Raw genomic sequence first — 57,671 nt, forward strand, 5'->3', positions numbered from 1 at the left:
GAATCCGACTCAGAGATTCCAGAAAATGTTTGCTGCAGAGGTTCTAGCGGTCCGTTGTGCTAGAATCATTTGAGAGAGTTTTCAGGAGAGGTGCTGTAATGCCGCTTATCAAAGGACGAAGACGTTTTTTCCCCAACAGATTATCAGGCTTTACAAGAAGCCTCTCTGCGCGCTCTCTTATTCTGCTTTCTATAGTTATTGTTTTAGCACTAGGGATTTCTCTTTCTCTTGCCGAAATAAATCGCGGAAGAAAAGAGTTTTCCAGAAAACTTCTTAGACAGGCAAGATTCCTCGAGAACGGGCTTGACATGAAGGAACTTTCTAAACTGGACGGTAATGCCGATGATATGAGCAAACCCGAGTACTCAAGGCTTAAGCAGCAATTAATTAATATCAGTGAAATCTTTCCTGATTTTCAGTATGTTTATCTAATGAGCATTAATAGTGATGGAAACATGGTTTTTCTGGTTGATTCTGCCATCGCAGGTTCGGAAGATGAGTCGCTACCCGGAGAGCTCTGCGAAGATAAAGATCTTCTCACGGTTTTCGAAACAGGTCGGGGTGCCGTAATGCCCCTAATGCCTGACAAATTGGGAACGATGATTACTGTAGCTGTCCCAGTAGTTGATCCTTATTCTGATGCAGTTTTTGCGGTTTTAGGCATCGATATCGATTCAGAAGACTGGGGCGGCCTTAATCTGTCCTATGCATTATTACCGATAATATTTTCACTTACTTTAGTTTTGATAGCTTTCATTTATTACTTCTTGGTTAGGTGGAGAGAACGACTTCCGTCCGAAAAATTGGAGAAAAGGTTTGTAAGGTATTTAGACAGTCTGATATTTCTTGTAGTTGGAGTAACAGTGACTTTGTTTTCCACTTTTATTGTACATGAACAGCAAAAGGAGCTGAGAAACAGTGCTTTCATTACCCTGGCTGAAGGTCGGGCTCATTATGTGATCGAGAAGATAGCTAATCTGAGGGACTATGAACTTGAGGGACTTTCGCGTTTTTTCGAATCAAGCAGTGTGGTTGAAAAAGACGAGTTTCGGAACTACACGCAGTCTCTGACTTCAAATGGGCTTATGAATACTTGGTTCTGGGTAGAGAGAGTTAAGGTTTCCGAATCCCCTTCGTCCGAGTCAAGATCTGGACAAAGTGATTTTGAGCAGTTCTCCATTTGGAACTTTGAATTTGAAGATGAAAACGTTGATACCTTTAATAGTTCTGAAGAGTTTCGGTACCCCATAAAGTATGTTGAGCCATTTGAAGAGTATGGTACTCTTGCAGGATTGGATTTGGGCTCCAATCTGATAATTAGAGCTACAATAGATAAAGCCATCTCTTGTGGACTCATTACGGCTACTGAGCCATTTATTATTCCTAATCATGATGACTCGAGACCACATTTCTTAGTTTTCAAGCCGGTTTTGGGGAATTTTAAGGATTTTATCGGGCTTGTTGGCGCTCTCGTTCACCCAGAATCTTTTGTGAAGACATTACCCGTGCTTGATAGCGAAGGGGATCCAAAGGTTATTCTTGGACTGTATCAGATACTGGAAGACGGGTCACCCTACTTACTCTTTTCTTTGGGTCATGATTATGCATTCTCAGTCAACCCTTCCGCACATTCTTCCCTTTGGCACTATGATGTCGGCGAACTCAATCTAGTAATTCCTTTTTTTGTATTTGGTAGAGTCTTTGCTGTTGTGGCGCACCCTGGACCCGACTTCAGTGCCGTTTATCCTTTGGACAACTGGATCTTCGTTCTTGCTTTTGGATTTACTTTGACGTTTTCACTCTCTCTCTTAGTAGGTTATCTAACTAACAGAAGATTCCATCTTGAAAGAGAAGTCAGAGAAAGGACCGAAGAGCTGAGAGAAAGCCTTGGTATTCTCTCTCAGACAATGGAGGCATCGATAAACGTTCTCGCTTCTGCCGTAGATCTCAGAGATCCTTATACAGCGGGTCATCAGAGAAGGGTTGCGGAGTTGTCCGTCGCCATTGGAAAGAAACTTGGACTTGAAGAGGATAGAATAAGGGGACTTCGGCTTTCTGCGATGATTCACGATGTGGGGAAGATTCAGGTGCCCGCGGAGATTCTGAGTACACCAAGAAGGCTCACGGATCTGGAGTTCGATCTAATAAAACTTCATCCCGCAGCGGGTCGTGAGCTTTTCAAAGATATCAAATTTCCTTGGCCTGTTGCAGATGCGATTTACCAGCATCATGAGCGACTCGATGGCAGCGGATACCCTGAAGGCATCACAGGAGAAAAAATCATTTTGGAAGCGAGAATAATTGCCGTGGCCGATGTTGTAGAAGCAATTTCATCGCACAGACCTTACAGGCCTTCGTTAGGTATCGATGCGGCCTTAGACGAGATCAGAAAGGGCAAAGGCAGGCTCTTCGATCCAGAAGTAGTAGATGCCTGCCTTGAATTGTTCGATGAAGGATTTTCCTTTTCAGACTGATTTACTGCTTCCGGTCAGATTATTTGAATACTATGTATTCTAGTGAGAACTGCTACACTGTGAGGAAAGATGAATATAACGCGAATGGTGAAGTCTTGTCGCCGTAGGAGTTGAAAATGATGGCCTTTTCGATATTTCTAAGGTTAATAAGGGTGAAACAGTGGCTCAAGAATCTCTTTGTGTTCGCTCCCTTGATTTTCTCTTCAAGCCTTACCGACACGGTATCGGTTTTAAGAGCCATACTGATCTTCTTTGCTTTTTGTCTTGCTTCTAGCGGCGTTTATATTTTGAATGACATAAGAGATCGAGAGAGTGACAGTCATCACTCAAGGAAAAAGGAACGACCAATAGCCTCTGGTCAAGTCAGGGTTTCAAGCGCTGTGATTGTTTCTTTATTGCTTTTTGGATCAGCGGCAGTGACTAGTTCTTTACTCCCTTTTTTGTCATCGCTCTTCTTGCTGCTATATATCGTTGTGAATCTTTTCTATACCTTGAAGGGTAAAGAGCTGGTACTGATAGACGCCTTTTGTATTTCTGCCGGTTTTGTGATAAGAGTAATGGCTGGTGCATACGCTATTGAAACGACTCCAACCGGATGGATTGTGGTGACCACATTCTTCCTCTCACTTTTCCTTGGGTTCGGCAAAAGAAGGAACGAACTGCTTTCTCTGAAAGAAGGTAGCAATGATCATCGAAAGGTGCTTAGCCTTTATAATGACAGATATCTTGATTATTTGATGATTGCAACGGCATCTATAACGATAATCGCATATACGCTTTACTGCTTGGACCCATCGACAATTCTGAAGTTCAACACGGATAAATTTGTATACACCGTTCCATTTGTGACATACGGGGTTTTTAGATATCTGCTTCTCCTTTTCAGAAACGGCGAAGGAGATCCAACGGAGGTTGTGACAAGAGATACTGGGATCGTGCTTACCGTTCTGTTTTGGATAGTATCTGTTATGCTGGTAATCTATTTACCAAGTTTTCTGTGAAGGGGGATGTTGAATGAATCTGACTGAAGCCTTGATTCTTGTTATAGCAATAGTTTTTAATGCTGTAGCAAACATCTTGCTGAAACATGGGATGCAGAACGCGCCTGATATAGGAAGCGTTGGACTTAAAGGGATGCTGATAAACTCTGTTACTAACATCAGCGTATGGCTTGGACTGATCTCATTTGGTGTTGCATTTATCTTCTATAGTGTGGTTCTGACAAAGATGCGTTTGGGAGTTGCATACCCGATAATGACAAGTGCAGGATTTGCGATCGTTACCGTTGCAGCAGTTTTCCTGTTCGATGAAAGACTCAGTGCAATGAAAATTGTCGGAATCGCTGTTATTGCTTTAGGAATCTGGCTTGTTTCAGTTGCAAAATGATGGAGGTATTTCGATGAAAAAGACGAGAGTAGCTATAATTAAGACCAAACCTGAAACCGTATTAGATGATTACAGAAGACTGGCCAAGCTAGCTGGAATGGGTGAAGCGTTAGATAAGACCGCAACTACAATCTTGAAGGACAACATATCCTGGCATCTTCCTATGCCTGGTGCCAACAGTACACCATGGCAGCTAGAAGGAGTCGTACTGGCATTAAAGGATGAGGGAATGAACGACATCGTATCGGTTGAGAATAAAACCGTCGTTACGAGACCGAAGTATGGAGAGAAACAGAACAAGTATGACATCGTCTACGATAAGTTCGATATCCGTGTTCTGTACAACTTCGAATCGAAAGATATGACCTGGATTGAGTACACACCGAAAAGCAAACTGATGGTACTTCCAAAGATCTTTCCAGAGGGAATAAAACTGCCAGACTACTTTTTCGGGAAAAATATAATCCAGCTCCCAACGATGAAGTGCCACATATATACGACAACTACTGGTGCGATGAAAAATGCGTTTGGTGGCCTGCTCAACGTTAAGAGGCATTACACCCACTCATGGATACACGAGACACTGGTTGACTTGCTGAAGATACAGAAGGAGATACACTCGGGTCTGTTCGCTTTCATGGACGGCACGACCGCAGGGAATGGGCCGGGACCGCGGACAGTGATTCCCGTGAAGGCAGACTACATACTTGCCAGCGAAGATCAGGTCGCAATAGATGCCGTCGCAGCGAAAATGATGGGTTTCAACCCGATGGACCTGAAATACATTAGGCTGGCCGATGAAGAGGAACTCGGAAATGGAAGACCAGAGAACATAGAACTTGTCGGAGACGACATTTCCGGTGTCAACTTTAAATTCCATGTTGGAGACAACTTTGCGAGCAGAGTCGGAGATCTGCTCTGGTTCAGTCCGTTGAAGGTCTTTCAGAAACTCTTCTTCCACACACCGCTTGTGAAAATCTTTGTTGCCGCTTCGGACACTTATCATGACAAGTACTGGTGGAAGAAGCACGGTGTCAAGATATTCGAAGAGTGGAAGAAAGAGAGTCCCTGGGGCCGTTTATGGGAGAGCTATTGATAGACAATTCATTGTGCGAATGAAAGCTTGGGTGGGGAAATCATGGCCGATCATCACTTGAAATTTGCCCTGAGTGCGAAAGCGAGACGCGCCGCAGTTGTCTTTTTGTTTGTCTTTGTTCTGTCATACGTCTTCACCTCTGTCAGTGTCTGGACGACAGACAGCAGATTTCTGACGGTGTCGAGATTTATTAGAGTATATGGGCACGAGAACTTAATCAGAGGCACGGGGTATGCTCCGGAGCAATATCGCTTCGGTGGATTCTACCTTGTTGAGAACTTCTTCAAGTACATCCCTTTAAAATGGTATGACGTATATAACAGCAACCTTTCCGGTTTGCTTACTAGTGAGGAAGCCTGGACAGACGAGATGCAGAAAAACGTCGACAAGTTCTTCCCCCAGGACGACAGGGAAGAGATGATTGGCGAAGTTCAGAGGGTAATTGATGAGACTTTAGAATCATTCTTCCCGGGCAACGCTCTGGTTCAAAATCTTCTGCGGGGCATGATAGACGGTCTGCAATGGCAGAGCTATTTGACGAATATCGAAGAGACCCTGCTCACTCTTGGAGAGATGATACCGGAAAATATCAGGAATCATCTGCTAGAGGACAGCGAAGAGACAAGACTCGTGAACGGATATTTCACATCGAGATTCTTCCTCTTCATGATTCTTCTGACGATAATCTACTTTCTGTGCAGAGAGTTCCTGAACCCTGTACAGTCGCTGTTTGGAGTGGTTCTCTTCGCCGCTTTGGTTCCAATCGCCCTTCAAGATTTCTTGCAGGCCGAGACAGTCCTTTCATTGCTGCTGTTTTCCTCAATGCTCTTGCTAACAAAGAGGGACGGAAGTAGGCTAATTTTATTTCTCGTAACGATTCTCTGTTGCACGGCAAGAACGGATCATGCGCTGTTTGGCGCGTTGATTTATGGTCTGATACACGGAACTGAGTCTCTTAGAAGAAGACAATGGTCAAGAGCGCTATTCTCTGCGCTGCTTCTGATAATACCTGTGGTTGCGACGGCTCTTATCAGCGGTTTTCTCTTTCCTGAAGCCGAGTACTATGTCGATCTAATTCAGTTTGAGTTCAACATTACTCATATATGGAGCTGGATCTTCCCTTCGATTCTTCTTCTGTTACCGATTGTCTTTTTCTCACAAATCAAGCATTTCGAATTCTACAGAAAGACATGGACGTGGATTCCTCTGTTCGTAGGGACAAATTTCGTCCTTGGAAAGACAGCCGAAGTCAGGTTGTTCCTTCCTCTAGTTATTTATTCCATTCCTCTTGTCATAGGAGGTGTAATCAGGTCTCTCGAAGGAGAGAAGAATTTGGCGAACAGCCGGGAGGCGTGAGCGATAAGTCTGCTTTCGATCCAATATGTTGCACAAGCTTTGCAGCAGGCATCGCACATGAAAGATCAGAATTTCATGATTTGAAAAATGCAATGGTATTATCTCTACGTTCAAGCGCGAACTGCAGTAATCCGCAGAAATCTGGAGGTGAACCGTGGATAAAAAATTTAGCATGGGACGGGGGGTTCTTCTCCTTATCATTTTTGTCTTGCTTTCCTACATATTTACATCGATGACTGTGTGGACTACGGATGGAAAGTATCTCTTTGTATCAAGATACCTGAGAATAAATCAGCATAAAAGAGTACTTTCCGGAGAGAATTTCGCGCCTGATCAGTACAGATTTGGAAGTTACTACCTTGTGGAAAACCTCTTCAAATTCATTCCCATCGAGTGGCTCGATGAAAACAGTGAAGAGCTTTCAATGATGTTATTATCAGGAGACTACTGGACAGAAGAGAAAAAGGGTATGATAGACTCCTACTTTCCGCTGGTCGAAAGAGAGAAACTCGTCTCGGATTTAGAGAAGGTCATCGAAGAGCTTGTCGATTCTGTAACCGGCAAGAATCTTCTTTTCAACAATGCACTCAAGACATTTGCAAGCAGTCTTAACTGGCAGGTCTACTTGACGGACCCTGCAACGACCGCTCTCCTTATTGGTGAAAGGTTGCCCGAGGACATCAAAAGAGCCGTGGATCTATCGAGTTATGAGAACCGGATTCTGAACGGCCATATCACGGCAAGATTCTTCTTCAACGTTTTGACCCTCCTACTCCTGTACAACTTCTGCAGACTCTTCTCTTCGCCTTCCGAATCATTGCTGTCGACCGTGGTCTTTCAGGCCATAATGCCCCTTACGACCATGTATTTCGGCTGGGAGACTTTTCATGCTGCAGCTCTTTTCATCGGTGGGCTGCTGTTGATAGCCAAAGGGGGCAGATTCTATCTTCTTTGCCTGTTGATGGTACTGGGATCGCTTTTCAGGCCGGATCATATGATATTTCTCTCCCTCATCTATCTCCTCTTCAATTTCAATAAAGGCCTATCCTGGTCGAAAAGAGCGTTAATTCTGTCCAAGAGTTTAATTGCCGGCGTGATTCCAGCTGCTCTAACTTTTGTCGTCAGTCGTTTTTTATATCCGAATGCGGAGTACTCTGTGGACTTAATTCAGTTGAGATACAATATCACCTATATTTGGTCATGGATCTACCCGCTGATCTTTGCGTCGATTCCACTGCTGTTTCTTAGAGAAGTGAAGCACTACAGCTTTTTCAGGAAGACATGGTTCTGGATTCTTCCGTTCATTGTTATGAATTTTCTTGTAGCAAAAACCGCTGAAGTTAGATTGTTCACTCCAGTCATCGTTTTTTTCGCGCCGCTCATAGGGATAGGGCTGCAAAGGTTTTTCCCCGGCAGATCCATGGAGAACACGGCGATTGAATAATCCAGAGGCTCTCTGTCGAGCCCGATTGCCGCATCGTATTCTATACAACTGATTTTGGGCTGAACTGCAAGTTTTGTTTCGATTGCCTTTCGAAAGAAGAATTCTGGTCAACTTATGGGATAATCTCGTATAATCGAAAGAGGAGGCTGCTTCACATGAAACGATTTCTTCTGCCGTTCCTGATAGTTATTTCCGTTGTTTTGAGCGCAAAGACGGGGCTTTTTTTGAGCGTTTATCCTGTTCTCTCCCTGAACAACTACACAGTACACGATAGAGGGTACCAGCCTGACTTCGATGACCTGCGCAGTTACTTCTCTTATCCGGCATTTGCGACGGCCGGCGTGGAGTTGTCGGGAAGCAATTATCGGGCATTGTTCAGGCTCGACTTCAGGCAGGACATTACCTCTTTTCTTCGAGGAAGAAGCTGGTCGAACTTCCCGATCAGGCACAACGCTTATACTCTCTATATGGATACAGATCTTCCCAGGGTCGGCTTTGCTGAGTTTGAAAATGACTTCTTGAGAATTTCTGCCGGTAAGCGAAAACTTCACCTCGGTCCCGCGACTTACAATTTTGTGCTGTCGGAGACAGTGCCCTATTTCGAACATCTCTGGCTCGATCTTGGCGAGGAGGTTTTATCCGGTAAGTACTTCTACAGCTTCTTCGTCATATCTTCCGACCGTTCAATTTTTGATAGCCCTAGAACGCTCATCGGCCACAGCATCGGTTTTGAGGGCAGTTTAGCAAGAATCGGTATCGTCGAGACGAATCTCATCAGCAATACGTTTCCCGACCTGAAAGACATGAGCCCCTTCATGGTCTTTCACAACAACTACGCAAAGAACTCCAACGTTAACGCGGGCTTGTTCGTCGAATCCAAGATAGGAAGTCTGGATTTATACGGCATGCTCTATGCCGATGATATATTGATCCCCGGAGATAGAACTGAAAACCCCACTTCGTTAGGATGGTATCTTGGAGGGGAAGCCGCTTTGATTGATGGAGAGAGTTACGTGGGACCCGTGTTGTGGGACGGGCAGTTCGGTCTCAGGGAGAAGACTCTCTTTAGAGAATCAGGAGGGTTGAAACTGAAGTATGAGCACTACCATAGTACCCCGTATCTCTATAATAGAGGGTTTGAGGAAGGAAAATATATAAACCCGATCCGCTTCAACGCAGATGACATCGAGGGGGGTGCCTACCTCGTAATAAACGGCTTCTACGGGTTTCCGTACGGTCCCGATATCTCGCTTGACCTTCTCGGTCTTTCTTATGAAACATGTAAGATTTTCACGGAGTTGCGTATTGAATACATAAGGCAGGGTTCATATGGGATCGAAGATTTTTACGGCGAACCGTTTGAATTTGACTGGTACAAACTTGCAGAACCGATCACCAGAAAAGCGAGGCTTTCTCTTGACTTCCATTACAGCCCTGATGAGAAGCAGGAGTTCACCCTCTCTGCTTCCATGGCACTGAGCGGAAAGCCGGAATTGTCTCTAAAAGTGGGTTACGGGAAACTCTTCACCTTCCTGAAGTTCTGAGCCACTAGCCGTTAGAGTCTATTTCTCGAAAGAAGCCACCGAATATCTTTCGTTGCCTTTGTTCAACCAGTGCGCTTCAAATATCTTCAGATCTTCTTCCAGGGACAACCTGAAACTCTCTTCGCAGGATCCGAAGAAGTCGATAGGACTCACAGAAATGAACCCTCTATCTATACTCACATAGTCAAGATCTTCCTTGTGAGAATCGTAGAGGATTTCCTTCTTCATCCAGAATTCTTCTTCGCCCCATTCATTGACTTTCTTCTCAAACCAGCGCCTCTTAAGCAAACCGCCGGGTCTTGTACAGTTTATGCCTTTAATCCTGTTTTGAGGAACTGCCGGAACGTTAACATTTAGAACTGTATGCTTTGGAAGCTTGTTCCAGTCGTACTCCCTCACAAAGTTTTCCGAAAAATCAACCGCTGCGAGAAAATCTGGATTCTCTTCACTGGCAATCGATACCGCCATCGCTGGAATCCCATGAATTCTTGCTTCAAGCGCCGCCGAGAGAGTACCCGAATACCTAATATCCACTCCTAGATTCTGACCGCAATTTATCCCACTCACTACCAGGTCGAAATTCCCTAGGCCCTTGATTACCGAAGCTGCCACTACACAGTCAGCAGGAGTCCCACTTGTGCAGAAGGAGGAAACATTTTCCACGGTGCTTCTTTCCCTTATTTTTACCGGAGTTAACCAAGTTATTGAATGACTTACCCCGCTTCGGTTACTTTCTGGAGCGATTATTGTGACCTCATGAGCTGCTGAAAGCCTTTTTGCAAGCGATCTTATTCCTGTTGATTCTATTCCATCATCATTAGTCAATAATATTCTCAAAAGAATTCACCACCACTGATATTTTATCGTAAATTTCGAATTCTTTCTAAGCCTAATTATGGCAAGTGTTCAGTCATACTCTATTCCTTGATCACGGAGATTCGAACTGTAGATTAGCCTGAGAGAACTTCTAAAGAAAATCAGCAGAGGTACTACCCCAATTACCGATGCAGCACCAAAGAGATTCCACGAAGTGTAGTAGCTTCTCACTTCTCCCACATAGCTAAATATTCTAAGAGAGAAAGGCATCAGCTCCTGGCTGTTAAGAAGAATCAGGGGCGTGCTGAATGAACTGAACGACGAAACCATTACGTACACCAGAAGACCTCCGATTACAGGCAATGAAAGCGGGATTAAAATTCTCACCAGGTAGCCAGTTCCAGATAATCCTTCCAACAGGGACACTTCTCGGAGCTCTCTCGGAACCGAGGAAAAGAATTCAGCAAGAAGGATTATCGTAAGGGGAAGGGACTGAATGCAAACAACTATCCCAATCCCAAAGAGACTGTCAGTTAGACGGAGCTTATCGAATACGAAATACATCGGAAGCAGAGTATGCATTCCAGTGTAGAGACTGCCAAAAAGAATTATTGAAGCCAAACCTTTCACAAGCATCGACTTTCTCTGTGAGAAAAGGTATGAGAAGGGTATACCTGCCATTAGCAGGATTAAGGAGGCCCAGAAGGCGATAATAATTGTATTAAGAATATTCGACATAAGTCCGTCGGAAATGACTCTGCCAAAATTTGCTAGAGTCAATTCACTAAGTGAAGGCATTATGTCTGAGTCAGCGGCAAAAGAAAGCACAAGAATATAAATAACTACCAAGACCGTCGGTATTAGGCACAATACCATCAGTGTTCTCTTCAGCCAGCCCGGGATAGTGAAATCGATAATCGGGAACCTGTATCTTAGTGAGAACAAAATTAGCGGTACGCTTAATAGGGTAGCCGGAACTATTCCACTTACTCCCCTCTGTACTACTCCCAATACGGTTATTAAAGCTTCATATATCAAAAGTGCCCCTACGAGGAGTCTGAAAGTCTTCCTGAATCGTGGGATAATTAGGGGAAGAATTGAGTATCCTAAAATGACGGGGAGCAGAAGCAAATTCAAGCCTGTGAAAAGCCCAAGAAATACATGGGCTGCACTACTCAGAAATAGTACATGCCTGTGCCTTTTCGGAACATCCCCTCTTGAAAAGAGGGCACCCAGTATCCAGATTAGCGAAAAACCCCCAACAAACACCGCGTAGGCCGAAAGAAGCCCATAATCTTTAACAGAGCTAAACTTCCTGAACAAAGCAACACCAAGAAAAGTTGTCGAGCCGGTTAAGGTATTTGGAGTGAACCCCTCCGGCAAAAGAGGACCGTTACCAGTCATGAGAAAGACAGATGTGAATTCCTTCATTGATCTCGCAAGCTGAAAAAAGAAATAAGGAATAAGCAGAAATCGTATCTCTCCGAAAAGAATACTAAAGGTATAAATATCGCCTGTTCCGTCGATCTTCATTACGTCATCAAGTTCTTTAGAGACTCTTCCCAACATTCCGAGAATTATCATTGTAGACAGAGGTAATGAAAGCCAAATGCTTACGAAAAGAGAGGATGTAAATGCTTGAAAGGCGTTGAGAGTTATGTCGATTTCCGTTCCAAGGACAATGTTAAATAACGAATACCCTCCATATCCTTGGACAAGAGCCCTCCAACCCGAGACTGTAATGAATGAAGGTATGAACCAGCCGACTCCAAGAAGAATAAGACTGGCCTTACTTAACTTAGTTGCCTTTCTAAGTCTCAATGCAATTAAGAATGACAGCAAGATCTCAATCGATGTCTTGAGAGTAGACCACAATGCGGTAAGTCTAAGAGAGAGCTTGAAACCAGAGTCTCCAAGTACCTCTTCGAAGTTCTTCAGACCAGAAAAAACAGGAGCCTGTTGAAAGACCCCATATTCTGTGAAAGAAATGTAAATTGCCCAGAGTATAGGCACAATGGTAGCTACTCCCAGTATTAAAGTCACTGGCAAAACCATGGACCACTTATTTCTAAGTAAAAGAGAGAGCAGGCACAGTGCAAAGAAGATCGGCAAAACTACCGACATACTATCTTATAGAGTCAATGTAAGACTGCGCACCTGAAAGTGCCTGGTCAACAGTCATTGCTCCACTATATATTGCTTGCAATGCGGGTTCTAGAGCCTCAAACAAAAGAGACTGATACCCCGGGAGATTCGGCATGAACTTACCTTGGTTAACTACCCATTCCAGCTCTTGAGGAGAGTCGGAACCGAATAGTGGATACTTGTCGTACTCTACAAAGAAGTCATGACTATGCTCATTAAGAAAGCCAATAAAACTCATGCACTGCTCAGAGGTATCACTATTGAATAGTGCAAAACCTTTAGAGTCAATGATACCACTTACTTCTACGCCTTCAATATTGGGAAAGGGTAACATCACGAAGTCGGGACCTTTCTCCCTGAATTTGGAGGCCATGTAGCTTCCCTGAAGCATTATACCTATCTTACCCTGAGCAAAGAGCTTGTTCATTGCGGCTCTCTCCAGTCTCGAAATCACTCCATTGTCGAAGTACTCCTTAATTTTAGATACTACTTCTCTACTTCCGGAGGCTCCAACATTTAGTTCGTACAGTTCCTCTTCGGACATGAGAGCAGAGACATAAGGGAACATTACGTAAGGAGATGTGAAATCAAATGCTATTGGGTAATCAACAACTCCAGTAAGGCTCTCCTTTATAGCTTCGAATTGATCAAAATCAAGTTTCTCTCCCAAAACGATACCGGCTTCTTCGAAAGCATTGAGATTGACAAAGGCGACCTGACAATCCGCGTAAAAGGGAACGGCGGTAATTTCGCCATTCCATACGTAGGCGTTCAGAAATTTCTGAGAGTAGCCAGTAAGACTGGCAAGATTGAGACTTAGACTGCGCCCAGATGCAGCGACATCACCCACATAAGTATCCTTTATCATAGCAGCATCGGGAAGGTACCCTGTCTTCAGATTTATGTTCAGTTTTTCTTCAATCTTTGGGAAGTAAACAATCTCAACATCAATCCCTGTCTCTTCTTTGAATGCGGCGGCAGCATCCCTGTAGAATTTCTCCCCTTCCCAGCTAACCCAGAAGGTTATGCCAAACACTGCAGAGCATACTAAAATGACAAGGACAGATAGAAAGAATTTCTTCATTTCATACCTCCATGTTTAAAATTTCGAATAGAACTCGTTCGCTCTTGAATGGAGCATGTCTTAGGCGAATTCCTGTGGCATCGAATATCGCGTTCGCTATGGCAGGAATCGGTGTGTCGATTCCTATCTCCCCTATGCTTTTTGCCCCGAAGGGACCTGTAGGTTCATAGCTGTCGACGAGTCTGCAAGTAAGCTTTCCATAGTCCATCCGGGAAGGGACTTTATAAGTGAAGAAATCGTTGGTAAGCATCCTTCCGTTCTTTCCGTAAATGATATCTTCGAAGAGGGCCCAACCAATTCCTTGCATAGAGGCGCCTTCAAGCTGTCCAATCGCTTGTATGGGATTTAGAGCTACCCCGCAATCTGCATATGACACGAAATTCAAGAGCGCAATTTTCCCGGTATCGGTGTCAACTTCAACCTCCGCAAAACTCGCTGCAAATGGTGGAGGGGATTCTTCGCCCACGAAGGAAGCCGACTCCGAGATCTGTTGTTGATTGAAAGTATACATGTGCACAGTGCAGAGTTCAGACAACGATACAGAGGGACCGTCCTTACAAGTAATTATCCCCGACTGGAGCGACAGTTCCGATACACTTCTTTCCAGATACTTACCTGCTAGTTCAAAGAGTCTGTCCTTGACTTTTTCGGCGGCTAGCCTAACTGCGTTTCCCGATACATAAGTAGTACTGGAAGCGTACGCCCCTACATCGAACGGGGTGATATCTGTATCGGATGAATACACGATGACTCTTTCCAGCGGAACCGTGAGAACCTCAGCTGCAATCTGTGCAAGAATCGTATCACTTCCTGTCCCAAGATCGGTTGCCCCGACGAGAAGGTTGAATGAGCCGTCTTCGTTCATCTTTATTGTAGCCGCACCCATATCTACTTTTGGTATTCCCGAACCCTGCATTGCGAGGGCACAACCAACTCCTCGAACTTTACTTCCATTTCTGATCTTCTTCCCTCTCTTACTCTCCCAGCCTATTTCGTTCTTTCCAAGATCGATGCATTCTTGAAGTTTGCAGCTTTTCATAGTTTGAGGGACTCCTTCTCTTCCTTCTCCCATTATCTCGAAAATCGGAGATGTTTCCCCTTCTCTTATTGAGTTCATTTCTTTGAGTTTAAGAGGATCCATCTTGATCTCGTGTGCGAGCTCATCAATGGCACAATCGAGTGGGAAGAGGCCCTGCGGTGCTCCATATCCTCTGTATGCTCCAGCTGGAGGAAGGTTCGTATAAACTATGTCTCCACCAAAATGAACGGCTTCCACTTTGTTGTAAAGTGGCAAGGTCTTCGAACCGGAAACCATAAAAGTTGTGAGAGAATGTTCTCCATAAGCCCCTGTATTTGATATCCCATGGAGGGATATTGCCTTTATCTTTCCATCTCTCATCGCTCCCACGGTAACATCGAAGCTCATTTCATGGCGGATATTTGTTGCCATAGAGACTTCTTCTCTCGTGTAAGTAATCCTTGCCGGTTTACCTGTCTTTATAGTAACTAGCGCTGCGTAGGGTTCGACTATCACAGACTGCTTTCCGCCGAATCCACCACCTATTCTCGGTTTGATCACGCGAATGTCTGCAATTGGCTTATTAAATATATGAGAGAGAATTCTCCTGCAGTGAAAGGGTACTTGAGTTGAAGTGATTACTATGAGCCTCCCGACGGAGTCCAAATATGTAAGCGCGTTGTGTGGTTCAAGCGCTGCGTGAAGCTGTGTGTCGATATGATAAGTCCTCTCGATTACAACATCACAAGTCTTGAGCGTTTCTTCGACATCTCCGAGATCCATTTCATAATGCGCCGCAATGTTTCTGGATTTGTCGTAGACTCCAGCACATTCGCTTTCATCGTGAATGATCGGCGCCCCCTCTTTTGTAGCTTCTTTCATTTCTAAGACGGCATCGAGGATTTCATACTCAACTTTGATATTTCTCAGTGCGTCTTTTGCTGCTTTCTCAGTCTTCGCAGCTACGATTGCCACTGGATCACCTACGTATCTAACCTTTCTGTCCAGGAGAAAGGTGTCGTACGGCGACGGTTCGGGATAGCCCTGACCGGCCCTTGTATATGGTATCCTCTCGACATCACTGAAAGTGAAGATATCCACAACATCGTTAATTAACTTTGCCTGCTCGGTTTCAATATTTTTTATTAAAGCGTGGGCATGGGGCGAGCGAAGTAACTTAACGACTAGAGCATCTGGCATATCGTAGTCTGGGGTGTATACCGGTTTACCTCTGACTATTGCAAGACCATCAACCTTCCTTTTTGGTTTTCCTACGGTCACGAAGGAATCAGTCATCCAGTTCACCTCTCATCACTTTTGCTGCCTTCTTGATTGCTCTGTTCTGCGGTTCGTAGCCAGTACATCTACAAATATTGCCGTTTAGCGCGAGTTTTATCTCTTCGTCAGAAGGATCGCTATTCTCTCTTAGCAGAGCTTCTCCTGCCATTATTAGTCCAGGGATACAGTATCCACATTGAGCACCCCCTTCTTCGAGAATAGCTTCCTGAATTGGGTGAAGCTTTTCTCCATCTGCCATTCCTTCGACAGTCTCGATGTTTTGACCGTCAACCGAGGCTGCAAAAGTAGAACAAGAGAGTATTGGTTTGCCGTTCAAGAGAACTGTGCAAGTGCCGCAACTTGCCGAATTACAGCTTCTTCTGACACTTTTGTAGCCGATTCTTCTCAGTACATCGAGCAGGTATTCTCCTGGATCGATATCGATATCATGAAGTTTCCCGTTAACAGTAAGAGCTATTTTCATGTGATCATCTCCTTAACCTTTTCAGCAGCTCTCTGGGCAAGGACGGACGCGAGATGTTTCCTGTACTCGAAAGAAGCGGTCATGTTAGATCCTCCAGAGAAGCTTTCGTAAACGAGACTTCTAACTATCGCAGGCATTACATCGTTTATCTCCAGGTCTACCATTGCCACTTCGACGCTCTCGAATCTCGCTGGATACTGAGGTCTCGATCCACATACGACCCTGGCACCCTTTATTCGGTTACGTTCGGGAATAATTGAAAGACCAACATTTACGGTTGCAATGTCGAAAGTAGTCTTAGAGAACTTTTCGAAGGCCGAAACCCAGCCGTCTCTCTTCAACATTACATGGGTTATTAGAGGCTTTTCTCCTGTAGGTAAAGCAAAATAATCGGATACTAGCATCCTCTGATACCCATCTACCCCATAGATCATGAGACTAGAACCCGTTGTTAGAAGGCAGGTGCTCACATCCGACCATCCAAGTTTTGGAGCGACCGAGCCCCCTATTGTTGCCATGTTCCTGATCTGCCAGGAACCCACTAATGAGAAAGCATCGTAGAAGAAGTCATCGAATTCCTTCCTGATAACTGGATCCTTTCTAAAGGATTCAATAGTCGTAGTTGCTCCGACAACTATTTCACCCTCCGTAACTGAAATTGTGTCAAGCCTAAGAGACTTCAAGTCGATTATCTTTTCAATTCTTGAGGACTCCATAAGTGCTACAATTGTCCCTCCAGACAAGAAAATCGAATGATCTCTGTCATTCTGCATAAGTTCGTAAGCCTCTTCGACTGTCTTAGGTCTGAAGTACTCGTTTACATTAGACAGCATTGTATCCCTTCTTTCTCCAGACTTTTAGAGTTCTATGAATCAGATTCCTTACTACAGTGGTCCGATACCAGGCGGTCGCTCTAACATCATCAATGGGTGTCACACATTTCATAGCTAGTTCGACAAACCGCTCTTCGTCAAATGACCCGTTCTTTGCAGAGTAGTATTCACAAGCCTCGATCGGTACGACAACGGTAGGCGCAACAGATCCAAAGGCAAGCCTAATTTCCGACTCAGAAGTCAACGATCCAACGGAAGCGACCGAAATGGCCATAGAATTCCTCTGACCAACCTTGTAGAACTGCGGAAAGAGAGCGTCAGTCTTCTCAAAAGTTATTGACTTCACGAATTCTCCTCTTGAAAGAGTTGTCTCCCCAGGACCCTTTATGAAGTCCACCACTCTTTCATGCCTCTCACCATTTGCGCTTCCTATTGACAAACTGGCGTTCGTGAGAACCATCGCAACTATCGAGTCCCCGGCGGGGGAGGCATTAACAATGTTTCCAGCAAGAGTGGCGCGGTTTCTAATCTGTGGACTCCCTATTTGTCTTAAGGCCATCTGTACGATTCTTCCGTGTCGGTCGATTATTTCGCTCTTCAAGAGTTCGGAAATCGTTACCCTGCAGCCAACTCTTATCTTATCGCCGAGATCCTCAATTGTGTCAAGGCCCTTTAGATGTTTAAGGCTAACTACAATCTTAGGAATCACTCTCTTCAACCTTATCTTTACGAGAAGGTCGGTGCCGCCTGCGAGAATGTGACTGCTTTCCTTCGAAAGAAGAGAAACTAGCTCCTCTTCACTGGTTGGCATTAGAACGTTGAATGACACTAACCTCACCTCCGGATTTCTCGAGCAAAATGAAGCTTTTAGCAAAATCTCAAGAACACCTCACCAGATTTGCAGTCTATCTTCTGGAGAATCTATATCGAATACATTACGCTCGCTGCCTTCTATTTCACGGATCTTCGCTCGTCCATTCTTAACAAGCTGAAAAGCACCCCTATCTCCAGTGATTTTCAAGAGCTCGGGAAATAGCTTCTTTGCTATGAATGTCGGGAAACCCTTTCTTCCGTCATACGCAAAGGAGACCATCTCATCTTCAGGGAGAAGTGACTCCAGAAGAAATTCGACATCTTCTCCGCTAACCAAAGGCATATCGGCAAGCATGAGTACAATCCCAGTGCGCTCTTCAGCACATTCGCGAAGTCCTCTAACTATGCTGGTCGAAATTCCCTTTCTGTAATCACCATTTATCAATATTTTGAAGCTTCCCGTATCGAATCTATTGAGTTCGAAGCCAGGCTTAATAATTAGAAACTTGTTAAGAACACCAACATTCTTCAGATTATCGAGAGACCATTGCAGGAGAGGCTTTCCCCTAAAATTAGAACAGAGCTTCTCATCTCCAAAGCGACTGGATTCCCCTGCCGCCAGAAGAATCAGCGAAACAGAATTACTTTCCATTAGTTTTCCTGAGGTTTTCTGCGGCGGTCTTAATTGCCTGGACAATCTTGTAGTAACCTGTGCATCTACAAAGGTTGCCTTCGATTGCCTCCATTATCTCTTCATCGCTTGGCGAATCATTTCTATCAAGAAGGGCCTTTGCCGACATTATCATGCCTGGAGTACAGAACCCGCATTGGACAGCTCCTTCGTCTACAAAAGCCTTCTGAATGGTGTCTAGTTCCCCATCCTTTGAGAGACCTTCAATTGTGGTTACCTCGGAACCATCGATTTCGGGAAGAAGGACGAGACAGGAATTGACCGCCTTCCCGTCGATGATAACGGTACAGGCACCGCACTCCCCTTCGCCACAACCTTCTTTTGTCCCAGTTAGGCCCAGTTCATCACGCAAGAAATCCAGAAGTCTCATATCTTCGACAACATCCATTGATAACCGTTCATTGTTGAGTGTGAAGCTGATCTTCATTTAGAGCCTCCTCAATTGCATCTTTTACCGGTGGCAAAGTCTCGACCTTTGGAAGCACATATGAAACGCTCTTAAGGTCCTTCAAACCATTTCCAGTTACCACGATGACAACACTACTTCTTTCGTTCACAATACTCAATCTTCTGGCCTTCTTGAAGCCTGCAAATGCCGTAGCGCCTGCCGGCTCGGCGAACACACCGGTTTCTCTGGCAAGTTCAATTATACTCCCGAGAATCTCGTGGTCCGAAACGGAAAGAAACAAACCATTATGCTTCTGTGTGTACCTGCAAGCCTTAAAAACGTCTCTTGGCTTTCCCACACTGATGCTGTCCGCAACCGTTCTTGCCTCGATATCTACTGGCTCAAATGGGTATCCTCTTTCATAAGCTCTCATTATTGCGTTTGAACCTTCTGCCTGAACTCCCACTATGGTTGGAATTTTAGAGATCACACCGAGCTTCATCAAATCTTCAAACCCTTTGTAGAAACTCGATAAGACAGTTCCATCACCTGCCGAAACAAAAACAAAATCCGGTAGTTTATCTTTCGTCTTGAGTGCGATTTCCATTGCACAAGTCTTCTTCCCCTCAAGCAGGTATGGATTTATTGCGCTATTTCTACAGTACCAACCCTTTGACATACCGATTTCCATCGACAAATCGAATACCCGGTCGTAGCTCGCATTTATTGCCAGAATTTTTGATCCATACACCTGTAGCTGAGTAATCTTGGCGGCAGGAGCTGTAGCAGGGACGAAAATCACGCTCTTCAGCCCACTAACAGCTGCAAATCCCGAAAGCGAGCTGGCTGCATTTCCCGTTGAAGCGCAGAAAACGGTATCAAAAGACTTTTCTTTCGCCTTTAAGACTGCAACAGCGCTTGCTCTATCTTTAAATGAAGCAGTCGGATTCCTGCCGTCGTCTTTAAGGAGTAACTCCGATACTCTGTATTTCTCTTCCAAAGAATGGTTTCTATATAGAGGAGTATTGCCTACGAAGAGCCTTGGAGTATCGGTACAATTCTCAAATGGCAAAAGAAAATCAAATGCCCAAATACCCCTGTTGTTGAGATCGACCGAAGAAGACTCGTATTTTTCTCTCACTTGATCAAAGTCGTAAACGACTTCCAGGGTTCCTCTACGCTCGCCGCAAACTGGACAATAGTATTCCACTTCCTCTTCTGAAAACTCCTTTCCGCATGTTATACATTTGAGAAGAAACTTGCTCAAACCAGGACACCTCCGATTGCAGCCACTGGGCAAATGGATTCACAAAGTCCGCAACCAAAGCATTCCGCTGAATCTACCTCCACTTTTTCCTGAAGACTGAGTGCAAAATACGGGCAGACCTCCACGCAAAGACCGCATCTAGTGCACTTATCATGATCAATTATAGGATTTCTTACGGTAAAGGACTCTTTCTGGCCCTTTGCAGAGCCAACTGCTTCTTCAACGCTTTTAAAACCTCTCTTTTCCAGAGCTGAGGGAAGCGATTCGAGAATTCTCTTGAATATCCCCTTTCCCCTTATCAGGGCTCCCGACAACATTTGAACTGCAGAAGCCCCGGCGCATAAGAAGTCTACGACATCGTCTGCGCTGACAATCCCGCCTACTCCAATTATTGGGAGCGTACAACCTTCACGAATTCTTCTCACCGATGAGAGGGATAGCCGCCTTATTACCGGTCCGCTAATCCAACCGAAACCATCTCTGCTTCCTAAATAAGAACGATTTACTCTCCGATCCATGGGGTAAACCGGACCCAGTGAATTGATAGCGACGATTCCGTCACCACCTGATTCCTGAACAACTCTCGCCATCTCCGCAGGATCGGGAACCGAAGGATCAAATTTCAGAAAGACAGGCTTTTCGGTTCCCGCTTTTACTGCAGAGATAAGTTCTCTGATAAGCGACGGATCATCGGCAACATAATGAGTTGACAACTCAAAGGCATCTGCGAATTTGGCGAATCGTGGGACCAGCTTTCTTAAGTCCTCTGGTGAATAGCCTAGGCTAACGATTAAAGGAAGCGCTGATTCCTTCCTGTAATCTGGAAGAAATTCATTAAGCCATTTTTCAGGTGAGAATTCACTCCAAAGCTCTGTGTTTATTACGAAGTCCCTTTCTGCGATAATGCATGGTCTGGGAACCTTGGCTGCAACCGTTGATATTGTTTTTGTTACCATTGCACCTACTCCCATCGCCTCTATTGCGCGCATTTTTCTCTGGTCGCCGGTTAGTGGCCCGGAAGCGGGCATAAGGGGATTCTCTAGATGAATCCCGGCTATCTCAGTAGCGAGTTTCACCAGGCACCTCCTCAGAACCTTTTTTCAAAAGCTTTGTAAAGCTTTCTAGCCTCTTTGTATATCTCATCTTCATTAACTCTTGTGGGTCTTCCTTCCGCCAGCACTCGTTCACCACCTACGAAAGCGTCGCTGACTGCAATGTTTTCGCATATACCAAAAAAGAAATGGTCGAAGAAGTTCTCAACCGTAATTTCAGTCGGGCTCTTATAATCTAGAAGGATGAAGTCTGCGCTGCTCCCTACCCTGATTGTACCAAGATTTACGCCAAAGGTCCTTGTTGCCAGATCGTAGTTTGAGCCAAAAAGCGAACGGCCGATATCACCTGAAGAACTAACTTTCGGATCACGGTAAATGTAATGAGGGCAAAGGATCAAGAACCTAACATCGTGACACAGGTTGAACCCGTACCCGTCATTTCCCAGAAGTATTCTTATGCCTTCATTAGCAAAGTTTCTCCATTCTGGAAAGCCAACGCCATTGTTCACGTTGGATTGACAGTTTACGACGATGTATCCTCTTGAATCTTTGACAAGAGCCCTTTCGGAAGGTGTAGTGTGGATGCAGTGAGCGTAGATCGAGTTTTCCGTCATCAGTCCTGCCCTGTGAAATCTTTCCAGAACTCTCGAGTCATGAACACTAACTGTGTATTCCTGATCTTCAGGCCCCTCCGCGACATGGACATGTATGGGAATCTTTCCTGCTATCCCTCTTGAAGCAAGGGAAAGCGTTTCATTAGATAAAGTGAAGGAGGCATGGAGTCCGAATATGCCCTTTCTGTATGCCGAGCTTTCGCTGCTAAAATCCAAATTCTCCCTTATCCCTTTATCGCGCCGCTCCGTTCCGTCTCTGTCCGAAACCTCGTAAGCTCCACAGTATCTTAGGCCAACCGAATTCACGGAAGAAGCGATACCTCGAAGAGAACCCTCTATTGCATTTGGAGAGGAATTATGGTCAAAGAGAGATGTAACTCCGCTCTTAAGAGATTCTATAGCAGCCACATAGGCGGAGATCTTGAGATCTTCTACTGTCATTGCTCTATCCAGTCTCCACCACAGTTGCTCGAGTAATTTCGTGAAAGACGAAGGGTTGAATGGAGCTACTTTTAACCCTCTTGCGAACGTTGAATATATGTGAGTATGGGCATTAACCAGAGATGGCATGAGCAACTTACCTTCGAAATAGAAGTTTTCGCCGTTATACGCGCTTTCTCCGGTAGCTACCTTGACTATCTTTCCATTTTCTACCCTTACGAATCCCTTTGGAATATAATCTCCATCATTTGTATAAATCGAAACGTTGTTTATCTGCATGCGCCTTTCTCCCAGTAAATGTTCTCTCTTTCAATGAAGCGTCCCGAGGCTTTCGGTAAAAGGATGTCACCGTTCTTAAAGGCGAGTTTCCCTCTGTGAATTACGGTTTCTACGGAACCTCTAAGTTTTATACCCTCAAACAGTGAGTGGTCTGACCGTGTGTACCGTGACCTCGATACAGTGCTTTGCACATCCCTATCGACAATGGCAATATTAGCAATGCTTCCTGGGGCCAGAACTCCCCTCTTTGGAAAGAGGCCGAAAATTCTCGCTGGATTTGTCGAGAGAAGTGAGGAAACCCTTTTGAGATCACCGTCGAGGATCGTGTTGATGGTTGCGAAAGAAATACCCAGCGAGCCAGTACCGTTAGGTATCTTGGGGTAATCGTCTCGATTTTCCCATTTTTCCCTGTTGAGGAACGGGCAATGGTCTGTTCCGATAGAAGATATCTCTCCTTTACGAAGCGCAGATTGAAGAAGAGTGCGCTCTTGATCTGTCCTCGGTGGCGGGCAGTATGTGTTCAGGTATCCTTGATCGGTTTTTAGTGGATCATTATTAAGTAGTAGGTACTGTGGACAGGTTTCAAGTTTTGTGAACCTTCTCCAGTCGAGGCCAAGGGAAGAAAGAGCTTCAACTGTTTTACCGCTTGAAACATGAACGATATAAAGCTGTCCTTCTTCTTCCAGAGAGATTAGCGAAAGCATTGCAACTTCGGAAAGCTCGCTAATAGTCGGCCTAAGAGATGAGATATCTCTGTAAGTTGGCCTGGAGAATTCTTTTTCCCTTTCTCTGATTATCTCATCGTTCTCCGAATGGGCCATCAAAACGAATCCAAGCTTTCTTGAAAGTGAAAGCAGACTGTAAATCATCCCATCGCTCGAACGCCTACCGGAAGAGCTATACGTAGTGAAAACCTTTATCGAAGGCATTTTGGCGGCTATTGACGATCTAGCGATTTCTTCCGCGGAGAAGCTCGGGTTGCCAGCCAAGGTTACGTGAAATGAGTAATCTACTCTGCTGTCCTTAGCTGCTGTCATTCGATCTTTTATAGCAGTTTCAAATTGCGCAAGATCGGAGATTGGATCGAGAAAGTCGATGAGCGTCGTTACTCCACCACTCAGAGCAAGAGCCGATCCAGATTCAAAGTTATCGGCAGAAGTGTATCTTCCAAGAGCCAGCCCTAGATGCACATGGGGATCTATGAATCCGGGAAGCAGGAAGAGACCGGAGCAGTCAATACTTTCTTTTGCCGGCAACTTCTCTTTAATCGAGGAAATCACTCTTATTTCCTCACCCTCAACGTAAACGTTTGCAGGAAAGAGTCCATTCTCCGTGCATACCGTTCCATTTTCAAGGGCAAGGTCGTAAGTCACGATCTTCCACCCATTGTAAGAGCCATGATAGCTTTGGCCGTGTGCAATCTGTTTTCTGCTTCGTCTATGACAACTGACTGTGGGCCGTCTATTACTTCATCCACTACTTCTCTGCCTCTGTCGGCGGGGAGTGCATGCATGTAAATGGCCCTCTTGTTAGCCAGCTTCATTCTCTCTGGAGTGCATATCCAATCTTTGTTTCTTCTCACTTCCGTCATTATTTCCTGGGGATCGTCTGAAACATAGAAACCACCCCATGATTTCGGAATCACAATATCAGCATCTCTGAAGGCTTCATCCATATCGTGAAGTATCTCCAGCCTGGCACCGCTTCCTTCTGCATTCTTCTTCGCCAGGTCAACGATATCCGGCATTAAGTCAAACCCTTCGGGATATGCCAGTTTGACGTCCATTCCGTATCTTGTAAAAAGAAGAATCTGTGACTGGGGAACGGAAAGAGGCTTCAAATGGCTTTCAGCATAAGCCCATGTGATGGCAACTTTCAGTCCGCTAAGATTTGCTCCGAATCTCTCGCGCATTGTCATTATGTCAGCCATGACCTGCATCGGGTGATAGATGTCATCCTGGAGATTCAGGATGGGTACATCTGCATTTTCTGCAAGAGATCGAAGGTAGGAATTCCCGACTTTGAACTTGCAATGTCTTACCGCTATCGCGTGACCGTATCTTGAAAGGATCATCGCGGTATCCCTCGGAACCTCTCCATGTGCCGTCTGCATTGTCGATGGATCTAGATAATGCGCGTGACCGCCAAGCTGTGTAATTCCCGCTTCCATCGAATTTCGAGTTCGCGTAGATTGATCGAAGAACATCAAAAACACGGTTTTGTAAGGAAGCAAAGGTGTGGGGTCATTTGTTGCAAACCTTCTTTTGAGATCAGAAGATAAATCTAACATAAGGTCGATTTCAGTTCTGTCGAAATCTTGTGTGGTAATGAAGTCTTTGCCTCTCAAAATGCTACTCATTATGTTACCTCCTAATCTACTGAGAAAGTCTTAATGGAAGAAGAGCATACATGGCCGCCGCTTTAACTAGATGATCCACAGGGCACTGATCGTCCGGGCTGTGAGCGAAAATCTCATTTGCAGGACCGAATCCGACTGTCGGAATTGCAAAGACACCGGCCGTTGCGATTCCATTTGTGGAGAAAGTCCATTTATCGACAAAGGGCTCTTCTCCAAAGACCTCCCTGTAAGTATTTACTGTCTTCTGAACAATTTCACTACTTTCATCCATTACCCATGTCGGAAAGTACTTTTCGACTGGATAGACAAGTCCAGTGTACGAAGGTCTTTCGTAGAAAAGCTCCAAAATCTCCGCCTCTTCGCCTGAAATTCCTATAGCGTCTTTGAGTTCCTCTATAACCGTCTCTTTGGTTTCGCCTGCTGTCAGTCTCCTGTCAATCTGTATGGTGCATTCGTCAGCGACGGCGTTTTGAGATGGAGACTTGAAGAAGATCTGAGTCACTGCTATCGTTCCCTTTCCGAGGAAGGGGTCATCTCTTAACCTTTCATTCAAACCCTCGATTTGCTGAATGATTCGGCTCATTTTATAAATAGCATTGATTCCTCGTTCGGGAGCGCTAGCGTGACACGAGAGACCTGAAGTTCTAATTTGAAGTTCCATTCTTCCTCTGTGACCTCTATAAATGTTCAGATTTGTCGGTTCAGTAATGACAACATAATCGGGCCTTATTCCGTCCTCTTTAATAATGTATCTCCAGCAGAGGCCGTCACAATCTTCTTCCATTACCGTTCCTGTAATGTAAAGGGTGAAGTCTCCAAGAAGTTCTTCTTCTTTCATGATTTTGGCACCATAGACCATTGCTGCCATTCCAGCTTTCTGGTCTGAAGCTCCTCTCCCGTATATAATTCCGTCAGAAACCAGTCCACCAAAAGGATCTACCTTCCATAACCTTTCGTTCCCAACTTCTACCGTGTCGATATGGGCATCCATGGCGATGATTTTCTTGCCGTTTCCTATCCTTCCTAGAACATTTCCCAGCCCATCAATCTTCACTTCGTCAAAACCGACTTTGTTCATTTCCACTTCGATTCTCTTAACCACCTCTTTTTCGCCGGCAGAGAAGCTTTGGATGCTAACCAGATCGCTAAGAAATCTCGTGAGTTCTTCCCGGTATTCTTCGGCCTTACTAAGAAGATGTCTAGACACTATTTTCACTCCCATACAGATGTATTTTCATAATTATGGCTGTCCGAATGTCATTGAGAAAAACAAAAGGTGAATTGATAGAGCTTTGATAATAGTATAGCTCGACAAGCGCCAGTTCTCAAACATAATAACCAATCTATTAAAGCCTGCTCCAAATATCTTTGAAGGAAAAAACCGTCGGCTTTGCTTAAGGCAAAGATATAATCATTGATGGGAGGTGATCTAATGAGAACTCTCGAAGTAAAGGACCTGCGAAGCAGAATTGGAACTTTTGATTTGGGACCGATAGACCTTTTCGTAGAAAAAGGGGAGACAGTCGGGCTAATTGGGCCTTCAGGCTGCGGTAAGACGCTTCTTTTGAGAACGATTGCGGGACTTCAAGAGCCCTTCTCTGGTACTGTGACTATTAACGGAGAGGATGTCACTTTTCTGGAGCCCCATCTCCGGGGACTCGCATTCGTGTTTCAGGAAAACGCACTGTTTCCGCACATGGACACACACAACAACATTGCCTTTCCGCTCTTGATTTCGAGAGACAAGGAAGCCGACGTTAAAGTCGCTAAGAGAGCCAAAGAACTAGATGGCCTCTCCGATTATCTTGACCGTTGGCCAAAAGAATTACCTGCAGGTATGAAAAAACTCACAGCATTTGCGAGAGAGACGGTGAAGAAATTCAATATTATTATGCTTGATGAGCCTTTTGAAAGACTCGACAAGAAGATCAGAACTGAACTGAGATCCACAATGAAACGTTTGTTGATGGCACTGGGGGAGTCGGTTTTAATTGTTTTGAACGATCCCGAAGATGCGTTGGCAGTCGCAGATATAGTATATGTGATGGACAACGGAAATGTAGTTCAGCAAGGGCCACCAAGAGAGGTTTATGATGAACCGAACTCGCTCTTTGTTATGGAACTCTTCTCTACAATGGGTATCAACAGAGTGGGTGACAATGTATTCAGGCCTGAGGATGTTATTTTGTCAGAGTTCGGTGAGGAGTTCATACCGGAACACTGTGGCCCCTACGATTCAAAGCGCATTATATGTAACGGCAGAATACGGGGTGAGTATGTGACCTTGTTGCTTCCTCTTGAGTGTCGAGATATGGACTCGATTACACTTGAAATTACGAAATCATTTGATCTGTAAACGCAGAGTGTTGCTTTGCCTTTGTTCACTATAGTCAGGGCTAATATCCTTTGAAATGTTGTATAATCAGTATTGGTGATGTGTAAAACGTTTTTATGAGAGGCCTTTCTCAAGGAGAAAGGCTTTTCTATTGGTTTGAAACAACTTCTAAAAGCCTGTCTGGATAATCGGTTATGATTCCGTCAACACCAAGGCCGATCAATCTCTTCATTTCATCCCGTTCATTTACTGTCCAGGGAATGATTTTCATTCCAGATTGATGAGCGCTCTTCACCCAACCATCACTCATTAAGTTATAGTTGGGAGAAATAATATTACATCCAGTGGTGGCAAGCATCTTTCCAATATCAAACCCGAAGTTCTTCAATCTCAAACCTGCTGTCCAGACAGTTTTGTCAAGGTTTGTGCTCGATACAAGTGCGGCGGTCTCAACAGAAGGTTGAAGCTCCTTGGAGATCTTCAGTGCTTCCCAGTTAAAGGACTGTATTGTACATAGTCGTTCGAACCCTTTTTCGTAGACTATCTCAAGAACTTTCCGAACATGTTCCGTTAGATCTATTGTGTCTTCGGGCCTCTGAGGGTAGTGCTTTATTTCAATATTTACTTTTATTTGTTTTGCGTGACTGTTGTTATGCACTTTTATCAGAGAAAGTACTTCCTCAAGGGATGGAATTCTTTCTCCATCCAGTTGCTTTTGTTGAGGCCATTTGTCGGGTTCTCTGATACTACCAACGTCGAATCCTTTTAGCTGCTCAAAGGTCAGATTCTTGATAAGAACAGATTCGCTGATGAACTGCCCGTCCTTTCTAGTACGTTCAGGGTTTAGGTACGGGTCGTGATTGATAACTACGACGCCATCTCTCGTTACCACAGTGTCTAGCTCGATTGTGTCCACGCCCAGTTCCATAGCAAAATTGAAAGCTGCCAGTGTGTTCTCCGGCATAAGTCCTCTACAGCCGCGATGACCCTGAACATCAAAATTGCCGGTTGAAGAAAATGCTGTGGAGACGGCAAGGAAAACAGTAATCAAAAGAATTCTTGTAATAATCTTCATAATCACACTCCAGTTAACAGTTTTGAATTATTGGTTGTATAATCTACTAGTCATTCGGAAGGAGATCGCATTGAACCTAGGTATTCTCTTCTTTGAAGCCTTGATTTACTCGAGTTTGGCCACAAAAAACCTTCTCAGCCAATACTTTGATATTTCCGGTTTTTCTCCAACGAAAATCGGCATCCTTATGGCGGTGCTGCCCGTCGTCTCTCTGGTCTCGAGTCCGTTATGGTTTAAACTCAGCGGTAAATTCGGTTATGACAAAATATATTATATTGTATCTCTTTCGTCAGTATTGTTAATATGGCCGATATTCGTTATCAAGAGTTTCACGACTACTTTATTTATGATGATCTTGCTATCATTCTTTTTCTCTGCTGTAGTTCCGCTAGGAGACTCGATAATCATTAATAAGTTGAAGAGTTCTGGTGGTCGGTTCGATCGCGTAAGACTTTTCGGGACCATTGGTTTTGCGATTACCTCACTAGCCTTGAGCAGATTAGTGGGTCTTAGTTTTTTCTGGTTGTTTGCAGCATCGGCATCAGTGCTTGCTATCTCTTCTCTCTTTATTAGTCCAAAAACGGATGATTTGGAAACGGCAGATCAGCAGCACCCTTCAGGTACAGGCTCAACTTTTCAACTCACGATGATGACTGTTGGGATGTTCGTCGGTGTTACGTTGAATTCCTTTCATAACACCTTTATTGCTGTCTATGCCAGGGAAAATGGTATGGATTCGTCCGTTGTCGGGACGGTCTTTGCCATTACCGCGTTTTCAGAAATACCCTTCCTTCTTTTTGCCGATAGAATAATCGAGAAGATTGGAAACATGAAGATTCTGCTGTTCGGAATGATCGTAATGGGGGTGAGGACGATTCTCATATCTTATGCAACAAATGAAGTTTTGCTCTATCTTGTCGAGTTTTCACACGGCTTGACGTATATTCTCATGTACTACTCCCTGTATCATTTCATACACTACGAGCTTTCCGGTAAGAGCCTTGTGAAGGCCGAAAGTCTTTTCTGGGTTGTGAGATCGGGGATGACTTTCATAGTGGGATCGATCGGAGGAGGAATTGTCATTGACTTGTTGTCAGTTACCTTTGCTTTCAGGTTTTTCGGATTCGTCGGAGTTGTCTCGTCTGTAGTAATGATTATTTTCTACATAGTAATAAGCAGGCGGAAAAATGTGTTGATTTGAGCTTCTTTTAACATTCGTTTTGAAGCTCATCAAAAATGTCAGCTCTGTCAAATCTCCTACTCAATAGTGATATTGAAACTGCAACACGAAAAATAGACATTCAATTATTTCTTCCGATTCGGGCAGAAACAACTGTCTTTCCAGTTCTAGAAGCCAATAGTCGGACATGGTCAGCTCATAACAAGCTTACTATGGACCTGAGCACGGTGCTATAATTTGAGCGGACGTTCCACCGTTTTCAATTTTTGAAAAGGGAGGGGTATTATGAAAAAGTTTCTTGTGTTAGTTCTTCTGTGTCTATCGATCTTTGCTTTCGGAAAAACCACGATCAACTTCTGGCACGCTATGAGTGGTAGCAGACTGGGAGCGGTCGAAGCAATTGTCGAAGGTTTCAATGCCGAAAATCCCGACATTGAAGTGGTGGCTCAGTTCACAGGTTCATACGCAGAGACACTTACCAAGGCCATAGCTTCGTATCGAGCGGGAGATCAACCTCACATTGTCCAGGTCTACGAAGTGGGCCTTCAGACTATGCTGGACAGTGGCGCGATCAAACCGGTCTTTGAGCTCTCTGCCCGGACTATGATTGGGGAGACGTAATTGGACCAATTCTTGACTATTACACTGTTGGTGATCGACTTTACTCTATGCCCTTCAATTCTTCAAGCGCGATCCTCTATTACAACAAGGATATCTTCAGAGCCGCAGGACTTGATCCAAACGAACCTCCTTCTACTTTTGAAGAGGTCTACGAGATGGGAAAAAAGATTGTCGAATCGGGAGCTGCTCAGGGAGGAATATCTTTCGGCTGGCCAGCATGGGTATTCGAGCAGATGCATTCCGTTCACGGACAGTTCTACGCAAACAACGAAAACGGTAGAGCGGCCAAAGCAACTGAGGTATTTTTCAATGATGATTTTGGTGTCAAGGTTCTTGCAGAATGGATCAAATGGGCTCAGGCGAAGGTATTTCTTTATGGGGGCCGGGAGTATGACGCCAATCAGGCCTTCCTGAGCAAGCAGGTTGCAATGTTGATTCAGTCGACTTCGTCTGTGAGTTCGATCGAGTCAAAGGCCGATTTTGAAATGGGTACCACATTCCTTCCATCAATTCCAGGTTATCCGAAAGGGAATTCCGTCATCGGTGGTGCTACTCTTTGGGTGATGAAGGGTCATACAGATGCTGAATACGAAGCGATCTGGAAATTCTTCCAGTACCTCATGAGAACAGAAGTTACCGCAGAGTGGCATAAATCTACCGGCTATTTCCCGGCAACAAACAGCGCAGTAAAGAAACTCATGGATCAAGGCTGGTTCTCTGAAAATCCAAATCACCTTACCGCCTTTCTTCAGATACTTTCTGGAACCAGAATTCCAGAAGCACAGGGAGTAAGGCTAGGAAATTTCGTTGCAATAAGAGACATTGTCGACGGTGCTATCGAAAACGCAATTCAGTACACGGGAACTGATTACGAGGGAGAGGCAAAGAGGATTCTTGATGACGCTGCAGAAAAAGCGAACACTGTTCTTGAAGAATACACATTGATTTACGGTAAGTGAAGATTAAGATCCCCTGACAGATTTGTCAGGGGATCTTTAGTATTTTCCGGATGGTGATTAAGCATGAACAGTCGTTTCCCCAACAAGCTATTGCCGTACTTGTTACTTCTACCTTCGGTAGTCGTGGTAATTGTTTTCTTGATTATCCCTACTATTCAGTCTCTTTACTTGAGTTTTTTCAGAGTTTCCCCATTTGGAGACAGGCTAATCTTCGTGGGTTGGTACAATTTCACGAAATTGTTCAAGTCTTCCGACTATGTTGACAGTCTGATGATTACCCTTGTCTTCGCGGTCTTCGTAGTGATAATTGGTTTGACTGTGGGAATGCTCCTTTCAGTACTTCTAAACCAGAAACTAAGGGGACTACAGTTCTACAGAACCCTTTTTATTTGGACGTACGCTATTTCGCCGGCCATTGCGGGAACGATTTGGGCACTGATGTTCAGTCCTTCGAGCGGGCCGGTAACGTATCTACTAAAGACGTTTTTTGGAGCCGAAGTCAACTGGATGATGGACGGAAGAGTCGCTCTGATTGCAGTAATTATCGCTGCCTCCTGGAAAATGCTTGGCTACAACATTATATTCTTCTTGTCGGGTCTTCAGACAATTCCTCAAGAGCTTACTGAAGCAGCTGCGATAGATGGCGCATCCAGCGTACGTAGATTTTTCAGAATTACGTTACCTTTGCTGTCCCCGACAACTTTTTTTCTCCTGATTATGAATACACTTTACGCATTCTTCCAGGTCTTTGGGCTGATAGACATAATGACTAAAGGAGGGCCCGGCGATGCTACACAGGTTCTAGTTTATAAGCTGTACAGAGATGGTTTCATTAACCTGGATACGGGCTTTGCTTCTGCTCAATCGATAGTTCTCTTTGTTTTTGTGGCGATTTTGACCGTTTTGCAGTTCAGATTTGCTGAGCGCAAGGTCTTCTATGGATGATGGTGGGGTGGACTAGATGAAGCAAAGAAAGTCTTCAGTATTCCTGAGCTACCTAATATTGACAGTAGCAATAGTAGCAATAATGTTTCCAATATACTATGCGTTCACCATGAGCACTTTCAATGATAAGGAAGCCTACTCGTTCCCCCCGAAGTTTCTTCCCAGCGTTCATGCTTTCGATAACTATGTTAAAGCGTGGAAAACAGTCAACATGGGGAGGTTAATATTTAACAGCGCCTTTATTGCAGTCACTGTGGCGCTTGCCAAGATCTTTCTTTCTATGCTTGCAGCTTTCGCTTTCACGTATTTCGGCAACTTCAGGGGCAAGTTCTTTTTCTTCGCAGTCATACTCATAACACACATGCTGCCGCTACCAATCAGAATCGTGCCTACTTATGAGCTTATGAGGACATTTGGCTGGGTTGACACTTATTGGGCTTTAACGATCCCCTTCTTTGCAAGTGCGACAGGAACGCTTCTTTTCAGGCAGCTGTTCATGACGGTTCCTTCTTCTCTTTCCGACGCAGCCAGAATTGACGGGGCGGGACCAATGAGATTCTTGTTCAGCGTATTGATTCCACTATCGAAGACGAACGTCGGAGCACTTTTTCTCATTGAGTTCACCTATATGTGGAATGAATACTTATGGCCGATGATCGTTACCAACAGCAATAATATGCGTGTAGTTCAGATAGGAATTAAAATGCTTTTGGCTAGCGAAGCGCAAGCTGCAGAATGGAACATAATAATGGCGGGAGCGATAATCGCAATGATACCCCCTCTAATTATGTTGCTACTCTTCCAGAGGACCTTCATGGAAGGATTCAGCCTAAAAGACGAGAAGTAGAAGTTTATAAACATTCTACCTGTTGATAGCGTTTTCAATCGCTTTCAGAATCACTTTGCTGCTGTAGGTAGCACCTGAAACTACATCGATCTGAACCGACTGTTTTTCTACAACCGAGTTAGTGATCGATTCTGCAGCCTTCCCTCGACCGTGGTTATGCTTAACTATCTCTACTGACCTGACTTCATGTCCGGAAACCTCTACTCTCACAGATGCGTTTACGATTCCCGCTTCAAAACTGCCCTCGTAGATTCCATCTTTCAATGTAGATAGATTTAGCTGCTCGAATTCAAGATTGTCTAGTCCCTTTAGATCTGCTTCTAGTTTTGAAACGACAAAGACCACCATTATTACTATCAAGGAACCAACAACAATTCCTACTACCAAAAGTATTCTGATCAATATCCTACGCTTCATCTCTTCCCCCTGAAACTGAATTCTTTCGATATCCCTAAAAGAAATCCGATTCCTAGTTCTCAAACTCCTTCACAAATTTCTCAATATTGCTTGAAACGACATGAGGCTGAGGTTTGCCTTTGGAAGCGGTTCTTACCATCATCCTTGAAAGAAAGCCCAGTCTCTCAAGGTCAAACTCTCCCCCGAAAAAGCCCTTTGCTTTGCAGTTATTTAGAAAACTCTCGGGAAAGTTTTGAGAAAGGTACTCGCTGAAGTTTTCTTCTCCAGACCCCATGCACAAAAAGACGCCTAACCGTTTCTTTGTTAGTGTGGAAAGATTTCTCTGAACGAATTCGGAGATAGTCCCTTGAACCTTACCTATTCTTATTGAGGCTCCGACAATTACGGCATCGAATTTCGTGAGGTCTGGGCTTGGGTTTTTCTTAATGTCGATAATCGTCTTTTCACCTGAAAGCTTTTCTGAGAGAATCTTGGAACACTTCTCGGACGTACCGCTTCTAGTTGCATATACTATTGCCGTGATAAAGACTCCTCCCTTCTCGATAGTGCGGTCCAGCTTTCTTTTTAGTTTACATTATTTGCAGCTATAGAGATTACACATGTGAAAAGGAAGCATTTGCGATCCGTTTCCGAGGAGGAATGAATTGTTAGACAGCGCGCTCTTGAAGAATTCTCGCATTGTGTTATAATTCTATGCGTTGAAATCCCGCTTTGCTTAAGAAGGCAAGGCCACAGTCCAAGGGAGGAGGAAGTTAATGCAGAGGATTTACGAAACGATGTTCATTGTCTCTCCGAAGCTTGATGAAGAGAATCGTAATGCGACGGCTGAGAAGGTGAGAGACTACATTGTCGAACGAGTCGGAGGAACAGTTGAGAAGTTCGACAGATGGGGTATGAGGAAACTCGCTTACAGAGTTTCAAAGGGTTTCAGTGAAGGTGATTACACAGTTATCCAGTTCAAAGCCGATTCCGAATCAGTAGACACGCTTGAGAGGTTCTACGGGGTTACGCCTGAGGTTTTCAGATGGCAGACGTTCAGAAGAGAGGACCTTGAAAAGGCTGAGAAGAAAGCGCTCTTGAAGCAGGAAGAGGCAGTCGATGAAACTCAAGTCCCAGACGAAAATCTTGACGATGAAGTAGTTCCCGAGAATTCTGAAGAAACTGCTACTGATGGAGCAGTCGATGTAGAATCTGAAAAGACAGAAGAAGTAAAGCAGACGGAGGATTAAGAGATGTCAATTAGCTACAATCATGTTGTCCTGATAGGCAGACTCACTCGCGATCCAGAGATCAAGTTTGCTGCCAGTGGTACTCAGATAGCGACGTTTACGCTTGCGGTCGACCGAAACGTACCTTCATCCAACAACGACAATACCGATTTTATAAGGATTGTAACATTTGGAAAGACGGCCGAGTTTGCCGGGAACTATCTAACTAAAGGTCGGCTAATACTTGTCGAGGGTTCACTAAGAATCAACAAATGGAAAACGCAGGATGGTGAACCAAGATCAAATGCCGAAGTCGCCGCCTCGAATATTAGATTCATGGAAACCAAAGCTCAAGCCCAACAGTCTTCGGGAGGTTTCGATAGATCGGTTCAGGATACTAATGTGGTTGAAAGCACTGAAAACGATGACATTACTTTCTTTGGAAGTGAAACTGAAGATTCGGGGAGCGACGATATCCCGTTCTAAATCAGGAGGAATATTATGGTAAGAGACAATAGGCGAAGAGGAAGAAGCAGAAGAAAGTGCAGACTCTGCGGTTCAAAGACAACTTACATTGATTATAAGAATATCTCCTTGCTACGCGATTATGTTACTGAAAAGGGAAAGATCATCCCTAAGAGAATCACGGGAAATTGTGCCAAGCATCAGCGAATGGTTAAGGAAGCTATTCAAAGGGCGAGATTCATGGCATTGCTTCCTTATACAAAAGAGTGATCGGATCTTGAGGGAGGCGAAGAGCCTCCCTTTTTTAAGGAGGTTCTCGATGAAGGTTATTCTTCTTAAGGATGTAAGTAATATTGGAAAAACCGGTGAAGTGAAGAACGTGTCGGATGGTTACGGTAGAAACTTCCTTATTCCGAAAGGTTTTGCAGTTGAAGCCAATGCGAAAGAGCTGGCCAAACTGAAGCAGATCCAAAAGCAAAAGGAAGAAAAGGAAGAACGCATAAGGAAATCCAGTGAAGATCTACTGCATGAGCTGCAGAAACATCACTTCATAATAAAGGCGAAGTCAGGAACCAGCGGGAAGCTTTTTGGAGCAGTTACATCCGGCGACATCGCGAATCACATAAGAAATGCTCTTGGTGTTGAAATAGACAAGAAAGAGATAGATCTTGGGGATCACATAAAACAGACCGGTGAGTACAGAATTGATATCAAACTTCCAGGCAACGTAAAGGGTAAGATTGCTTTGAAAGTAGAAGGCCTGGAGGAAGAGTGAATTGGAGTTTCAAATATTCTCCAAGGCTCTGTATTCAACTTGGATTTTATATAGGCCTGAAAGGATTCTCTTCGACGTCGGTGAAGGGATCTCTACTATACTTGGAAACAGCGTCTATGCAATAAAGGATATCTTTTTGACTCACGGTCACGTTGATCACATATCGGGGCTTTGGGGTCTAATAAATACTAGAAACACTGCTATGGGAGACCGAAACAAGCAGCTAAGAATAAATTTCCCGTCTGGCAATCGCGCCATTGAAGCGTATCTGGATTTCATAATCGGAATGAATCCCAGACTCAGATACAATATGATTATAAACCCGCTTGACATCGGCGATGAAGTCTTTCTAAGGACAGCAGGAAGTTTCAGAAGACACGTAACTCCATTCAGGGTAAAGCACACAATTGGTGAAATCAGCTATGGTTATCACATTTACGAAGAGCGGAGAAAACTTAAGGAAGCCTATTCAGGACTGACATCGAAGGAGATCGCCCGTGTTGTCAAGGAAAAAGGCAGAGAGGAGATTACCGATACTTACCTGAAGAAGATTGTCACGATAAGCGGCGATACCTTTGCGCTTTCTCCCGAAACAGTGAGCTGTTCTGAAACACTCTTGCATGAATGTACTTTCCTGGTTGCGAAGGACAGAAGAAACCAAAACCATTCCAGTATCGATGAAGTCATAGATACAGTTAGAAGAAGCAGAGGTATAAAGAGATTGATCCTGTATCATATATCTGGGCGATATAACTCTCAGATTAAGAAGTGGCATAATATCATTAAGAAGGAGCTTGAAGATACAGAAATAGATGTTTTTCTTGTTCACCCGGAACATGTTTTTGAACTGTAGTACTTTTCTGTGTACTCCGGGAGGAGGTAAAGAATGGGTTACATAGGCTGGATGATTTTCGGTGTTGTCTTATTGGTAGCGGAGATACTAACTCCTACTTTTTTCTCTCTGTGGTTTTCAATAGGTTCTTTCCTGGCAGGCCTTGCAGCAATGTTTTCGCTTGGACTCGGTTGGCAAGTTCTGATTTTCGCCTCGAGCAGTACGTTCCTGGTACTTCTTTCCAGACCGATTGCCAAAAAGCTATCAAAAGGAGATTCACCAAAGAAAATGTATATCGATGGGATGGTCGGTTCTCTGGGACGTGTGACAGTGGAGATCAATCCGGTTATGGAAAAAGGCATGGTCCGGATTGAGGGAGAGGACTGGCGAGCTACTTCGGCGAATGGAGAGATAATACCTGTAGATACTGTGGTTAAAATAGTTAGGCTGGAAGGTACTCTAGTTTACGTCGAAAGGCAAAACAACAACAATCAGTAATAGAAGAAAGGGGGATTAGAGATGGTTTTTTGGTTAATACTTGCAGTGGTAATCTTCATTATTGCGGCTTCAGGGATAAAGATAATTCGTCCTTTCGAGAAAGGACTCGTAGAGAGGTTGGGAAAGTATAGAAGAGATGCCGAGCCCGGTCTCCAGTTCATAATACCTTTCATGGAGAGAATGGTGAAGGTTGACCTTAGAGAAACCGTAATAGATGTTCCACCTCAGGAAGTTATCACGAAAGATAACGTAGTGGTTACTGTAGACGCGATTATTTACTACCAGATAACCGATGCATTCAGAGTTGTCTACAACGTTTCTAATTTCGAGATTGCTGCAATAAAGCTTGCACAGACGAACCTCAGAAACGTCATAGGAGAGATGGAGCTTGACCAGACCTTGACCTCGAGGGAGAGGATTAACGTCACCTTGAGAGAGGTCCTTGATGAAGCAACAGACAAATGGGGCGTCAAGGTTACAAGAGTTGAAATCAAGAAGATCGATCCACCTCAGGACATCATGGATGCCATGTCGAAGCAGATGAAGGCCGAGAGAACAAAGAGGGCGGTTATACTGGAAGCCGAAGGTTACAAGCAGTCAGAAATAACGAAGGCCGAGGGCGATAAGATGTCGGCGATTCTGCAGGCAGAGGGTCAGAGTGAATCGATAAAGAGAGTGGCCGAGGCTAATAAGTTCAAACTTGTGGCAGAGGCCGAGGGCGAGGCAAACGCTATCATAAATGTCTTCAAGGCGATTCATGAAGGAGATCCAACGAGAGACGTTATTGCAATAAGGTATCTCGATGCTTTGAAACAAATAGCCGATGGTAAGGCAAACAAGGTCTTCCTACCCTACGAGAGTAGTGCAATGCTTAGTTCCTTAGGTTCCATGGCCGAGATCTTTAAGGATGGAAAAGATCTTTCTGACGGAAACGAGAAGGTTAGCAAGAAGTGATTTGATTGTTGATAAGTGAAACGCTGAGAATCTTCTTCAGCACATTGCTTATTGCAGGTTTGGCCACCGTTCTATCGGTGGCCTCAATTTTTGCGTTTCAGCGACAAATCAGAAAAGCTAATTTTCTTCTCCTGTTCATGAATGTTGCCTTCGCGAGTGGCGTTCTCTTCCTCTGCAATATTGTTTTCGTCAGAGAGAATAGACTTCATAGTGTAATTCTTTTTCTTATTTCGTACTTGTATATCTATGGATCACTGGGAAGACATACTTCCAGATATGATGACACCTTTCGAATGCTCTTTCTTTCTATGGGATACACACGGCAGGAGTTCTTCAAGAATTACTTGATCGTTCAAGGTAAATGGAAACTCGCCGACTGTATTCTTTCCTTTACAGCAATAGCTACTGTGATTGAATTCATGTCGAATCACATAAGGTATTTCTACCCTGACGAGTGGTTGAGTATCATGCTCTTATTCATGACAATCTGTTTGGTCGTCGGTGTTAGCAGATGGTTTGGAGATAATTATGTAAACAAGCTGTCAAAGGAAGAGTAATATATAAGTGTTACCATACCCCTAGTGGGTATAAAAATATTAGTCCTTGGGAGGGATATAAGTGGCAAAGCTTCTACCCGACAACATAACCAAGCAAGTAAAGGAAATCTTCAGCAGTATGGAGGGCTCTGTAAAGGCACTTCTCTTCAAGAGCGAGAAAAATTGTGATTACTGTTCAACTGCAGAACAGATGCTGCAAGAGCTTTCCGAAATCGAAAGCAAGATTAGTTACGAAGTTCATGATCTTGATTCAGAGATGGCGGAGAAATATCGTATAGAGCTTGCACCTAGCATGGTACTTCTCAATCCGGAAGGTGACGACAAGGGTGTCAGGTTCCTTGGAATACCTGCAGGACATGAGTTTGGAACGCTTCTGCAGGATATCGTTTCCTTTTCTAAGGGTGCGATTTCTGATCTCTCAAAGGATTCGATTCAGAAGATCGAAAAGATAAACTCTCCGGTAGATATAAAGGTCTTTGTTACCACCACGTGTCCTTACTGTCCAAAAGCAGTTCTTACAGCTCATAACATTGCAATGGCGAACAAGAACATAACGGCTTATATGGTTGAGGCAAACGAGTTTCAGGAATTGTCGAGGAAATATGGGGTCTCATCGGTCCCGCAAATCGTGATAAATGACAAAGTAACCTTTGTGGGAGCCTATCCTGAGGGTCAGTTTGTAGATCAAGTAATGAAGGCAGTTTGAGGAGGTTCAAAATGTCATTCTTCGAACTTGGTAGCGCTAAGAAATCCGAACTGAAGGATTTTTACGATGTGACGATCATTGGAGCCGGTCCTGGGGGCATTACGGCTGGTATATATGCCGTCCAGGCAGGTTTGAATCCCTTAATTATTGAAAAGGCACTTGATGGCGGACAGATTAACAATACTCAGACCGTTGAAAACTGGACGGGTTTCGCAAGTATTGGTGGCATGGAATTGAGTGAGAAGATGGCTGAACATGCTAGAGAATTTGATGTCCCCTTCACATATGCAGAAGTTGTAGATATCGATAACGAAGGTCAGAATAAAGAAGTTATCCTTGATAATGGTAAAAAGATCAAATCCAGAGTAATAGTTATTGCTACCGGTTCCAATCCCAGAAAGCTTGGAGTAATGGGTGAAGAAGATTTCAAAGGCAGAGGTGTTAGCTATTGTGCAACGTGTGATGGTCACTTCTTCGCAGACAAGCACATTGCGGTGATCGGAGGCGGGAACAGCGCTCTGGATGAGTCGCTTTATCTGAGCAAAATGGTTAGTAAAATAACCATTGTTCAAAATCTGCCGAAGTTGACTGCAGACAAACTACTACAGAAGAAGCTTAACGATACGCGAAAGGTCGAGTACATCTACAGTTCAGTAGTGGATTCCATTGAGGGCGATTCACAGGTCAGAAAGATAAACATTAAGAATGTTGACAGTGGCGAGATCACTTCTCTAGAGGTTGATGGAATCTTTGTGTTCATTGGTTTGATTCCAAACACACAGTTTCTGAAGGGCAAACTCGAGATGAATGATTTTGGATACATCAAGACGGACGATTTCATGGAAACGAAAACAAAAGGGGTTTACGCCATAGGCGACGTAAGAGAAAAGGAAGTCAGACAGATAGTGACCGCTGCAGCAGATGGAGCAATTGCCATCTATCATGCCGCTAGACACTACTTCAGTGAATGATCAGTAAGGATTAGAACAAATATAGAGGGAGAAGAGCGTTTTCCGGCGCTCTTCTCTTTATTTGATCTTTGCTTCGGGAACCGGAAGTATTTCGATCGTGCCCTTCTCCATGTCGATTTCAACCCACTGGCCAACCGGAAGAACGACTTTCGGGAAGTCCCCATGATAACTCGGTAGACCAATCCATACAGGTATTTCCTTTCCCAGGAAATAGTCGTGGATCATTCGTTTTACATCATCGAAGTCTCCATTTTTTATTTCTGTGAATCCAGCGAATACCACACCTCTTAAAGATGAAAATTCGTCAAGGTGTGCAATATTCCAGATCATTCTTTCCAGCGACTCTTTGGTCTCGCTCACATCTTCAAGAACGAGAATTGCATCTTTTAGTGAACCCAAATACTCTGTCCCCTGAAGAGCCTGGAATAGAGAAAGATTGGCCGGGATCAACCTGCCGGTCATCTTCCCGGCGATCACAGGAATTGACTGGTAGTTGAAGCGGATCGTTTTTTCACCGTTGAAAATGGCTGCAATGTTCTGTACCGATTGAGAATCTGTTCCTAGTTCAACCGCAACCATTGGGCCATGATATGTGGTCTGGCCTGTCTTGAAATAGACTGAAAGAAGCAGTGCTGTGATGTCGCTGTAACCAACAAGAGGTTTTGGATTCGAAGCTATTACCTCCCAATCGAGCCAGTCGAGAAGGTTGTATGAACCGTAACCGCCCCTCGCAGTTATGATTGCGTCGTAATCAGGGTTAGCAAAGGCTTTGTTGAGTTCATTTGCTTTTTCTCTCGGGGAAAGTGAAACCTGGCAACTATCTCCGACGACGACCCTGTAACCCACGTTCCTAAGTGCTGTGATGCCCGCCTCCAGCTTTGATCTGTCTGGAAAACTTGCAGGCGCAGTGACGAAAATCGTTCGGATCTCTCCAGATAACATTACAGGTGAAACTAAAAGCATTCCAACAACCATCATAACTGTCAACCATACCCTTCTCATGAAATCCTCCAAGTTGATCTGTCTACTATAGTTTGCCATTCATGGACGGTAAAATCAACACGTCGAGAGTAAGAAGACGTTGCAAAACTTTGTACTCATTGTCTTTGTGCTGTCATTCTTTTAGAACGCAACCAATCAATAGTCTGGAGGAATTCTCAGACGACTGCGGAGAGGTCCGTGAGGAACTCGGCGATTTCTCCTGAAACAGATTCAAAGAATTCATTCGGACTACAGTCGGCAAAGACTTCTCCATCATCAAGGAAGACTACCCTATTCGCAATGTGCTTTGCAAACTCAATCTCGTGAGTTACTATGATCATTGTTCTCCCTTCAGAAGAAAGCCTCCTGATCACTCTCATTACCTCGCCAACTAGTGATGGATCAAGCGCAGAAGTTGGTTCGTCCAGAAGAACAATGTCTGGATTCATGACCAAAGCCCTGGCTATACCCACTCTCTGCTGTTGACCTCCGGAGAGCTGCGATGGATAGCTCATCAATTTATCTGCAAGTCCGACCTGTTTGAGACGAACCTCCGCTACCTTTCTCGCGTCTGTCCATTTAACTCTGCCCACTTTTACCAGTGGTAAGGCAACATTGTCGATGATTTTTAGATGACTTATCAGGTTGAATCTCTGAAAGACAAATCCAACTTTCGATCTGAAAGCTCTAATAGCGTGCTTTGTTCTTTGTACGCGTTCTCCCTTGAAAAATACGTCGCCTCCATCGGGAGTTATGAGATTGTTTATGCAACGAAGAAGAGTGGTCTTGCCCGCACCGGATGGGCCGAGCACTGCTATCACATCTCCTTCTCGTACATCAAAGGAGACCTTCTTGAGAACTTCCTGTGAATCAAATGATTTTGTGAGGTTCGATAAACTAAGAATAACACTCTTTTCCTTCATGGAATTGCCAGCCTCCTTTCGAGCACTCTTCCCACCAGGGATATCAGCGAAGTCATTACCAGATAACAACCTGCTAGTACAATATAGGCTTCGAATACCGCGAGAGTCTGAGTCCCTACTTGTCTTGCCCTCATTGTAAGATCGCCCAGGGCAATCACCGAGACTAGCGAACTATCTTTAATCAATGTAACCAACTGACCTATTAGTGGCGGTATCGAAATTCTGAATGCTTGGGGGAAGACAATGGAAAACATTATCTGACCCCTGTATAGGCCCATTGCCTCACCCGCCTCCTTTTCACCGGACGGGACTGCATCTATCCCTGCTCTGAAGATCTCGCCCACGTAGGCTCCTTCGAAAAGTGAAAGTGAAATTACTCCTGCCCAGAATCTGTCTACGTTTACCGCGGAACCAAATCCGTAGTAGACAAGAAGGATTACAACCAGAAGTGGCATATTCCTAAAGAACCAAACATAGAGAGTCCCTGCGTCTCTTAGTAGGTTGACCTTTGAGTCTCTAGCAAGTGCTACAATGATTCCAACAATTACGGCAAGAGCAAGAGCGATGACGCTAAGCTGAAAGGTAGTGAGTATGCCCTCCAGAAATAACTTGTAGTATTTGGTTAGACTACTCCAGTTGAAGGGATAGACTGCTGACACTGATGAATAGGAAAACCAGAGAAGACCGGCAACCATTATTCCTAGAGTTATTTTCGACATCGCTCTTGACATGTCGTTTTCCTTAGAATTCGGGTTCGTATTCTACGAACCAGTAGTTTTCAAGCTCTGCAAGTGTTCCGGTAGTCTTTATCCATTGAATGAAAGTGTTTAGCCACTGAAGTGTCTCGAAGTCACCCTTCGGTATAGCCACGCCGAAATCCTCTCTAGTAAGAAGATCCTCGGTTACCTCCAGCTGGTCATACTTTTTGGCCATGAATCTGGCGTATATAGAGTCGAATATCATTGCATCAGCCCTTCCGGAAGCGACCTGGAATGCAGCCTCATCGATTGTTTCAAACATGTAGATTTCGGCCTCGGGCAGAAGCCTGTTTGCTGCCTCTGCTCCAGTTGAACCGAGCTGAACGGCAATTTTGACTTCCGGATTATTGAGATATTCAGCATCAGGGGCCGTAGAGTATTTGTCGGAATTGTAGAGAATTATCTGGCCGACAGTAAGATAGGGATCGGAGAAGTTTACCCTAAGGGCCCTTTCAGGAGTGATGGTCATTGCTGACCAAATGACATCGAATTTGTTTGAAACAAGAGCGGGGATTATTCCATCCCAGTTTACGATAACAAACTCAAGTTTTACACCTAGGATTTCGGCCATCTTCTCAAGAATTTCTACTTCGAGACCGATTCGATCTCCATCGGGATTGGTTCCATAAAGTGGCATATAGCCAGCGTCCTGCCCGACTCTCAATACGCCTCTTTCTTTAACTTCGTCGATCAGACTTCCGAATGACATGGTCATAGCGATCAGAATTGCAAATAGCAGTAGCTTTTTCATGATACACCTCCAATAAAATAAAAGACCGGGCTATAAGCCCGGTCTGTTTAAATCCTGAGAGCACGACTAAAAGGTGCCGCCTCCCGGAACCGGGCGCCACAGTCTGTGATGAGGCATTTTTGTAACAAACATCGAAATTAAACTCATTCTCACAGAAATCACCTTTGTCGTGTTTTGATAATTCATGGTACCAGCAAACTAGAGAAAATGTCAAGTTACGTTTCTCGCAAATCTATTACAGCTCGGTGAGTGTTTCTACAGAAGGCCCTTTATTTCCTTCGTAATTCTTTCGGCCTTTTCGGGATTGATCACTATATCTACGGACCTTGCGTCTATCGTGTAGATTGGTGAAAGATCGTATTCTCTTATCCAGCTAGTATACAGCCTGTCTAACTGTTCCCAATAGGCAATTGGGACCGCAGTTTCCATCTGTCTTCCTCTGCGCCTTATTCTAGCTAGAATAGTGTCGACATCTGCATCGATATAAACGAGAAGGTCCGGCTTCTTAAGATACTTTATCATTGAGTCAAACATCGTTGCATAAGCACTGAATTCTCTTTCAGACATTTTGCCCGTCGCAAAGAGATTTCTTGCAAAGATTTCCTTGTCCTCATAAATCGAACGATCGAAGACTGTATCCTCGTTCTTTTCAGCTTCTTTAAGCGAGCAATACCTATGATAAAGAAAGTAAGTCTGAAGATGATAGGACCATCTCTTCTGGTCGTAATAGAAATCCTCAAGGAAGGGATTATCGGAGACCGATTCGTAGTGAATATTGAACCCAAGGCCTTCAGCAATGGCGCTTGCTACAGTAGACTTGCCTGCACCAACATTTCCGGCAAGCACGATTATTCTTCCCACTTTCATCACCCCTACCAGGTCTGATAATACAATTCTAGCATTTCAGCTTCTAAGCTAACTCTAAGGTTAATCAAGTCAAATAGTTTATCGTCTGGTTGAGGATGTGAAGACTGTGAAAAGTCGCCATAGAGTGCCACGAATTGCTACGCAGTTATTGTTTCTCCTTCTTGTTCTTTACATAAGTGTCGGTCACTATCTTTCTGAGAAGGGCATAGCGGAGCTGCCTGGCACGACAAGTCTCCATGCTGTCTGTCCCTTCGGCGGTGTCGTTACGCTATACAATCTTGTCTCTGATGGCACCTACGTCCAGAAGATACATCCTTCCAACCTTTTTGTTCTGAGTGGATTGCTGATTTCACTCTTCATTGCGGGAGCTTTCTTCTGTGGATGGATTTGTCCGCTAGGAAGTGTTCAGGAGTGGATTGGGAAAGCTGGTAGAAAACTCCTCAGATCACATTACAATAAGGTCCCTGCAGGTCTCAACAAAATCCTAAGTCTTGGGAAGTATGCCATGTTGATCTTCGTAATTGTTCAAACAGCTAGAATCGGCACGCTTTCATTCAGTAGTTTCGACCCTTACTATAATCTTTTTAATATATGGACGGATGAAATTGCATTGTCCGGTTATATCGCAGTACTCCTTACACTTGGAGCTTCTCTCTTCATCGAAAGACCTTTCTGTCGTTATGCCTGTCCACTGGGTGCGATCAACGGTCTCTTCAACCGCTTCAGTATTTTTCGTATTAGAAGGAAATCTTCAACATGTATCGATTGTGGGCTATGCGATAGGGTGTGTCCTGCAGGGATTAATGTCTCGAAGGTTTCCAGTGTGAACAGCCCGGCCTGCAACAGATGCATGAAGTGTGTCGATATTTGTCCAGCTAACTCAAATTCAACACTCACGATAGGGTTTGGTCTTTCTGAGAAGTCATCAAAAGCTAGCAAGACAATATCTGTGAAAACATACATAATACTGGCTCTCTCAGCATTTTTGGTGCCGGTAGGCCTATCTGTCTTGACAGGTAAATTTGAGACGGAAAAGACGAGAGTATACATAGTCCCCGATGATATTAAGGGTTCAACATCTTTTGAGGAAATTGTCGAGAACTATCCGATCTCGAAGGAACAGCTTTTTAATGGCCTCGGAATACCTGAGATGGTTTCTGTCGAGCTCAAAGTAAAGGACCTTACAGGAATTCTGGGTTTTATCGGTGAAGAAGAAGTGATATCCAGAGAACATCTTTCAGTACTGATCGGAAAATTAGGTGAACCGATTTCATCTTTGGCCGAGCATAGCAAAGTGGATTTTGAAGATATTATCGAATTTGTCCAGTCAAGTGGTTTGGACGGATCAACAACTGTTTCAGAAGTTATGGCTAGTGGCCCCCCAGGGCTGTTCACATATCTCTTCAGCGGGAGATGGCCTTTTGAAACATCTGGAGATGAAGCAGTCATAGAAGAGAAAGAGACTGGTAGTGAAAATCATGGGCAATCCGCTTCATTTGATATCAAGGGTACAACAAGCTTGTTGGAGATCGAAAGGATGGTCCCGGATTTTGAAGCATTCCTTGAATATTTTGGCCTGCCGATCGATGAACCCAAGAGCTCGTTGTTGAAGGATCTGAAGACAAAGTACCAGATCGAGATTTCGGATATAAAGGATTATGTTTCCAACAATCAGTAAATCTGATATGAATAGCAATCGGTTCTACCTGCTCCTGTTGTATAATTGCTGAGGACTCCGGTTGAGTTCATACACTTAGAGGAGGGATAGACATGAAGAAGTTGCTATTGATTCTTGTCGTTTTTGGTCTTGCAATTGCCGTATTTTCAGAGCCCCTTATAGTTTGGCCAGATAAGACACACGGGAAGCCACTTGTGGCGGGATTATATGCCCCTGTTTATGGAGAAGCCAAACTGGACGTTTTTGGAAACATCACCGGCTGGACGGGTCCAAATCTCGGTCTAGGATGGACCTGGAAGACATATTTCAGCCCTCTCGAGCTTCAGAAGGTCAATTTCTATTACGAGTTTGGTACTAATGTTGTGATTTTCCCCTATATTGGGGTCGGATTTGATTATGCTCTCGTTCTTCAGAACAATCAGACACTGCTCGTTGGAGCAGGAGCTTCGGCATCTCCTTTCACCGTTCTAGGTTTCTTCTTTGAGGGGCCGGCAGCTATTCTATCATCAGTTTTGAGTTCCGTGATACTGAGCGTCGCTGTAGTTTTTTGATTAGAGGCTATGTATAATTGACCCCGAAAGGGGTCGTTTTTTGAACGAAGAAGAGCAGATCAATAATAATCGATTAGAGACAGAAAGAGACAGCGAAGTAAAAGCTGTCATCAGAAAGTACTCAATTATTGCCGTGATTGTACTCTCTGTGTTTCTCATGGTTTTTTCTACGAGAGACAGAGTGGAGGTGTTCAATCCGGAGAGTGTCCTTTCTACGATTGAAGAGACTTTGCTTCTCTTCATAAATCAGAGGCTTGTTAAGGGAAATGAGCATGTAGGGTTTCTGGAAATAGTCTCGTCCGATTACGAAGAAGTTGAATGGGGCGAGTACACGTACGAGATTCAGACTAGATTTGCCTTATCTGAAAGGGTCGAGAATCTGTACACCCTCTGGAAATACAGAGTTCGAGATGATACCCTGGATCTCTTAGGATACTCTTCTGATGGTGAAAACTGGTTAGAACCTTGATGGTTATCACGCACACTGTAGGCCAGAAATTGCATTCTGAGATTGAAAATACGTTGACTTGATGCGGGTATTAAGTGTAAAATCGTTAAGTAAGAACAAGCTCAATATCACTCAAAAGGGGGTAATCGAATGAAAAAAGTCCTGATTCTTGTGGCAGTCCTTCTTGTTGCATCGGTTTTCGTTGCGGCACCGAAGAACTTCATTCTCGGCCAGGGTCTCTACGGAGATGTAGTGTATGATCTAGCTGGAAACATAACGGGTTATGAAGGAATGGACTTCTATATCTTCCAGGCTAGCACTTACTACGAAAAGGCTCTCACACCAGGTGAACTAAATGCCTATACCTTTGATGGCAAATTCCTGTTCTTCATTCCGGTTTTTGGTAGAGGATGGGAATTCGTGCTGAGACCAGTGGACAATATTATTTTGACCGCCGGGCTAAGCCTTCTCTATAACTTCCTCCCCGGGCCGTATCTTGGTCTGACAATATTACTCTGAGCAATCTGTTTATGGGAGAAGACGGTGTTTCTGCACCGTCTTCTTCTTTTGATAAGGCGCAAAAAAAGAAGCAGTTTTTTTGAACCGGTAAGCAATGTGAGGTAATAGTGACAAGCAAATTGCTTCTAAGGACTTCTTCTTCTCGGATTTCTGGCCTTCTTTAACTTGATAATTAATTCATCTAGAATTGTTCAGTTTGCATTGTTATTCAGAAACTTCTTGTAGGTTACCCTCAGAGAAGAGAATTCCACTCGTAATAGTTGATCAAGGAGGTTCGATTTTGAGAGAACTTAAAAAGGAAGCGAAGTATATTGTTGAGAGATCAATTGAAACGGTTCAGCCTGAAAGCTCCGTTAAGAATGCTCTTGAGAAGCTTAGGCTGAAAGGTCCTATATTTCTTTTGGCGGTTGGCAAGGCAGCCTGGAGAATGACCAAAGCCGCGATGGACAAACTTGGTGAAGATGTAAGCGCGGGAATCGTAATAACGAAATATGGCTACAGTCAGGGAGATATCGAACGCGTAGAGATTTTCGAAGCTGGGCATCCGATACTTGACAGAAAGACCGTAGAAGCTACAGATTATGCTCTTAAAAGAATTGAGGAATTGAAGCCGGAAAAGATTCTCTTTCTTATTTCGGGAGGCGGATCGGCTCTCTTCGAAAAACCATTGGAGGGGGTGATGCTTGAGGATCTTGTTGATGTCAACAATCGTCTATTACGTTCAGGTGCAAGCATCGTCGAAATCAACACGGTGAGAAAACACCTTTCTTCAGTAAAAGGGGGGCGTTTTGCAAAGCTGGTCTCTCCCTCTCAGGTTTATACGCTTGTTCTTTCCGATGTTTTAGGAGACCGTCTTGATTCGATCGCTTCAGGACCGGCTTACCCCGATAGCAGTACAAGTGACCAGGCGCTTGCAGTCCTTGAAAAGTACGCTATTGATGTTGATTCCAGAATCATCGAGGCGCTGATGGTAGAGACTCCTGACCGTCTGTTTAACGTTCAAACTGAGATTATCGGAAGTGTTGCGAGAGTCTGTGAATCTGCAGCAACATTTGCCAGAGAGATTGGATATAACGCCACTATCCTGACAACTTCGCTAGATTGCGAAGCAAGAGATGCCGGTGTTTTTCTGGCATCTATCGCAAGAGAAGAAGCACACAACAGACCAGTGGAAAAGCCGGCCGCTCTGATCATTGGCGGTGAAACAGTTGTGCATGTTAGAGGCAGAGGTCTGGGAGGAAGATGTCAGGAGCTTGCTCTTGCATTCGCTTTAGGGATTGAGGAAATGAGTGGTGTTACGCTAGCCTGTGTCGGCACCGATGGTACCGATGGGCCTACCGATGCAGCTGGCGCCATTGTCGATGGAAGAACGGTTCAAAAAATGTTGGATGCTGGCATAGATCCACAGTTATTTCTGCTCGACAACGATTCCTACCACGCTCTGGAAAAGTCAGGCGACTTATTCATTACGGGGCCGACCGGTACAAATGTAAACGATCTGATAGTGCTCCTTTGCGAGTAAATATAGAAGTATGATCGCCAGTCATTCAGGAAATTTGAATCCTTCAAAACCAGCTTTACGATGGAAGAAGACCGCTATTTTATTGTCCATCCGACCATTCCTTTGACGTAATATCTTTGAAGCAATATGTAGATAAAAATTGGAACGATCATCACCATCAAAGATGCAGCGGAGAGTAGTCCCCAGTCGACATGGTAAACCCCTCGCATTAATGGAATCCTTTGAGTTGCCAGAAGTTTGTCCGGAGAATAGATGAGAATAAGAGCAAGGAAAAAGTCGCTCCATACCCATGTAAACTGCAAAGCAGAGGCCGAAGCAATTGCCGGGAAAGCATTAGGAAGAACAATCCTGAAGAAGATACCCAAGTCTCCAGCTCCATCGATTCTGGCTGCCTCCTCCATATCGGTCGGAAGGGTCTTGAAGTAATTACGCATGAAGAAAGTTATCCATGGTATTCCCCACGCAGTATGAAGAAGAATAAGACCGAAGTAAGTGTCTACCAACCCAAGAGTGCTCATTATTTTAAAGATAGGAATAGCAATCATCTGCTGAGGGAGCGCAAGAGTGAGCACAACGGTTAGAATAAACGTCTTCCTGAACGGGAATCCATATCTGGAAATTCCATAGCCTGCCAATGTTGCTAGCATTAAGGGGATTACCGTAGAGGGAAGAGCAATTAACAGAGAGTTGATCATCCCCCTATAAAGTGGTGCTGTACGATGATTAAGTGCCCCGGTGAAGTTTGATAGAGTTGCAGTGAACGGCTTGAGACTCCACCAACCGTCCAGTACTTCACTAAAGGGCCTAATTGCTGTCATAACTACGCCCATCAACGGAAGGATCCATATGAGGGCGATAATCCAGGCAATGACTGTTTTTAGAACAATCTCTCTCCTTGACTTTCTCATTCTGCCTCATCTCCCGCCGATTTCATCATGGGAATCGCAGCCAGTAGAGTTGAAGCGGTAATTAAAACCGCAACTACTGCAGATTTTCCAAAGTCCCACTCTCGAAAGCCATAAAGATACATTTGAAGCGCAAGAACGTTTGATGAACCACCTGGCCCTCCCATAGTTGCAATATAAACAATATCGAAGACCTTCAGTTCCCACAGCAGAGTCATTGTAAGTACGACAACGGTGATTGGTTTCAACAATGGAATCGTTATCTTAAGTAGCATTTTGAACTTTGATGCGCCGTCTATCTGGGCTGCTTCATAGTATGTGTTGGGAATAGTCTCAAGCCCGGCAGAATAGAGAATCATTGAGAAGCCTGTCCACAACCAGACAGAGCCGAAGATCAGTGCAAAGAGAGCCGTCTCTGGATATGCTGTCCAAGTCTTACCTTCCAGTCCAAGTGTCTGCAGAACTAGATTCACAACGCCAACGTTTTCCTCGAACATGAATCGAATCATTATTCCGCCCACTATCATTGGCATAACCATGCCAAGGAATATTATCGACTTTACTATTCCCCCTCCCTTTACGTCTCGCAGAAGGATAGCCAGAAATAAACCCACAAGGGTAGTTAATGGCAGATGGATCGCGATCCACATTAAGTTATGAATAAGTGACCCAAAAGGAAAACCTCTCTCTAGTCCCCGGGGATCTAGGATATCCCTGCTGGAAAACACTTCTCTGTAGTTTGAGAGTGAAAGGTTCCCTTCGCTGTCAACAAAGCTCAGGAAAATCGTGTTGAACGTAGGATATAAAACGAAAATCACTAGAAGCAACAACGCCGGCAGAATGAAGTAGCTGAAGTGCCTGAATTTTGCCTTTCTCAAAGCCAACTAGATCACCCCCGAAGAAAGAAGTGGGACCCAGATGGGCCCCACTTAGAGAAATCGATTACTTCGGCATTTTTTCATCAAGGTCCATCAGCGCGTCGTCAAGCCTTTCCGGTCTTACCCAGATTAGTTTAAGCTGGTCCCAGAATGCTGTCTGCCAGAGACCGCCGATGGAATCATCGAGATCATTTAATGTCTCAACACCCTCTGTCAACTTCGCAATCTCCTTGTCGACCGCAGGATAATTAGACATGTCGACTCCGACGGTTGCAATATGGCCACCCTGCGCAACCTGAATGCTCTGACCTTCCACACTCGAAAGGAATTTCACAAGTTCCAGAGCTTCTGCCTTGTTGGTTGCGTATTCGGGCACAAATGCATAGTCAATACTGAAAACCATCCCGCGATTTCCCGGAAGACTGAAGACAGCCAGATCATTCGGGTCGTCTACCATTCCCGTTATCCACTGTCCCATGAAGTAAAGACCGTAATCTCCGTTCCACCACTGCTCGAGTATAGTTGTCCACTCTGTGGGTTCACTGAAGTATCCCTTTTCGAGAAGATAGACTAGCTTTTCCATGGCGTTCCTGACCGCGTAACTCCTCCAGGTCGTGTTTCCTTCGATTAGGTCCTTCTGGAGTTCGGGGCCGCCAAAGGTAATTAGGAAGTGTTCGGTGACATCTGAAAGAGGCCACCCTACTCCATTGCCGCTTGCAATAGCGTCCTTCACTCCTGGTATAGTCTCGATTTTTTCAAGGAGAGCAACAAATTCATCCCATGTAGTAGGTGCCTTCAAACCATGGCTTTCAAAGAAGGATTTTCTGTACCAGAACCCCGGTTTGACTTTTGCGGTGTAAGAAATCCCGAAGACTCTCCCGTCTGAAGTCTTGACATTGTCGAGTGCACCCGGAATATACGCATCGGTATCAATCACATCAGATAAATCAACCACGTGTTGTGTGTTGCTTGTAATGAAGTTCGACCACATGAAGATCACGTCTGCAGGTGCCTTCTTTGCAGAAAACTGTGCCGGCAGAACATTTGCCAGGTCTTCTGCCCTGTATGTCTGGTAGGTGTAATCAATGCCTGTCTTTGCTTTGAATTCTTCGAGGACTGGAAGGAAAGCGTCCATCTCGACGCCAGACCAGGGCCCAATTACCGAAACAGTGCTAGAGATCAATGCGGTGGAGAGAACTATTAGGACTGTTACCAAAAGCTTCTTCATCAAAAATACCCCCTTTTCAATGTAGATTTGCTTTTCAGTAAACATCTCCCTGAGACCGCTTAAGTGGTCTGAAAATCCACGCACTCATCCGCAAAAACACCCATTACTTGGTTTGACTCTAGTAATTTGAAGTTTGCTCAACAGAAATCAATGACTTAGTAAGGAATCAGACTTAAAAGAAGAAACATCTCAGTTTTTCGATAAAATCAATTCCGCTTTTTGATTCATGTGCAGAAGCTGGTTACCATCTTATTCAAAATACAATTCATTTGGAAAATGGCAAAAGGTATATGATGGCTGCGATAGGCTTTTATTATTATTATTATGAAAAACATATCCATCTTAATGAGAACGCGGTCTTGCCGCTTTTTGACGAGTATCGCCCAGTGAAGACAAACAGTGCTAATTGTTATTGGTTCTTAGACTTCTCTCAAGGATAACTTTCGTCAGCTCACATTCATTTTTACTTGCTTAGTCTCTCTTCAACACTGCCGTCCGGAAGGACAAAATCCGTCGAGACCGAGAGTAAATCATCTAGCCGAAATCTAGCACATTCTGTCCAATCCTTTTCACAGTACATCTCGATCCATTCCCTGTTGATCTTTCCGTTTTCGTAAGCCCTTACAACTGGACACTCATAGTAACTGATGCAATACCCATCCTCCACCAGATCACCACCATTCTGTAGTCGACAATTATGTTATCACAACGCGAGAAAATTGCAATACCCACCATCTGAGTTTGGTAGTTTTTGTAATATTCTTTGTATCCGTTATACAATGTTTATTATGAGGATGAAAAAAACGGGGGTGATCTAATGCGCAGAAGGCTGTCGTCTTTATTACTGATCTTATGTTTGGTTTTGATCATTGCACTTTCGGGATGTGTTTTTCGACGGTATTCAGTTGTAGTGAGCTGTACACCGTTGATTGAAAAGATCGAAGTAGGAAACAGAGAGAGGGAGCTGCCGTACAGTTTTTCTGCCAGAAAGGGACAGAACATAGTTGTAAAGGCACCGCTCGTTCCCGGATACGACTTTGAAGGTTGGTTGATAAACAATGAACTGAGACAAACGGCGGAGATCGCAGTTGAAATAGAAGAAAACACAACAATTAAAGCGATATACAGCCCAAGACTTGTTCACGAGATTACGTATGGAGGTTCAGGCTTTGAAAATGGGACCGGCCTGGTTGTCGAAAACTCAAATGAGATTTTAATAGGAATCACTTCAAGTTCCACCGACAGCTCTCTTATTCTCGAAAACAAAGGCAAGAGTGACTTTTGGATTCCTTTTCTTCAATACGAATCAAATAATTATGTTGTGGAACCACAGTTGTGTTATGGAGGAAGCGATGAGGAGTCACTTATGGATACAGTTAGAATCGCTGGCGGTTACGTATCGGCCGGCGGGTCGGGCTCAAGTGATATAGCATATTCCGGAAGCGGTTATCCATATCATGGGGGTACTGACGGATACGTTATTATGATGCGCAACGATGGCTCACTCAGATGGCAGACTTATATAGGTGGAAGCGGAGACGATGAAATTCGTTCGGTGAATACCACTATAGGCGAGAAGCTTATAATCACGGGGATTACAGGTTCTTCAGACTCGAATTTCGCAAACAGCGGTTACCACGGGTCAAAGGATGGTTGGGTAGCGTTGATGAGCTCCAGCGGTACTCTCATCACAGACCTCATTAAGGTCTTTGGTGGCAGCGCGGAAGACGGTCTTCTCTACGCAATGCAGACAAAGGAAGGTGGATACATCGTCTGCGGATACTCGACTTCTTCCGATGGAGATCTAAATTCACTCAGCAGATCGACGGGCGAGGACTTGTGGGTTCTCAAACTCGATTCTCAGCTGGAAATTGAATGGCAAGATCTCTTCGGCGGGCAGAACGATGAACGTGCCAATGTGATAAAAGAGGTTAACGATGGATATATAGCAGTTGGTTTCACTGAATCTGCCGGAGGCGACATCAATGAGAACAAAGGTGGGAAAGATCTCTGGGTACTGAAGTTCTCTTCTGACGGTGATCTGGAGTGGAGCAAGACATATGGTGGCAGTGAGGACGATGAAGGGTTTGACGTCGTTCAAACTGCAGACGGTGGATTTGCAATATGTGGTTACACTGACTCTTCAGATGGCGATATCCTTCACGAAAATAGAGGTATGAGAGACGTTTGGGTTATAAAGCTTGGGTATGACGGTTACCTAGAATGGGAAGCTACTTTTGGCGGGTCCGAAAATGATTTTGCGAGAAGAATAAAAGAAACCGAAAAAAGAGAATTGATAGTAATTGGCACAACTTCTTCATCAGATCGCGATATAAAACGCCCGATACAAGGTCCTTCCGATGCGTGGTTACTAAGGCTTGGAAGATAAGTTCCGTTTGCCGGTGTGCAGTTGAAAGCCAACAATGTTCTTGAAAGCGAGATAATTTCCCTTCTTGAAGAAGGGGAACTATGTCCCGTCTGCAGATCTATGGAGAAATCAGTTGATGGGTGGATTGTCGGAGCCTTTTCCAACCTTCTTCACAACGAAGATGCTCGAATGGAATTGATGAGAAATGGGCTTTGCACAGTTCACTTAAAGAGAATTGTGGAAGTAGCAAAAGAGAGATCCGAAGTAGGATCCCTTGCAGTCTCGATAATGTTTAGAGAGATTCTTGCTGCTCAAATTCCGTGGCTCGATGGAAAAGATGTCGGATTCTTGTCTAGAAAAAAGCCGAAATCTGGGAGCTGCGTTCTGTGTTCCGTGGCCAGTAATAGTGAGAGAATCTATCTTTCTGCCTTCGTGAAGTTTCTTCAAAGAGATGAAGTACAGAGGTCATATGAGAACTCCAGATCCGTCCTTTGTGTGAATCATTCAAGATACATCATCAAGAACATGAGAAATTCATGTGGGCAGTGGCTAGCTGAAACCCAAAGAAATAAATATGAGGACCTCACAGCAGAGATCGAAAACTACATTTCTAAACATGATTACAGAAACACAACTCCCGTTGGGCAGGAAAGACATGCGTGGTTAAAGGCATCTAAGTTGATTGGGGAAAGGGATGCAAATAACAGTTAGTGAAAAGAACAAAAGTCAAACCTCACTAGTTCTCTGCCAATTAAATGATGCAGTGAAGCTATTCTGGCCTGTCTTGATCGTTTAGAATTGAGAGCTTCTGGTGTGCACCTTTATTTTGCTGTTCTGTATCGGTGATTATTCCTCAGTAAACTGGAAAGGCCCCTCACGGGGCCAGTTGCAGGAAAGCGCTTCCGTTGGAAGCCTCCGGGGTGACTTTATGCAACTCGGTGCATAGTTTTTGCTTTTGCCTTTCAAAGGTTCTTATCGAATCCTTCTAGTACAGTTCTTTACTCTGGAAGTCTCTTTTCCCGTTTAATCTTGTGGCAACAGGAATTACTGAGAGCCCCCGTGGTGAATTCTTAATCACAAACCGAACGACGCTTTAAAAAGACTTGAGTAGAACTCTTTGCTGAACTTTCTATATTTACTATCATCGCGAAAATATTCTCTGTTTTCAGGGATAATTATATCTATCTTTTCAAATATGATCTCTATATTCATACTATAACCAAAAAATTGATCTTGTCAAGTCACAAATTCAATGAAATTATGTAATTATTTAAATATTTCTTGATCCATATTCTCAAGAATTGGATATATATCTTATCCGTGAAGGTCGGTGAATCACAACTTTTCCCTCGTAACATTTGTTACTGCTGTAAATAACGATTTGGGATACGCTCTTTATGAAGACAATGAGGAGGTGAAATGATGAGTGAGCTTTTCAACAAAGAAGAGTTTCTTAAAGGATTGATCAGAAAGCTTCATGAAGAGCCCGATAAGCTTGAGAACATTAGAGAAGATTTCATGAGAGTTGTAAGAGAGCTGACACCTGTAGAAATAGCACAGGTCGAGCAGAAACTTGTGGAGGAAGGTATGCCTCCCGAGAGCATCCAGCTCATGTGCAACATCCATCTTGATGTGTTCAAGGAGGCTCTGGACGAAGACAGTCTTCATGTCGACTCCTGGCATCCTCTTCACATATTGATTGAAGAACACCGCGACATTCTTAACAGGACGAAGGAATTGAGAGATTTGACCGGGAAGATTATTGCTAGAAATTACGATAGCGAGGACATAAGAAGGCTTCAATCTTCAATACAGTATCTCGATAGTTTAGAGGCATATTTTTCCAAAGAGGAGAACGTGCTTTTTCCCTATCTTGAAAGGCACGGTCTGGTTCAACCTCCTGCGATCATGTGGAAGGAACATGACGAAGTTAGAAACCTACGAAAGAAGATGAAAATCGAATATGAGAACCTTAAGAATGGAGACCCAAATAAGGTAAACGAGCTCGCAATAACAATTAGCGAACTCTTCACAAATCACATCTACAAGGAACACAAGATTCTCTTTCCTTCGGCGCTTAAGCTGCTTTCAAAGAATGAGTGGGAATCTATTCGAGTGGAGTTCGATGAAATAGGGTACTTTTCATTTGAGCCGATGCCCTTCGTTTTCTCTGAAGAAGTATCAAAAAACAACGGTGTTGAAGGGCTAGTAAATCTTGGAAGTGGTTTTCTGAAGGTAGATCAGTTACTCTTGATGTTGAACAGCCTTCCTTTTGATATTACTTTCGTTGATGAAAACGACACTGTCCGGTATTTCAGTGAAGGGAAGGAGAGAATCTTTGTTAGAACTAGAGCAATAATCGGTAGAAAGGTTCAGAACTGTCATCCGCAGAAAAGCGCTCACGTTGTGAACAGGATCCTTGAAGATTTCAAGAATGGGGTACGTGATGTTGCAGAATTCTGGCTTAATCTTGGACCAAAGATTGTTCACATAAGATATTTCGCTCTGCGGGATACATTAGGAAAATATGCGGGAACACTGGAAGTGACTCAGGAGATCTCTTCTATAAAGGCGCTTGAAGGAGAGAAGAGGATTTATGATCCTCTTGATTAGCTAAAAATCGACTAAATCGAAAACCCCATGCAGATATTGTAGAATAGAATGTGCTTACCATCATCTTCATCTTGCTTTCGGAGGTATTGTTATGATTCGGAGAGAAATGGGAAAGACTGGAGAAAAGGTATCTGCCTTGGGTTTTGGTTGTATGAGACTTCCCACGCGTGACGATCAATCAATAGACGTGGATGAAGCCACAAGAATGTTGAGATTTGCTATAGATAACGGTGTTGACTATGTCGATACTGCGTGGGGATATCACAACGGACAAAGTGAACCCTTTGTAGGCAGTGCTCTTCAAGATGGTTACAGAGATAAGGTAAATCTTGCTACTAAGTTGCCCAGCTGGCTTATCAAGAGTAGAGAAGATATGGACTACTATTTGAATGAGCAACTCAGGAGATTGAGAACAGATGTAATTGATTTCTATCTAATCCACGCGTTGAACAGAAGATACTGGAAGAATCTCAA

General features: G+C 44.2%; 60 protein-coding genes (2 of these 60 cut by a window edge). 33 read left to right on the plus strand and 27 right to left on the minus strand.

The annotated features are described in order from the left end of the window. The 8 genes from Y696_RS04785 to Y696_RS04820 all read left to right on the plus strand — a co-directional run. Position 1, plus strand: partial view of a 2-hydroxyacid dehydrogenase gene (locus Y696_RS04785; protein ID WP_099772133.1) — a 1-nt sliver only. The gene continues 977 nt to the left of window position 1, outside the view; just 1 of its 978 coding nucleotides falls inside the window; its start codon lies beyond the left edge, outside the window; only part of the stop codon is in view: it crosses the left edge, with 1 base visible at position 1. A gap of 97 nt (positions 2–98) precedes the next feature. Further along, on the plus strand, positions 99–2,474 hold the full coding sequence (locus Y696_RS04790; RefSeq protein ID WP_099772134.1) for an HD domain-containing phosphohydrolase: 2,376 nt from the start codon (positions 99–101) through the stop codon (positions 2,472–2,474). A 116-nt stretch (positions 2,475–2,590) separates the two neighbouring features. Further along, entirely contained in the window at positions 2,591–3,475 is an 885-nt protein-coding gene (locus Y696_RS04795; RefSeq protein WP_099772135.1) for a decaprenyl-phosphate phosphoribosyltransferase, read from the plus strand. Positions 3,476–3,488: 13 nt separating this feature from the next. Continuing rightward, positions 3,489–3,860, plus strand: a complete 372-nt coding sequence (locus Y696_RS04800) for a multidrug efflux SMR transporter (protein WP_006492632.1) — start codon at positions 3,489–3,491, stop codon at positions 3,858–3,860. Positions 3,861–3,873: 13 nt separating this feature from the next. Beyond that, complete coding sequence (locus Y696_RS04805) at positions 3,874–4,956, plus strand: DUF362 domain-containing protein (RefSeq protein WP_099772136.1); 1,083 nt, start codon at positions 3,874–3,876, stop codon at positions 4,954–4,956. A 42-nt stretch (positions 4,957–4,998) separates the two neighbouring features. Beyond that, the gene (locus tag Y696_RS04810; RefSeq protein ID WP_099772137.1) at positions 4,999–6,312 is read left to right on the plus strand and encodes a hypothetical protein; all 1,314 of its coding nucleotides are present in this window, start codon (positions 4,999–5,001) and stop codon (positions 6,310–6,312) included. A gap of 154 nt (positions 6,313–6,466) precedes the next feature. After that, the gene (locus Y696_RS04815; RefSeq protein ID WP_099772138.1) at positions 6,467–7,756 is read left to right on the plus strand and encodes a hypothetical protein; all 1,290 of its coding nucleotides are present in this window, start codon (positions 6,467–6,469) and stop codon (positions 7,754–7,756) included. Positions 7,757–7,911: 155 nt separating this feature from the next. Further along, positions 7,912–9,300 carry a hypothetical protein gene (locus Y696_RS04820; RefSeq protein ID WP_099772139.1) on the plus strand — a complete coding sequence of 463 codons (1,389 nt, stop codon included), beginning with the start codon at positions 7,912–7,914 and terminating at the stop codon, positions 9,298–9,300. Positions 9,301–9,318: 18 nt separating this feature from the next. Here Y696_RS04820 and surE read toward each other — a convergent pair whose 3' ends face one another. The 15 genes from surE to Y696_RS04895 form a co-directional block, all read right to left on the minus strand. Beyond that, positions 9,319–10,137, minus strand: a complete 819-nt coding sequence (gene surE / locus Y696_RS04825; protein WP_099772140.1) for a 5'/3'-nucleotidase SurE — start codon at positions 10,135–10,137, stop codon at positions 9,319–9,321. 69 nt (positions 10,138–10,206) lie between these two features. Then, on the minus strand, positions 10,207–12,171 hold the full coding sequence (locus Y696_RS04830; protein WP_257212007.1) for an ABC transporter permease subunit: 1,965 nt from the start codon (positions 12,169–12,171) through the stop codon (positions 10,207–10,209). Positions 12,172–12,241: 70 nt separating this feature from the next. Further along, positions 12,242–13,345 carry an extracellular solute-binding protein gene (locus Y696_RS04835; protein WP_006492642.1) on the minus strand — a complete coding sequence of 368 codons (1,104 nt, stop codon included), beginning with the start codon at positions 13,343–13,345 and terminating at the stop codon, positions 12,242–12,244. A gap of 1 nt (position 13,346) precedes the next feature. Continuing rightward, on the minus strand, positions 13,347–15,659 hold the full coding sequence (locus Y696_RS04840; protein WP_099772142.1) for a xanthine dehydrogenase family protein molybdopterin-binding subunit: 2,313 nt from the start codon (positions 15,657–15,659) through the stop codon (positions 13,347–13,349). Further along, positions 15,652–16,125 carry a (2Fe-2S)-binding protein gene (locus Y696_RS04845; RefSeq protein ID WP_006492646.1) on the minus strand — a complete coding sequence of 158 codons (474 nt, stop codon included), beginning with the start codon at positions 16,123–16,125 and terminating at the stop codon, positions 15,652–15,654. The genes Y696_RS04840 and Y696_RS04845 overlap by 8 nt, the downstream gene beginning before the upstream one ends. Further along, positions 16,122–16,958, minus strand: a complete 837-nt coding sequence (locus Y696_RS04850; RefSeq protein WP_099772143.1) for a xanthine dehydrogenase family protein subunit M — start codon at positions 16,956–16,958, stop codon at positions 16,122–16,124. The genes Y696_RS04845 and Y696_RS04850 overlap by 4 nt, the downstream gene beginning before the upstream one ends. Continuing rightward, the gene (locus tag Y696_RS04855; RefSeq protein ID WP_006492650.1) at positions 16,948–17,787 is read right to left on the minus strand and encodes a xanthine dehydrogenase family protein subunit M; all 840 of its coding nucleotides are present in this window, start codon (positions 17,785–17,787) and stop codon (positions 16,948–16,950) included. The genes Y696_RS04850 and Y696_RS04855 overlap by 11 nt, the downstream gene beginning before the upstream one ends. 60 nt (positions 17,788–17,847) lie before the next feature. Then, entirely contained in the window at positions 17,848–18,423 is a 576-nt protein-coding gene (locus tag Y696_RS04860; RefSeq protein ID WP_099772144.1) for an NTP transferase domain-containing protein, read from the minus strand. Further along, positions 18,413–18,889, minus strand: a complete 477-nt coding sequence (locus Y696_RS04865) for a (2Fe-2S)-binding protein (RefSeq protein WP_014730663.1) — start codon at positions 18,887–18,889, stop codon at positions 18,413–18,415. Before Y696_RS04865 ends, Y696_RS04860 begins: the two co-directional genes overlap by 11 nt. After that, on the minus strand, positions 18,861–20,117 hold the full coding sequence (thrC, locus tag Y696_RS04870; RefSeq protein ID WP_099772145.1) for a threonine synthase: 1,257 nt from the start codon (positions 20,115–20,117) through the stop codon (positions 18,861–18,863). Before thrC ends, Y696_RS04865 begins: the two co-directional genes overlap by 29 nt. Then, entirely contained in the window at positions 20,114–21,193 is a 1,080-nt protein-coding gene (locus tag Y696_RS04875) for a 4Fe-4S binding protein (protein WP_099772146.1), read from the minus strand. Before Y696_RS04875 ends, thrC begins: the two co-directional genes overlap by 4 nt. A gap of 11 nt (positions 21,194–21,204) precedes the next feature. After that, entirely contained in the window at positions 21,205–22,503 is a 1,299-nt protein-coding gene (locus Y696_RS04880) for an amidohydrolase family protein (protein ID WP_099772147.1), read from the minus strand. Beyond that, the gene (locus tag Y696_RS04885; protein WP_099772148.1) at positions 22,494–23,876 is read right to left on the minus strand and encodes a dihydroorotase family protein; all 1,383 of its coding nucleotides are present in this window, start codon (positions 23,874–23,876) and stop codon (positions 22,494–22,496) included. Before Y696_RS04885 ends, Y696_RS04880 begins: the two co-directional genes overlap by 10 nt. Beyond that, complete coding sequence (locus Y696_RS04890; protein ID WP_006492658.1) at positions 23,873–24,862, minus strand: ornithine carbamoyltransferase; 990 nt, start codon at positions 24,860–24,862, stop codon at positions 23,873–23,875. Before Y696_RS04890 ends, Y696_RS04885 begins: the two co-directional genes overlap by 4 nt. A 16-nt stretch (positions 24,863–24,878) precedes the next feature. After that, positions 24,879–26,084, minus strand: coding sequence for a YgeY family selenium metabolism-linked hydrolase (locus tag Y696_RS04895; protein WP_180274841.1), 1,206 nt, complete (start codon positions 26,082–26,084; stop codon positions 24,879–24,881). Positions 26,085–26,294: 210 nt separating this feature from the next. Between Y696_RS04895 and Y696_RS04900 the strand changes: the two genes are divergently transcribed. Next, positions 26,295–27,218 carry an ABC transporter ATP-binding protein gene (locus tag Y696_RS04900; protein WP_099772150.1) on the plus strand — a complete coding sequence of 308 codons (924 nt, stop codon included), beginning with the start codon at positions 26,295–26,297 and terminating at the stop codon, positions 27,216–27,218. A 127-nt stretch (positions 27,219–27,345) separates the two neighbouring features. Here Y696_RS04900 and Y696_RS04905 read toward each other — a convergent pair whose 3' ends face one another. Beyond that, complete coding sequence (locus tag Y696_RS04905) at positions 27,346–28,272, minus strand: glycerophosphodiester phosphodiesterase family protein (protein WP_099772151.1); 927 nt, start codon at positions 28,270–28,272, stop codon at positions 27,346–27,348. A 70-nt stretch (positions 28,273–28,342) separates the two neighbouring features. Between Y696_RS04905 and Y696_RS04910 the strand changes: the two genes are divergently transcribed. The 5 genes from Y696_RS04910 (at position 28,343) to Y696_RS04925 (ending at position 32,824) form a co-directional block, all read left to right on the plus strand. Then, positions 28,343–29,473 carry an MFS transporter gene (locus Y696_RS04910; protein WP_099772152.1) on the plus strand — a complete coding sequence of 377 codons (1,131 nt, stop codon included), beginning with the start codon at positions 28,343–28,345 and terminating at the stop codon, positions 29,471–29,473. A gap of 264 nt (positions 29,474–29,737) precedes the next feature. Next, positions 29,738–30,073: an extracellular solute-binding protein gene (locus tag Y696_RS14240; protein ID WP_257211983.1), complete on the plus strand. Its 336-nt coding sequence runs from the start codon at positions 29,738–29,740 to the stop codon at positions 30,071–30,073. Between the two features lie 8 nt (positions 30,074–30,081). Beyond that, positions 30,082–31,032 (plus strand): extracellular solute-binding protein, encoded by a 951-nt coding sequence (locus tag Y696_RS04915; protein WP_257212008.1) that lies wholly within the window; start codon positions 30,082–30,084, stop codon positions 31,030–31,032. Positions 31,033–31,095: 63 nt separating this feature from the next. Then, a complete protein-coding gene (locus tag Y696_RS04920; protein ID WP_099772153.1) occupies positions 31,096–31,977 on the plus strand; it encodes a carbohydrate ABC transporter permease in 882 nt (293 codons plus the stop codon). A gap of 16 nt (positions 31,978–31,993) precedes the next feature. Then, positions 31,994–32,824, plus strand: coding sequence for a carbohydrate ABC transporter permease (locus Y696_RS04925; protein ID WP_099772154.1), 831 nt, complete (start codon positions 31,994–31,996; stop codon positions 32,822–32,824). A gap of 15 nt (positions 32,825–32,839) precedes the next feature. Here Y696_RS04925 and Y696_RS04930 read toward each other — a convergent pair whose 3' ends face one another. After that, the gene (locus tag Y696_RS04930) at positions 32,840–33,241 is read right to left on the minus strand and encodes an FMN-binding protein (protein ID WP_099772296.1); all 402 of its coding nucleotides are present in this window, start codon (positions 33,239–33,241) and stop codon (positions 32,840–32,842) included. A gap of 52 nt (positions 33,242–33,293) precedes the next feature. After that, entirely contained in the window at positions 33,294–33,797 is a 504-nt protein-coding gene (locus Y696_RS04935) for a flavodoxin domain-containing protein (RefSeq protein ID WP_306556636.1), read from the minus strand. 199 nt (positions 33,798–33,996) lie between these two features. On the opposite strand from Y696_RS04935, the gene rpsF reads away from it, so the two are divergent. The 10 genes from rpsF (at position 33,997) to trxB (ending at position 40,207) form a co-directional block, all read left to right on the plus strand. Further along, positions 33,997–34,470 (plus strand): 30S ribosomal protein S6, encoded by a 474-nt coding sequence (gene rpsF, locus Y696_RS04940; protein ID WP_099772156.1) that lies wholly within the window; start codon positions 33,997–33,999, stop codon positions 34,468–34,470. 3 nt (positions 34,471–34,473) lie between these two features. Continuing rightward, complete coding sequence (locus Y696_RS04945; protein WP_099772157.1) at positions 34,474–34,935, plus strand: single-stranded DNA-binding protein; 462 nt, start codon at positions 34,474–34,476, stop codon at positions 34,933–34,935. Between the two features lie 15 nt (positions 34,936–34,950). Further along, positions 34,951–35,184, plus strand: coding sequence for a 30S ribosomal protein S18 (gene rpsR, locus Y696_RS04950; RefSeq protein ID WP_006492673.1), 234 nt, complete (start codon positions 34,951–34,953; stop codon positions 35,182–35,184). A gap of 49 nt (positions 35,185–35,233) precedes the next feature. Next, complete coding sequence (rplI, locus tag Y696_RS04955) at positions 35,234–35,689, plus strand: 50S ribosomal protein L9 (protein WP_099772158.1); 456 nt, start codon at positions 35,234–35,236, stop codon at positions 35,687–35,689. A 1-nt stretch (position 35,690) separates the two neighbouring features. After that, complete coding sequence (locus Y696_RS04960) at positions 35,691–36,542, plus strand: MBL fold metallo-hydrolase (protein WP_099772159.1); 852 nt, start codon at positions 35,691–35,693, stop codon at positions 36,540–36,542. A 33-nt stretch (positions 36,543–36,575) separates the two neighbouring features. After that, positions 36,576–37,019 (plus strand): NfeD family protein, encoded by a 444-nt coding sequence (locus tag Y696_RS04965; RefSeq protein ID WP_099772160.1) that lies wholly within the window; start codon positions 36,576–36,578, stop codon positions 37,017–37,019. A 21-nt stretch (positions 37,020–37,040) separates the two neighbouring features. After that, a complete protein-coding gene (locus Y696_RS04970) occupies positions 37,041–37,973 on the plus strand; it encodes an SPFH domain-containing protein (RefSeq protein ID WP_099772161.1) in 933 nt (310 codons plus the stop codon). A 5-nt stretch (positions 37,974–37,978) separates the two neighbouring features. Beyond that, on the plus strand, positions 37,979–38,530 hold the full coding sequence (locus tag Y696_RS04975) for a hypothetical protein (RefSeq protein WP_099772162.1): 552 nt from the start codon (positions 37,979–37,981) through the stop codon (positions 38,528–38,530). Positions 38,531–38,591: 61 nt separating this feature from the next. Beyond that, positions 38,592–39,236, plus strand: coding sequence for a protein disulfide oxidoreductase (gene pdo, locus Y696_RS04980; protein WP_099772163.1), 645 nt, complete (start codon positions 38,592–38,594; stop codon positions 39,234–39,236). A gap of 11 nt (positions 39,237–39,247) precedes the next feature. Then, positions 39,248–40,207, plus strand: coding sequence for a thioredoxin-disulfide reductase (trxB, locus tag Y696_RS04985; RefSeq protein WP_099772164.1), 960 nt, complete (start codon positions 39,248–39,250; stop codon positions 40,205–40,207). Between the two features lie 57 nt (positions 40,208–40,264). On the opposite strand, the gene Y696_RS04990 is transcribed toward trxB, so the two are convergent. The 5 genes from Y696_RS04990 to Y696_RS05010 form a co-directional block, all read right to left on the minus strand. Further along, complete coding sequence (locus Y696_RS04990; RefSeq protein ID WP_099772165.1) at positions 40,265–41,209, minus strand: LD-carboxypeptidase; 945 nt, start codon at positions 41,207–41,209, stop codon at positions 40,265–40,267. A 155-nt stretch (positions 41,210–41,364) separates the two neighbouring features. After that, a complete protein-coding gene (locus Y696_RS04995; RefSeq protein WP_099772166.1) occupies positions 41,365–42,111 on the minus strand; it encodes an amino acid ABC transporter ATP-binding protein in 747 nt (248 codons plus the stop codon). Beyond that, a complete protein-coding gene (locus Y696_RS05000) occupies positions 42,108–42,842 on the minus strand; it encodes an amino acid ABC transporter permease (protein WP_099772167.1) in 735 nt (244 codons plus the stop codon). Before Y696_RS05000 ends, Y696_RS04995 begins: the two co-directional genes overlap by 4 nt. Positions 42,843–42,852: 10 nt before the next feature. Continuing rightward, positions 42,853–43,620: a transporter substrate-binding domain-containing protein gene (locus Y696_RS05005; protein ID WP_006492689.1), complete on the minus strand. Its 768-nt coding sequence runs from the start codon at positions 43,618–43,620 to the stop codon at positions 42,853–42,855. Positions 43,621–43,875: 255 nt separating this feature from the next. After that, entirely contained in the window at positions 43,876–44,487 is a 612-nt protein-coding gene (locus tag Y696_RS05010; protein ID WP_257211984.1) for a deoxynucleoside kinase, read from the minus strand. Between the two features lie 106 nt (positions 44,488–44,593). Here Y696_RS05010 and Y696_RS05015 point away from each other — a divergent pair, with 106 nt between their 5' ends. The 5 genes from Y696_RS05015 (at position 44,594) to Y696_RS05035 (ending at position 49,205) form a co-directional block, all read left to right on the plus strand. Further along, positions 44,594–46,165 (plus strand): 4Fe-4S binding protein, encoded by a 1,572-nt coding sequence (locus tag Y696_RS05015; RefSeq protein ID WP_006492693.1) that lies wholly within the window; start codon positions 44,594–44,596, stop codon positions 46,163–46,165. A gap of 92 nt (positions 46,166–46,257) precedes the next feature. Continuing rightward, the gene (locus Y696_RS05020) at positions 46,258–46,716 is read left to right on the plus strand and encodes a hypothetical protein (RefSeq protein WP_006492695.1); all 459 of its coding nucleotides are present in this window, start codon (positions 46,258–46,260) and stop codon (positions 46,714–46,716) included. Positions 46,717–46,756: 40 nt separating this feature from the next. Further along, complete coding sequence (locus tag Y696_RS05025) at positions 46,757–47,185, plus strand: hypothetical protein (RefSeq protein ID WP_006492696.1); 429 nt, start codon at positions 46,757–46,759, stop codon at positions 47,183–47,185. Between the two features lie 129 nt (positions 47,186–47,314). Then, positions 47,315–47,683, plus strand: a complete 369-nt coding sequence (locus Y696_RS05030) for a hypothetical protein (RefSeq protein WP_006492698.1) — start codon at positions 47,315–47,317, stop codon at positions 47,681–47,683. 280 nt (positions 47,684–47,963) lie between these two features. Next, positions 47,964–49,205: a glycerate kinase gene (locus tag Y696_RS05035; protein WP_006492699.1), complete on the plus strand. Its 1,242-nt coding sequence runs from the start codon at positions 47,964–47,966 to the stop codon at positions 49,203–49,205. 74 nt (positions 49,206–49,279) lie between these two features. Here the strand turns inward: Y696_RS05035 and Y696_RS05040 are convergent, their stop codons facing one another. From Y696_RS05040 to Y696_RS05055, 4 genes are all read right to left on the minus strand, one after another. Further along, positions 49,280–50,113, minus strand: coding sequence for a carbohydrate ABC transporter permease (locus Y696_RS05040; RefSeq protein WP_006492700.1), 834 nt, complete (start codon positions 50,111–50,113; stop codon positions 49,280–49,282). Beyond that, complete coding sequence (locus Y696_RS05045) at positions 50,110–50,994, minus strand: carbohydrate ABC transporter permease (RefSeq protein ID WP_006492701.1); 885 nt, start codon at positions 50,992–50,994, stop codon at positions 50,110–50,112. Before Y696_RS05045 ends, Y696_RS05040 begins: the two co-directional genes overlap by 4 nt. Before the next feature lie 58 nt (positions 50,995–51,052). Continuing rightward, complete coding sequence (locus tag Y696_RS05050) at positions 51,053–52,216, minus strand: ABC transporter substrate-binding protein (RefSeq protein ID WP_099772168.1); 1,164 nt, start codon at positions 52,214–52,216, stop codon at positions 51,053–51,055. A 463-nt stretch (positions 52,217–52,679) separates the two neighbouring features. Continuing rightward, the gene (locus tag Y696_RS05055; RefSeq protein ID WP_099772169.1) at positions 52,680–52,883 is read right to left on the minus strand and encodes a hypothetical protein; all 204 of its coding nucleotides are present in this window, start codon (positions 52,881–52,883) and stop codon (positions 52,680–52,682) included. Between the two features lie 150 nt (positions 52,884–53,033). Between Y696_RS05055 and Y696_RS05060 the strand changes: the two genes are divergently transcribed. From Y696_RS05060 to Y696_RS05075, 4 genes are all read left to right on the plus strand, one after another. Beyond that, positions 53,034–54,605 carry a hypothetical protein gene (locus Y696_RS05060; RefSeq protein ID WP_099772170.1) on the plus strand — a complete coding sequence of 524 codons (1,572 nt, stop codon included), beginning with the start codon at positions 53,034–53,036 and terminating at the stop codon, positions 54,603–54,605. Between the two features lie 15 nt (positions 54,606–54,620). After that, on the plus strand, positions 54,621–55,295 hold the full coding sequence (locus Y696_RS05065; RefSeq protein ID WP_099772171.1) for a DUF6062 family protein: 675 nt from the start codon (positions 54,621–54,623) through the stop codon (positions 55,293–55,295). 711 nt (positions 55,296–56,006) lie between these two features. Next, a complete protein-coding gene (locus tag Y696_RS05070; RefSeq protein ID WP_099772172.1) occupies positions 56,007–57,197 on the plus strand; it encodes a DUF438 domain-containing protein in 1,191 nt (396 codons plus the stop codon). A gap of 91 nt (positions 57,198–57,288) precedes the next feature. Further along, on the plus strand, positions 57,289–57,671 hold the 5' end (the start) of the coding sequence (locus Y696_RS05075; RefSeq protein WP_099772173.1) for an aldo/keto reductase. The gene runs 745 nt beyond the window's last position; the window shows 383 of its 1,128 coding nt (coding positions 1–383); its start codon is at positions 57,289–57,291; the stop codon falls past the right edge of the window.

Origin of the sequence: Mesotoga sp. H07pep.5.4, assembly GCF_003664935.1 — a bacterium.
Taxonomy (GTDB): Bacteria; Thermotogota; Thermotogae; order Petrotogales; family Kosmotogaceae; genus Mesotoga; species Mesotoga prima.

What these genes read in the sequence shown, in the direction of transcription:
- Y696_RS04790 (WP_099772134.1), top strand. Translation starts at nt 99, where the DNA reads ATGCCGCTTATCAAAGGACGAAGACGTTTTTTCCCCAACAGATTATCA.
- Y696_RS04795 (WP_099772135.1), top strand. Translation starts at nt 2,591, where the DNA reads ATGATGGCCTTTTCGATATTTCTAAGGTTAATAAGGGTGAAACAGTGG.
- Y696_RS04800 (WP_006492632.1), top strand. Translation starts at nt 3,489, where the DNA reads ATGAATCTGACTGAAGCCTTGATTCTTGTTATAGCAATAGTTTTTAAT.
- Y696_RS04805 (WP_099772136.1), top strand. Translation starts at nt 3,874, where the DNA reads ATGAAAAAGACGAGAGTAGCTATAATTAAGACCAAACCTGAAACCGTA.
- Y696_RS04810 (WP_099772137.1), top strand. Translation starts at nt 4,999, where the DNA reads ATGGCCGATCATCACTTGAAATTTGCCCTGAGTGCGAAAGCGAGACGC.
- Y696_RS04820 (WP_099772139.1), top strand. Translation starts at nt 7,912, where the DNA reads ATGAAACGATTTCTTCTGCCGTTCCTGATAGTTATTTCCGTTGTTTTG.
- Y696_RS04830 (WP_257212007.1), bottom strand. Translation starts at nt 12,171, where the DNA reads ATGGTTTTGCCAGTGACTTTAATACTGGGAGTAGCTACCATTGTGCCT.
- Y696_RS04835 (WP_006492642.1), bottom strand. Translation starts at nt 13,345, where the DNA reads ATGAAGAAATTCTTTCTATCTGTCCTTGTCATTTTAGTATGCTCTGCA.
- Y696_RS04840 (WP_099772142.1), bottom strand. Translation starts at nt 15,659, where the DNA reads ATGACTGATTCCTTCGTGACCGTAGGAAAACCAAAAAGGAAGGTTGAT.
- Y696_RS04845 (WP_006492646.1), bottom strand. Translation starts at nt 16,125, where the DNA reads ATGAAAATAGCTCTTACTGTTAACGGGAAACTTCATGATATCGATATC.
- Y696_RS04850 (WP_099772143.1), bottom strand. Translation starts at nt 16,958, where the DNA reads ATGCTGTCTAATGTAAACGAGTACTTCAGACCTAAGACAGTCGAAGAG.
- Y696_RS04860 (WP_099772144.1), bottom strand. Translation starts at nt 18,423, where the DNA reads ATGGAAAGTAATTCTGTTTCGCTGATTCTTCTGGCGGCAGGGGAATCC.
- Y696_RS04865 (WP_014730663.1), bottom strand. Translation starts at nt 18,889, where the DNA reads ATGAAGATCAGCTTCACACTCAACAATGAACGGTTATCAATGGATGTT.
- Y696_RS04880 (WP_099772147.1), bottom strand. Translation starts at nt 22,503, where the DNA reads ATGCAGATAAACAACGTTTCGATTTATACAAATGATGGAGATTATATT.
- Y696_RS04890 (WP_006492658.1), bottom strand. Translation starts at nt 24,862, where the DNA reads ATGAGTAGCATTTTGAGAGGCAAAGACTTCATTACCACACAAGATTTC.
- Y696_RS04895 (WP_180274841.1), bottom strand. Translation starts at nt 26,084, where the DNA reads ATGGGAGTGAAAATAGTGTCTAGACATCTTCTTAGTAAGGCCGAAGAA.
- Y696_RS04900 (WP_099772150.1), top strand. Translation starts at nt 26,295, where the DNA reads ATGAGAACTCTCGAAGTAAAGGACCTGCGAAGCAGAATTGGAACTTTT.
- Y696_RS04905 (WP_099772151.1), bottom strand. Translation starts at nt 28,272, where the DNA reads ATGAAGATTATTACAAGAATTCTTTTGATTACTGTTTTCCTTGCCGTC.
- Y696_RS14240 (WP_257211983.1), top strand. Translation starts at nt 29,738, where the DNA reads ATGAAAAAGTTTCTTGTGTTAGTTCTTCTGTGTCTATCGATCTTTGCT.
- Y696_RS04920 (WP_099772153.1), top strand. Translation starts at nt 31,096, where the DNA reads ATGAACAGTCGTTTCCCCAACAAGCTATTGCCGTACTTGTTACTTCTA.
- Y696_RS04925 (WP_099772154.1), top strand. Translation starts at nt 31,994, where the DNA reads ATGAAGCAAAGAAAGTCTTCAGTATTCCTGAGCTACCTAATATTGACA.
- Y696_RS04930 (WP_099772296.1), bottom strand. Translation starts at nt 33,241, where the DNA reads ATGAAGCGTAGGATATTGATCAGAATACTTTTGGTAGTAGGAATTGTT.
- rpsF (WP_099772156.1), top strand. Translation starts at nt 33,997, where the DNA reads ATGCAGAGGATTTACGAAACGATGTTCATTGTCTCTCCGAAGCTTGAT.
- Y696_RS04945 (WP_099772157.1), top strand. Translation starts at nt 34,474, where the DNA reads ATGTCAATTAGCTACAATCATGTTGTCCTGATAGGCAGACTCACTCGC.
- rpsR (WP_006492673.1), top strand. Translation starts at nt 34,951, where the DNA reads ATGGTAAGAGACAATAGGCGAAGAGGAAGAAGCAGAAGAAAGTGCAGA.
- rplI (WP_099772158.1), top strand. Translation starts at nt 35,234, where the DNA reads ATGAAGGTTATTCTTCTTAAGGATGTAAGTAATATTGGAAAAACCGGT.
- Y696_RS04965 (WP_099772160.1), top strand. Translation starts at nt 36,576, where the DNA reads ATGGGTTACATAGGCTGGATGATTTTCGGTGTTGTCTTATTGGTAGCG.
- Y696_RS04970 (WP_099772161.1), top strand. Translation starts at nt 37,041, where the DNA reads ATGGTTTTTTGGTTAATACTTGCAGTGGTAATCTTCATTATTGCGGCT.
- trxB (WP_099772164.1), top strand. Translation starts at nt 39,248, where the DNA reads ATGTCATTCTTCGAACTTGGTAGCGCTAAGAAATCCGAACTGAAGGAT.
- Y696_RS04990 (WP_099772165.1), bottom strand. Translation starts at nt 41,209, where the DNA reads ATGAGAAGGGTATGGTTGACAGTTATGATGGTTGTTGGAATGCTTTTA.
- Y696_RS04995 (WP_099772166.1), bottom strand. Translation starts at nt 42,111, where the DNA reads ATGAAGGAAAAGAGTGTTATTCTTAGTTTATCGAACCTCACAAAATCA.
- Y696_RS05000 (WP_099772167.1), bottom strand. Translation starts at nt 42,842, where the DNA reads ATGTCAAGAGCGATGTCGAAAATAACTCTAGGAATAATGGTTGCCGGT.
- Y696_RS05005 (WP_006492689.1), bottom strand. Translation starts at nt 43,620, where the DNA reads ATGAAAAAGCTACTGCTATTTGCAATTCTGATCGCTATGACCATGTCA.
- Y696_RS05010 (WP_257211984.1), bottom strand. Translation starts at nt 44,487, where the DNA reads ATGAAAGTGGGAAGAATAATCGTGCTTGCCGGAAATGTTGGTGCAGGC.
- Y696_RS05020 (WP_006492695.1), top strand. Translation starts at nt 46,258, where the DNA reads ATGAAGAAGTTGCTATTGATTCTTGTCGTTTTTGGTCTTGCAATTGCC.
- Y696_RS05030 (WP_006492698.1), top strand. Translation starts at nt 47,315, where the DNA reads ATGAAAAAAGTCCTGATTCTTGTGGCAGTCCTTCTTGTTGCATCGGTT.
- Y696_RS05040 (WP_006492700.1), bottom strand. Translation starts at nt 50,113, where the DNA reads ATGAGAAAGTCAAGGAGAGAGATTGTTCTAAAAACAGTCATTGCCTGG.
- Y696_RS05050 (WP_099772168.1), bottom strand. Translation starts at nt 52,216, where the DNA reads ATGAAGAAGCTTTTGGTAACAGTCCTAATAGTTCTCTCCACCGCATTG.
- Y696_RS05060 (WP_099772170.1), top strand. Translation starts at nt 53,034, where the DNA reads ATGCGCAGAAGGCTGTCGTCTTTATTACTGATCTTATGTTTGGTTTTG.
- Y696_RS05070 (WP_099772172.1), top strand. Translation starts at nt 56,007, where the DNA reads ATGAGTGAGCTTTTCAACAAAGAAGAGTTTCTTAAAGGATTGATCAGA.